The following is a 56,156-nucleotide window of genomic DNA, read 5'->3' as shown; positions in this document are numbered from 1 at the left end:
CGCGGCGAGATGGTCGTCCGCCTCGGCGTCCTGCCGCTGCCCAAGGAAGGACAGTCGGTCGCCAAGGACAAGGTGCTCGCGACCGATGCGGCCCGGCTGTTCGTCGATCGGGCCGTGGCGAGTGATCCCGAGTTCGTGGTCACCGAGCGGAACGCACCTCTGATCGCACAGATCTGCTGTCGTGTCGACGGCCTGCCGCTGGCGATCGAGCTGGCCGCGCGCCGGGTCAGCTCAGTCCCGCTGGACGAAGTGCTGGCCGGTCTCACCGACCAGCTCGGCCTCCTCACCGACGGCATCCGGACCGGTCCGCTGCGGCACCGCGAGCTGCGGGCCGCGATCGCCTGGAGCTACCGCCTGCTGAGCGACAACGAGCGGCTGGTCTTCCGCCGGATCTGCGTGCTGGAGAGCGAGTTCGACGTACAGGCTGCTGCGGATGTTGTCGGTCCGGTCGTGGCGACTCAGCGGGTGCTGTGGTCTCTTGAGGCGAAGTCGCTGGTCCAGCGCGTCATCCCGGCCGAGCAGGACCGACCGCGGTTCCGGTTGCTCAACACCGTCAGGAACTACGGCCTGGAGCGGCTGACCGCCGACGGCGAACTGATGGATACCCGGGACCGCCTCGCCGACCGCTTGGCGCGGGTCGCTGCACCGACGGTCAGCAGTCTCTTCTTCGGCGGTTCGGGTTCCGAGGAGATCGTGCAGGAGCGCGACAACCTGGTCGCCGCGGCCGAGCACACCGCGGATGGCGCCGACGAGCGGCACACCGTGCTGGCGGTCGCACTCGCGCGGATGTCCTGGCACCTGCAGCAGACCTCGGCCGGCAGCGACCTGCTCCGGCGGGCGATCGCGCTCGACCCAGACCGCCGTACGGCGCATCACTGCGATCTGTTGTCGACGCTCGCTTGGCTCACTGCGCTCAACCGCGATTACGCCGCGGCGTTCCAGTTGGCGATCGAAGCCGTCGGGCTCGCCGCACGACGCGACGTACCGGCGCAGCTCACGCGAGCGCTGGACGTGCTCGGGCGAATCCACCTCTTCCGCGACGAGTTCGCGCAGGCCGTCGAGGCATACCGAGGCTGCGTCCGGTACGCCGATGCTGACTACCGACCGATGTGTCTGCGGAACCTGTCCTGGGCGTTAGTGCTGGCAGGCGATGTGGATGAGGCCGAGGTGATCATGGCGCAGGCCGCCGCGGACGATTCGGTCGTCCTGTCGTTGCGGATGCGAGGTGCGTTGATGCACACGTCCGGCCTGCTCCAGTTGGCGGCGGACGACGTTGCCGCCGCCGACCGGACGTTCGCTGCCTCGCTGAAAGCCACTGCGGCGCACAGCTACTACGCGACCTACTCGATCGAGGCGATGGCACTGGTGGCCGGTCGGCAGGGCGACAGCTATCGCGCGTCCATCCTGTTCGCCGGGGCCGCAGCAACCCGTGAGCGGCTCGGCCTGGATCCAGAACCGGCTTGGCAGCGCCGGCTCGATACCGCCGCCGGGCTGGTCGCGGCCGCTCTCGGTCGGACTCGAACCGAATCCGCGGTCGCCTACGGCACGGACCTGAAGCTCGACCACCTGGTCGCCTACGCACTGCGCCGGCATCACGAGGCCGAGGTCTCGACGGATGTTCCCGAACTCCTCGGCAACCCGCTGACCGATCGCGAACTGCAGATCGTCGCGCTGGTCGCGGCCGGGATGACGAACCCGCAGATCGCCAGCCGCCTGCGGATCTCCGCCAGCACGGTGAAGACCCACCTGGCCGGCATCCGGAACAAGCTCGAGCTGCGATCCCGGACCCAGATAGCGGTTTGGTACACCTCCGTGCGGCAGGTTTCGTAACGGCGTAGCCGCTTGGTCGATACCGGCGGGCGAGCGAATCGGCAAGGATCGATTCATTGCAACACCTTCTTTTCGCATCGTGGAATTCCACAGTGCGGAAAAGCCGCCCCCCAGAATCGCCGCCCCAGAATTGCCTTCGAATGAGGCCGTTATGACTTCTCTCGAGACACGTGCGCCGCGGGACAAACGGTCCGCTGCCTGCCCCCGCGAACTCAGCATCTACTCACTCACCACCGGGAACGGCGCCGGCCGTGCCCGGGAGCTCTTCCAGGCGCTCGCCGACCGCGGCCCGGTGCACTGGGACCCGTACGTCGCCGCCTGGCTGATCTGCGGTGTCGCCGAAGTGACGACCGCACTCGCTGACGACCGGTTCTCGTCGTACCGCTCGGCCTATACCCAAGGCGAATCTCCCGCCGACGGTGAAGTCGACCTGAACGCGGTCGCGGCCCGGATGCTGCTGCTGAAGGACGGCGAGGAGCACCTGCGCCTGAAGCGCGTCGTACAAGCTGTGCTGTCACCGCGCAGAGTTAAGGCCCTCGAGCCGTGGATGCGCGAGCTCGCCGCTGAACTGCTTCCCGCCGGCTCCGGACCGATGGACTTCGCCGGAACTGTAGCGAGAGACTTTCCCCTGCAGGTGCTGGCGAAACTGCTCGGCATTCCGGCCGGCGATCTCCCGATGGTGCTCGCCGGTTCCGACGCAATGACTGAGATCGTCGGCGGTCTGAACCCGACGCTGGACGAAGACGTCCACCGCAAGGCCCGCCGCCTGCACGACTATGCGCTCGACCTGATCGCCGACCGCCGCGCCAATCCACGTGATGACGGCACGAGCGACTTCGTGGTCGCTGCGGACGCAGCAGGCGGTTTCGGCGATGAGGACATCGCGGCCAACCTCGTCATGCTGATCGCTTCTGGCCACCAGACGCTGCCGGGCTTTCTCACGTTGTCCTTGCAGGACTCGTTCGAGAACGGGCTTCGTTCGGTGCCCGAGGCAATGGCTCACGTGACCCCATCGCGTTTCGTCGGCCGGGTCGTCACCGAGCAGGTCGAACTCGGTGGATGCCTGCTCGAGCCCGGCGACGCGGTCGTCGTCCTGCTGGCTTCGGCGAACTGGTCGCTACCTCCGGCCGAACCCGGAAAACCGTTACGGCACTTGGCTTTCGGTCACGGCCGGCACCGCTGTGCGGGCGCCGCGATGGCCGAGCTGGAAGCTGCCGTGATGTTCGACCAGTTCGCTGCCGTCTGCCCGGTTTCCGGTCACGGTACGCCGACTCTCAACACCGATGTGAATCTCCCCGCACTCACCAGTCAACTGATCGAACTGCCCGAGCACGTCCAGACCTCGGAGGATTGCAATCGTGGAAACCACTGACAACCGGATCAAGAACGTCGTCATTCTCGGCGGCGGAACAGCGGGCTGGATGACAGCCGCCTACCTGGGCAAGGCGCTGCAGGGCACCACGACGATCACGGTGCTGGAGGCGCCCGCCGTACCGCGGATCGGGGTCGGTGAAGCGACCATTCCGAACCTGCAGTCGGCCTTCTTCGACTTCCTCGGCATCCCCGAGGAGGAGTGGATGCGCGAGTGCAACGCGAGCTTCAAGGAGTCGATCAAGTTCGTCAACTGGAGCACCCCGGGTGCCGGCGAATCCACTCCGCGGCTGCGCGCCGACGGCAAGCCGGACTACTTTTACCACGCGTTCGGGCAGCTCCCGAACCATGACGGCATACCGCTGTCGCACTACTGGTACAACGACCACGTCAACGGCCGCACCGACCGCGACTTCGCCTTTGCCTGCTACCCGGTCACGCCGGCCATGGACGCGCACAAGTCGCCGCGACGCCTCGACGGAACCCGGGTCGCCAGCTATGCCTGGCATTTCGATGCCAACCTGGTCGCCGCGTTCCTCTGCAAGTTCGCCGTCGAGAAGCAGGGCGTCGTACACATCAGTGACCAGATGACCGAGGCTGTTCAGGACGAGCGTGGTTTCGTCACCGCCCTGAAGACCAAGGACGGCCGGACCGTCGAGGGCGACCTGTTCGTCGACTGCTCGGGCTTCCGCGGCCTGCTGATCAACAAGGCGATGGCCGAGCCGTTCATCGACATGAGCGACCACCTGCTCAACGACAGCGCAGTCGCCACCCAGATTCCGCATGACGACGCAGCCAACGGGGTCGAGCCGTTCACCTCGGCGATCGCGATGTCGGCGGGCTGGACCTGGAAGATCCCGATGCTCGGGCGCTTCGGCACCGGCTACGTGTACTCCTCGAAGTTCGCCAGTGAGGACGACGCGACCGCGGAGTTCAGCAAGATGTGGGGACTCGACCCGAAGAACACCGACTTCAACAAGATCCGGTTCCGCGTCGGCCGCAACGAACGCGCCTGGGTGAAGAACGTGGTCAGCGTCGGCCTCGCCTCCTGCTTCGTCGAGCCGCTGGAGTCGACCGGCATCTACTTCATCACCGGCGCCCTGTTCCAGCTGGCGAAGAACTTCCCGAACCTCGACTTCGACCCGGTGCTGATCAAGCAGTTCAACGCCGAGATCGAGACGATGTTCGACGACACCCGCGACTTCATCCAGGCGCACTTCTACTACTCGCCGCGCACCGATACCCCGTTCTGGCAGGCCAACAAGGAGCTCTACCTGGCCGAGGGCTTCCAGGAGAAGGTGGCGATGTACAAGTCCGGCATGGTCGTGAACATGCCGATCATGGAAGAGGGCGGCTACTACAAGAACTTCGAGGCCGAGTTCCGGAACTTCTGGACCAACAACAACTACTACTGCGTCCTGGCCGGGCTCGGCGTGTTGCCGGACCGTCCGATGCCCGCGTTGGCTTACCGGCCGGAGTCGGTCGCCGGAGCAGAGCCGCTGTTCGCGGAGCTGCGTCGCAAGCAGGAGGCGTTGGTCGAGTCGCTGCCGTCCACGTATGAATACCTGACCCACTTCCACGGTAAATGAGTAGCCGGGTGCGGGTCGGGATCATCGGCGCCGGCGCCGCCGGGACCAGCGTGCTCGACACGCTGACCCCGGACCGGGTCGACGTCACTGTCTTCGATGGTGGCCCAGGCTTCGGCCCCGGCCGGGCCTACCGTCCGGGCAGTACGGCGGCATTGGTGAACCTGCCCGCATCCAAGATGTCGCTACGCCCGGAAAACCCGCGACACTTCGCCGACTGGCTCGGCGAGGGGCAACCGGAGTTCGTCAGTCGCGAGCTCTACGGCGATTATCTGACCGAGGTCTTCGAGAAGGCAGCGGGCCGGACCGCAGCCACGACAATCTCCGAGGATGTCGTCGCCATCGAGCGGCACGCAGACGGGTACGTCGTGTTCACCGAGCGAGCCCGGTTCGCATTCGACGCGATATTCCTCTGCGTCGGCAACGCGGGCCCAGCCGACGTCTACAACCTCTCCGGTACGGCGGCCTTCGTGCCGGACCCGTATCCGCTCTCCGAACTGACGTTGCCCACGGAGGCATCGGTCACCGTGGTCGGCGCCGGACTGTCCGCGGTTGACGCCGTCCTGGAGCTGGAGCGGCGCGGTCATAAGGGACGTATCCGGGTCGTCTCCCGCAGCGGCTACCTACCGGGGGTGCGGGACACGGCGTCGACCGTGGTGTTGCAGCGGGCCGATGGCGGTCGCGTCAAGGGGCTGGCGGGCAGCCTGCGTCTGCTGGATCTGCACCGGATCCTCGCCGAAGAATTTGTTGCCCAAGGCATCCAGCTTGCAGACCTGTGGCGTGAGTTCCGCGCTGACGAACGACCGGCAGAGCGGTTGCGCCGTCAGCTGCAGCAAGTGCAGGCTGGCGATCCGGCCCTGCCGACCTTCTTGACTGTCGCTGGCTTGCTGCTGGAAAGCCAGGCGTGGCAACTGTTTGACGACACCACCCGCACGGTCTTCCTCCAGCGCTGGCACGGGCTCGTCAGCACGTTGTGCGCGCCCATGCCGGTAGCGACGGCCGAACGGCTGGTCGCGCTCCTCGACACCGGCCTGCTGCGGATCTCGGGCGGGCTTACCGCAATCCGCCCGCACCACAGCGGTTACACCGTGACCACGACTCAAGGCGACTTCGAGACGTCGTACGTGGTCAACACTGTTCGTCCGCAGCCCGTGCATCTGCCCCGGCGGGCTGCGGACCTCCTCACCAGCCTGACAGCTGCCGGCCTGGTCACTTCCCATCCGCTGGGTGGACTGCGGCTTGATGTCGAGACCTGCGCCGCTGCGCCTGGCCTCTACGTACTCGGCGAGCTTGCCGGCGGCGAGTTGTACGTCGAGACGACCGTTCTGACTGCGATCACCCACCGCGTCCGGCAGGCGGTCCACCACCTGCTCGGCGGCCTGCCGAAAGGAACCTCATGATCAGGACACATGCCGGGACGATCCCGGCCCTCATCGAGGACCGGATCTGGCGCACCCCGGACCAGCTGTGTCTCAGCGGCCCGGACGGCGACCTCAGCTACCGGCAGGTCGACGAGCTGACCACCGCTGTGGCCAGGCGACTCGCCGATGCGGGCGTCGAGCCCGGTGAGATCGTCGCGGTCGACGCGCCCCGGTCGACGCTGGGCGTCTGCCTGGCCCTGGCCGTCTGGCGGGCAGGGGCGGGCTTCCTGCTCTTCGATCAGATGCAACCAGAGCTCCGGCGACAGGAGCTGCTGAAAGACGCGCGCGTCCGAATCCGCCTCGGCGTCGAGGACGGCGTACCGGCTCTCACTGTCCTCCGCAACCACTCGCCGGTCCGCGTCGACGACCTCGCCTACGTCGTCTACACGTCAGGCTCGACCGGTACGCCGAAGGGCGTGCTGTGCCGGCATGCCTCCCTGCCGCCCATTGTGGAGATGGCGATCGAGGGGTTCGGTCTGCTCGACACCGACCGGGTCGCGATGCTGGCGCCGTTCCATGTCGAGGGCGTGGTGTTCGAATTGCTGGCCGCGCTCGCGATCGGCGGCAGCCTGCACATCCCGAGTGTCGAGGAACGGCAGAGCGCTGCCGACCTGACCAAGTTCCTCAGGACCCAGGAAGTCACAGTCCTGGTCGGTACGCCGACCCGCCTGGGCGACCTCGATCCGGCGCTCCTGCCCGCTTTGCGGGTCGTGATCAGCGCAGGCGAGGACCTGCCGCTCGAGCTGGCCCAGCGCTGGGCGGACGGCCGGCGCCTGATCAACAGCTACGGCGTCAGCGAGGCGACGATCGCAAGTACGTTCACGATCGTCCCAGCCGACGTACGGCGGGTGTCGATCGGGCGGCCGATCGCGCACAACAGCGTGCTGTTGCTGGATGCGGATGGTCAGCCGGTGCCCACAGGGGTGCCGGGTGAGCTCTTCCTCGGTGGCGCGGGAGTCGCGGCGGCCTATCTGAACCGACCCGAGCTCACGGCCGAACGCTTCGTCGAGGTGGATGGCGCCCGGATGTATCGGACCGGCGACTTCGCAGTCCTGGAAGAAGACGACCTGCTGTATTTCGTCGGCAGGCAAGACGCGCAGGTGCAACTGGGCGGCTTCCGGGTCGAGCCCGGTGAGGTGCGGGCGATGCTGCACACGCATCCGGCCGTCCACGACTGCGCGGTGATTGCTCGCGATGAGCGGCTGATCGCATACGTCGTACCGCAGGGTCGGGTGGTTCCGGCTGAGTTGCGCGATTGGCTTGCCGAGCGCCTGCCTGTCTATCTCGTGCCGTCGCGCTATCTCGTGCTCGATGAGCTGCCACGGACTGCCTGGGGCAAGGTTGATCTGCAAGCCCTGCCGGAGCCGGCCCCGTTGAGCACCGGCCCAACCGGCGGTACGGCGGTCCAGACCGCCCTGGCCGCTGCTGTCGGCGAACTGCTCGGGGTGGTTGCCCTCGGCATCGACCAGTACGACGAGGATCTGTTCCTGCTCGGTCTGACGTCGATCCTGGTGGCGCGGCTGATTCGCCGGGCCGAGGCGGAATTCGACGTCCAGCTCAGTCCGGTGGATGTGTTCGAGCACCCGACGGTGGCCGAGCTCGCTGAGGTTGTCGAGCAGTTACGAGCTGCGCCATGACAGCCTGGTTTCCGCGGATTGCTCGCCGTACCGATGCTCGGGTTCGGCTGGTCTGTCTGGGCGGCGCGGGCACGGGGTCGACCGAGTTCGCCACGTGGCATCACGGGTTGCCGGAGTGGGTGGAGGTGTGGGCCGCGCAGTTGCCGGGGCGCGAGCGGCGGATTCGGGAGGCGCCGGCGAAGACCATGGCCGAGCTGGCCGATCCACTGGCCGAGGAGCTTCAGCAGGACGGTCCGCCGGTGGTCTTGTTCGGCCACAGCTTCGGTGCGTTGATCGCCTATGAGGTGGCGCGCCGGCTGGAGGTTGCCGGGTTGGCGGTGGCGTCGACCGTCGTACCGCATCTGCAAGCGACCCGGCTGCCGGTCACCAATGATGACGACGAGACCTTGCTGGCCTGGGCCCGCAGCGCGAACGGCACCGACCCGGAACTGCTTGCCGACGAGCGATTCGCCCGCTGGCTCGCCGAAGATCTCCGCGTCACCCTGCGCATCCGCCGCGACTACCCGGCGGTGTTGCCCGAGCGGTTGCGATGCCCGGTGCTGGCGATCGGCGGCGCGGGAGACCCCGACGCGACTGCGGTGGACCTGGCCGAGTGGCGGCAGTACGCCGCAGCCGGCTTCGACCAGGTCGAGATCGGCTCCGGCCACTTCTTTCTGCGTGACGAACGTGACTCGCTGCTCACCGCCCTCACCGGTCACTTAGACCGCTGGATCCTAGGGAGTTCGTAATGTCTGCACAGTTGAAGCTGATGTCCGGGGAGCCCGCTGCTCCGCCGGTCCCACCAGAAGATTTCCGGATGCTGATGGCGAACTTCCCGACCGGCGTCTCGATCGTGACGGCCATCGGCCCGGGCGGTGCGCCGATCGGCATGACCTGCTCGTCGGTCTGCAGCGTCTCGGTCGCACCGCCGACGCTGATCGTCTGCCTGCGCCGGGAGAGTCCGACGCTGGCGGCCGTTCTCGCCCGCGGCTCGTTCGCGGTCAACCTGCTGCACGACGGCTCGCGCTCCAAGGCCGAGCTGTTCGCGTCCGGCCGGGAGGACCGCTTCGACCTCGTGCGCTGGCGACACACCCCGTCGTACGGCGGGCCGCATCTCGTCGACGACGCGCATGTCATCGGTGACTGCGTCGTTCGGCAGACAGCCTTCATCGGCGACCACGCCGTGGTGTTCGGCGAGGTTAGCCAGGTAGGCAACCACCCGGACGAGAAGCGGCCGCTGCTCTACGGCCTGCGGAACTACGCTGCCTGGCCGGTGCCGGAATGCTGACCTCGACTCCGACTGCCCGCACACCGCGGCGGCTGCCTGGCGCGGTGCCACTGCTCGGCCACGGGCTGATGATGCAGCGCTCGCCGCTCGACTTCATCGCCGGCGCACGCACGTACGGCGACGTGGTCGAACTGCGGTTGGGCCCCAAAGCGGCGTACCTGGTCACGTCTCCGGCCGGCGTTCGCGAACTGCTGGTGAACCACAGCCAGGTGACGGCGAACGGCGTACTGTTCGAGAAGCTGAAGATCCTCGGCGGGGACGGCATCGGCAGCATCTACGGCACGCCGCATCGGCGTCGGCGCCGGTTGCTCACGCCGCTCTTCGGGCAGCAACAAGCCAAGCGGTACGCCGAAGTCGCGGCGACCGTGGCCGCGGAGAAGGCCGCCTCGTGGACCGATGGTCAGCGGATCCGGCTGGATGAGGACCTGCACGAGATGGCCGCGGCGATCGTCGTACGCAGCCTGTTCCCGGGTGGTGGCGGAATTGCGGCAGCCGCTCGGGCCGCGCGGGACCTGCCTACCGTGTTCCGCGGAGTCGCGAAGCGGGCTTATGCGCCGACCGACCTGATCTTCGCCGTACCGACTCCGGAGAACCGGCGCTTTGCGGAGTCCAACCGGCGGCTGCACGCGTTGGTCGACGAGATCATCGAGGAGTGCCGGCAGACGTCGGACGGGACCGGTCTGCTGGCGGCATTGCTGGCGGCGCGGGATGAAGAGACGCAGGAGCCGTTGACGCATGCGCAGATCCACGACGAGGTGATGACGATGTTCTTCGTCGGCACCGAGGCGTCGGCGGCGGCGTTCGGCTGGATCTTCCACCTGCTGGACCGGAACCCGGAGGTCGCGGGGAAGCTCGAGGCGGAGCTCGAGCGGGTGCAGGACGTGCAGCAGATGACGTATCTACGGCAGGTCGTCCACGAGGCGTTGCGGATGTATCCACCCGGTTGGTTGTTCCCGCGGATTCCCCAGGAGGACCTGGTCATCGCGGGATACCTGGTGCCGGCCGGCGCGAACGTCTTCTACAGCCCGTACGCGTTGCATCGGGACCCGGCGTCGTTTGCCGATCCCGACCGCTTCGACCCCGATCGCTGGTCCGCCGAGCGTGCCTCGGGAATCCCGCGCGACGCCTACCTGCCTTTCGGCGAAGGCGCCCGAACCTGTGTCGGCGCCAACTTCGCGTTCTCAGAAGCGATGATCGTCGCCGCCGGCCTGCTGTCGAAGTGGCGGTTGATCGGCTCCGGCGATCGCGTCGTACCGGTAGCCGCCACCACCCTGCATCCGGACCGGCTACCGATGGTGGTGCGGGCGCGATGATCAAGCTGCCGAGGCCGGTTGACGGCCTCGGCGGCTTGGGTTCAGACCTTGCGGCCGATGCCGGCGTAGTGGCCGGAGCGGTCGGGGTCGTCGGCGCCGACACCATCGGGCTCGGGGCGCCAGCGGGCGGTGAAGACTACGCCCGGGTCGACCAGCTCGAGGTCTCCGAACAGGGCGGTGACGGCGGCTCGGTCGCGCGGGAACATCGGGGCGGCGGTGCTGGCGAAGAACTCGACCGCGGCGGCCATCTCAGTCTCGAAATTATCGGCCGTGAAATGCGTCAGCGCGAGCTGGCTGCCGGGTGCGAGAGCGGTCAAGTAGCGATTGATCAGAGTGGCTGGTTCGAGGCTTTCCGGAAGGTATTGAACAACGCCGAGGAAAAGCAATCCGACCGGTTGATCGAAATCGATCACCGCATTAGTTTCGGGGTGGTCGAGAACGCTTGCCGGGGTGGTGAGATCGGCCTCCACCACGGCAATCCCATCGGCGCCGGCGAGGAGTTGCCGGCTGTGCTCGACGGCGGTCGGATCGTTGTCGACGTACACCACTCGGGCGGCCGGATCGAGCGCCCTTGCAGTCTCATGAACACTGCCTGCCGTGGGAATCCCGGAGCCGATGTCGAGGAACTGAGTCACCCCCGACTGCACCATCACGCGCACTGCCTTGACCAGGAACTCCCGGTTCAGCAAGGCCATCCGGCGGAACGGCGCAACACTGTTGAGCCGGTCGGCGACGGCGCGGTCGGCCTCGAAATTCTGGGTGCCGCCGAGCATGTAGTCATATATGCGGGCCGAGGTCGGTCTGGTGGTGTCGATCGAACTCACACGAACCTCCGTCAGAAGGGGCGATTGCATTGTTTCCAACAATATCAGGAATGCTCGGTCGTGAATATCGGAAAAGAAATCCGGCGACCGTCGCCGGGCATCGAACCGCCAAGCAGCCATGGAGATCAGGTGAGCGGCGGGTGAATTCGCCGCGCAGGCTGCGGCGGCAGCGGGATCTCAGAGCTACCCTCGGGCTCGGAAGCCGGACCTGGGGGAGTGGTGAGGGTAGTGAGGCGAGCGCGTGCGCTGTTGGCGCTGCTGGTCGCGACGGTGCTGGCCGCCGTGGCCGGGTGTGGTGCGGGGGCCGATCCGGCCGATCCGCCGCGGCTGGTGCTGGGGGTCATTCCGTACGAGAACTCGCAGTCGGTCACCGACGACTGGAAGCCGTTCGTGGCGATGCTCGAGAAGGCGAGCGGGAAGCCGGTCGAGCTCAAGGTGCTCACCGACTACGCGGCCCTGATCGAAGGTCAGCGAGCCGGTGTCATCCAGCTCGCGGTCTACGGATCGCTGTCGTATGTGCTTGCGCACGATACGGGCGCCGGGGTCGAGCCGTTGGGGGTCGAGATCATGCGTAAGGGCGCGAAGCCGGAGTACCGGTCGTATCTGGTCACCAAAGCTGGTTCGCCGATCCGGTCGCTGGGCGATCTGCGCGGCAAACGGGTCTGTTTCGTCGATCCGAACTCGACCTCGGGCTACCTGTATCCGGTGGCGGCATTACTTGCCGAGGGCATCGGTTCGGGCGACTACACCGCTCGGTACGCCGGTGGGCACGACGCGACTGTGCTCGGGGTACGCGACGGGGATTGCGACGCGGGCGCCGTCCAGGATCGGTTGTTCGACGAGGCGCTGCCGAGTGAGGGACGCATTGCCCAGAAGGACTTTCAGAAGATCTGGACGTCGGGGCCGATCGTCAACGGGCCGCTGGCTGTGTCCACGAAGCTGAACCCTGGACTGCGGAAGACGTTGGCCGACGCGGTGATCTCGGAGGGGAACGCTGACGCACTTGGCGTACCGGACGTGGCTGGGGTCTGGGGGTTTGCGCCGGTGTCCGACTCCCTCTACGACTCCGTTCGGGAGGCGTGCGCGGCGACCAAGGTGAAGGTCTGTGGCGGCTGAGTCGCCCGTCGTCAGCCTGCGGGCGGTGACCAAGATGTTCGGATCGGCGCGCGCTCTCGACGAAGTCGAACTCGAGGTACGGCGAGGGGAAGTCGTCGTACTGCTGGGGCGGTCGGGGGCCGGGAAGTCCACGTTGTTGCGGCACGTCGCTGGTCTTCAGCAGGCCACGTCGGGTGGATTGACTGTGCTCGGGACTGAGGTCTCGACTGCTCGAGAGCGTGAGCTTCGGCGGTTGCGGCGTCGGATTGGCTTTGTTTTCCAGGGTTTTCAGCTGGTTGGGCGGTTATCGGCGCTGGAGAACGCCTGCAGCGGGGCGCTCGGGCGGCTGGCCGGTCCACGGTTGGGCCTCGCCACCTATCCGCGAGCTGTCAGGCGGCTGGCGGCTGAGCAATTGGATCGGGTCGGGTTGTCTGCGCAGGCGTATCAGCGGGCCGACACCTTGTCGGGTGGTGAGCAGCAGCGGGTTGCGATCGCTCGGGCGTTGGTTCAGCAACCTCAGATCCTGCTCGCGGATGAGCCGGTGGCTGCGCTCGATCCGTCTTCGGCTACGACCGTACTCGAGTTGCTGCGCGGCATCGCCCGCGAGGAACAGCTGACGGTCATCTGCAGCCTGCATCAGGTCGCACCGGCGTTGTCGTTCGCCACTCGCGTCGTTGGGTTGCGGAGCGGTCGAGTGTTCAGTGATCAGCAGGTGTCCGAGGTTGATGAGGAGACGCTGGCCCGGGTATATGGCGCCGCCGAGTGAGAGCCCGCTTTGCCCTGATTGCCCTTGCGGCGCTCGGGTTCTGGGCGCTTGCTGATCTGACGCTCAAGGCTGGGCCATCACTTGGCGGGATTGGGCAGGCCGGGGGATTCTTGCGGCGGGCCTGGCCGTTGGACTTCCCGCCGCTGGGCGAGATCCTCACGCAGGTGGGCCGGACCATGGCGGTAGTGCTGCTCGCCACCTTGGTGTCGGTGCTGCTTGGGGGTGCGCTGGCGGTTGCAGCCACAGTTGGGCGCCGATTCACCGCCGGGGCCTCGCGGGTTGCGCTCACCGCGGCCCGGGCGCTGCCGGACGTCGTACTGGCGGTGATCTTCATTCGGTTCTTCGGGCTGGGGGCGTTGCCTGCAGTGCTGGCGATGGGGTTGCATTCGGCTGGCATGGTCGGGCGGTTGTATGCGGCCGCGGTTGAACAGGCTGATCGTGGGCCACAGGAGGCGCTGCGGGCTGTCGGGGCTGGCCGGATCCAGACCTTCTGCACGGCGGTCCTTCCGCAGGTCGCGCCGTCGTTTCTCTCGATCGCGTTGTACCGCTTGGATATCAACCTCCGGATCTCCGCGATCCTCGGGTATGTCGGCAGCACGGGGATCGGGACCGAGCTGGCGATGGCCTTCGGGCGGCTCGACTACCAGCGGGGGATGGCGTGGGCCGTCGTCTTGTTCGTGCTGTGTGCGCTGACCGAGATCAGCTCGGGAGCGATCCGTCGGCACGGAATACCTGCGCGGCTGTGCAAGGTCGTGGCGGTCGGTGGTGTGTTGGCCGTCGGCTGGGCGATCGTGGCTAGCGGGGTCCTCGAGGTTGATCTTGCCGGCAACTGGCTAGAGACATTGACTCTCTTCTGGCCGCCGACGACGGCGGGTGCTGAACTGGGGACCGCCTTGCTGACGACTGTCCAGGTCGCGTTGGCGGCGACGGCCCTGGGCGCGCTGGTCGCCGTACCGCTGGGATCAGTGGCTGCTAGCAACGTTGCACCGAATCGCTTCGTGTACTTCGTTTCCCGGGCGGTGGTGTTGATCGTGCGGAGCATTCCCGAGCTCGTTCTCGCCGTACTGTTCCTACTGATCGCCGGTCCCGGCCCAGTCGCGGCCACCCTTGCGTTAGCCGTCGGCGCCTCCGGGCTGCTCGGCAAACTTGTTGCCGACTCCACCGAACAGCTCCCACCGTCGCCTGCCTTGGCGCTGCGGAGTGTGGGGGCATCCCGTCTGCAGACGTTCTTTGGTGCGACCTTCCGGCAAGGCGTCCCGGACCTTGTCAGCAACCTGCTCTACCAACTCGACTCCAACCTGCGCGCCGCCACGTTGTTGGGCATCGTCGGCGGCGGAGGCATCGGCCTCTACCTGCTGCAGGCCATGCGCACCCGCGAGTATGCCGTCGTCACGATGATTCTGCTTCTGCTGTTCGCCGTCGTACTGAGCCTTGAGCTCCTCGCCACCCGGCTGGTCCGCCGGATCCGGTAGTTGCCTGGTCGACCTTGTGTGGAACTTGGGTGCGAAAAGTCCCATGCCAGCCACTAGCTGACGGGTAAGCGGTTGCCCTACGGTGGGCTCGCGTACGCGGACAGTTACCGCCCCCGACTTTCCGATGAGGTATAGCGATGAGAATTCTGCGCACTCTGTGCACTGCCGCCGCTTTGGGCCTGTTGGCGCCGGCTGCGGCCTACGCCCAGGTCGAGCCCGGTGGCTGGACCTCCTATTCGCCGACGTTCTCCGAACAGGAACGCGGCTGCGGTCAGATCGACGGCCTGAACTTCCGGCTGACCTGCTCCACCGGCAGCGGTGACCAGCGGGCCGAGCGCCGGTATGCGACGTACTCGAGTGGGACCCGGCAGTTCGAAGGGTCCTTCCGGATCACGTCGATGACCGGCAGCCGGATCAGCCTCAAGCAGACGTTCAACGAAAGCGGCTCCGGCCCGTTCTTCATGCTGGCCGTGGAGAACGGTGGTCGCCTCTATCGAGTCGGCGGCGACACGATCGCCGGCGGCGCGACGGTTGGAACCACCGTGCGGGTCAACACCGTGCACGTGGTCGGCAGCCAGCACCGCACCTACATCAACGGTTCGCTGAAGCATTCCATGTCGAGCCCCGGCGGCAGCTTCTACGACAAGTTCGGCACCTACCGGACCGACAGCGGCTCCGGTCCCATCCAGGCCACCTGGAGCGGCGTCCAGTTCTGGCGCAAGTGAAATGAAGGTCGTCGGCGCCGTCCTGTGCGCCCTCCTGACGCTGGTCGGCTGCGCCCCCGCCGACCAGCCTCCGGTGCACCAGACGTTCCAGCTCACCGCCAGCCTCGTCACGGATGACGTGACCCTGCGGTGGTCGGGCGCGCCCGTCGACGCCGCCTACTTGATGGTCGAATACGCGACCGAGCCGAACGGCGAGTACACGATCCTGGGTTTCCTGCCTCCGGACAAGCATGAGTTCGAGCACCCCGACTTGATGCCTGAGGCAACCTTCTATTACCGCGTCACGCCGTTGACCGCACCCGAGGGCCGGCCCGCGACCGCCCGTCCAGGCGCCAAGGAGATCCAGCTCACCTGGACCGACTCCGCCTCGGACGAAGACGGATATCTCCTCGAACGCCGCCGTACGGCGCAAGCCACCGACGTCGCCGCCTACCTGGACCCCAACACCACCTCGTTCGACCTCCCGCTCCTGCCGTCGGACAAGCCGGCAACCTATGTCCCCCGGCCCTTCCGCCGCGGTATCCCCAGCCCGGTCACCCACGAGACGATCCCGCCGGAGTAGGCCACCCTCGAACGGAACTCCGGGCCGGCTAGTCCTGGGGTTCGGTGATGATGCGGCGGGTGCCGGTGGGGCCGACGTGGAAGACGAATCCATGGGGTGTCCTCCATTCGAGGGTCTTCTGGTCGATCCGGCGCGCAGTCCATCCGCGCGCATGGGTCTTCACCCGGTGACCGAAGCGGCTCAACGGCGCGAGATTTGACGTGCTCGTCTGACCCGGTGGACCGAGGGGGTCGTAGGGGTCGATGTGGTCTAGGTCGATGGTTCTGCTGGTTTCACGAGTCCCGTATGGGAAGAGTTCGACGGGGTGGGTGAGTTTGATGCGTTCGCGGATGCGGTCGGTGGCCTCGTAGCAGTTGACCGAGATGGCGTCGTTGAGGTCGATGACTGGCTTGACGGTGTAGGGGCCGTAGCCGATCAGTTCGGCGAGTTGGCTGGTGAGCAGCGGCCCGATTCCTTCGACCCGCACCACACCATCACCGCTACCAGCACCAGCGCCTGCGGCGAGGGTGTGGTCGGTCAGGTGGACGTAGATCTCGGTCTTACCCGGGCGTGCAGCTGCACCTGAGGAACGTGGGCGTGCCGCGTTGCCCGCCGCCGTCGCACCGGTGGCGGTGGCGAGGCGGGCATAGGCAGCTTGTTTGATCTGCGCCAGCCGTCTGGCGAGTGCGTGTTGTGCTTCCGGGTCCATGGCGTGGCCGTCGTCGGGTTGACGGCAGGTGGCAGGGTCGAACGGCTCGCCTAGCCGGGTTCCGCGACGGTCAGGGTGGTCGAGAGGATCGGGCAGGTTACTGCTGCCCGGGTGCGGTGCATCGCGGTCTGCCTCGTCATCGACCCCAGGCTCTTCAACACCACAGCCCCCATCCCACTCCTCCACCGCAGAACCCGGAGCAGTCGTGTCCGGGGTGGCCCCCGCGGCTGCAGCGCCCGGGACGGTAGTGCCCGGTGGGGACGTCGGCGGCGCCGGCACGTCTGGCTTGGTGTCGTCGGTGGTGGTGGGCGGAGTGGACATCTGGGGATGACTGCGGGCCTGGTCCAGGAGTTCTTGGGCGAACACCGGGTCGGCGATGATGCCGATCGCATCAGCGCGACGCTCCTGAACTGGGCGGGTGTCGCCGAAGACCTGCTGTGCATCCCCCAGCGCGCCGATCGTGGCGTTGAACCGGCTTGCGGCACCACACGACGTACGGATGTAAATGGTCTTGGTTCCGTGCTCGTCGGAGCGGCCGATGAACACACCACGCTCGCGGACCTTCGCGGCCGCTTCGGCGCGAGCGCCTTCGGGATCGGCATACATCTTGGCTGCCTTGACGATCTTGTCCAGCCGGTACGGGGTGATCGTGTCGATCAGCGTCGCAACCTTGCCATCGACGTACGCGGCAGCCTCCGCGGACAGGTCCACACAATCACGCACAAGCCGGCACGCCTTCCACGGCGTCGCCTCACCGGACAAAACACGCGCCCAGGTGAGCGGGAACCGGTGCCGCAACGCCAACGCGTCACCGATCATCTTGGCTCCGGTCTGGTGCGAGACGCCGTGCACGACCGCATACTCGGCAATCGCGAACTCAGCCATCGGCGGGCAACCCTCACCGCCCAGAACCACCGTGCCTTCACGGCCTTCGATGGAACGTAGCCCGGGCCGTGGAGTGCAGGCGTCGGGATGGAAACGGTCCGCATAGACCTGGGCATGTTCGAGGGCACGCACCTCGGCCCGGTTGGCCGACGCGCGCTGCTCGACGGACGACTCCAGCAAGTCGGTCGTCGAGAGCGAGGTCAGATCATCATCGAACATGCGTTCTACTGTAAGCAATCACAAACAGCAGATCAAATCGACCGAAGCCTCACATTCCTTATCCACAAGGGGAAACATCACACCAGAACCGAGATCGAAACCGTGTATACGCGGCTGACGCTGAGGCTAGTCAGCGGCCTTGGTGAGGACCGGCTCCTCGGCGTACGTGACGTGGACGCGGCCACCTTCAGCAAAGGAGGCCGCCTGCACGCTGGGGAGATCGGCTGTGATGGGGGTGCCGTCGTCCAGCCGTCCTATAACTCGAGTGACCGGACCGCGGAAGCTGATCGTGGTGATGGTCGTATTCCCGTTGGGATCGTCGGTCAGCCGAACGGCCTCGGGGCGGATCAGAACCGTGACGGCACCCGAACCGGGCACGCTCAGCGGGAGCCGGCTGCCGCTCACGGTGACCGTGGCGCCGTCGGCGATCCCGGGGACGTGGTTCATCGAGCCGATGAACTCAGCAACGAACGGGGTCGCCGGGCGGGAGTAGATCTCGGCCGGTGAGCCACATTGTTCGAGGCGGCCGTTGCTCATCACCGCGATCCGGTCGGACATGCTCAGCGCCTCCTCTTGGTCGTGGGTGACGAAGACCGTGGTGATGCCGAGGCGGCGTTGCAGGGTGCGGATCTCGTCGCGGAGCTGGATGCGGACCTTGGCGTCCAGTGCGGACAGTGGTTCGTCGAGCAGCAGCACCTTGGGCTCCACGGCCAAGGCGCGGGCGAGCGCCACGCGTTGCTGCTGGCCGCCGGACAGCTCGGACGGATACCGATCCGCATGGTGATCGAGCGACACCAACTCCAGCAGTTCGATGGCGCGACGACGCCGTACGGCGGGTTTGACGCCGCGCAGCCGCAGTCCGAACGCGACGTTGTCGGCCGCGCTCAGATGCGGGAACAGACTGTAGGACTGGAACACCATGCTCATGTCACGCTTGTTGGCCGGCGTCCGGGTGATGTCCTTGCCGCCGACAACGACCGTGCCGCTGTCGGTCTGCTCGAGACCGGCGATGATCCGGAGCGCAGTTGTCTTGCCGCAGCCAGATGGTCCGAGCAGGCTGATCAGCTCGCCAGACGCGATCTCGAGATCGAGCCCGTCGACGGCCCGGACGGCGCCGTAGCTGCGGGTGATCCCGGTCAGACTGATACTTGCAGCCTTCTCATTAATTAACACAGTCATCGGGACCTCCGCGGAGTTCGGGAGCGACGGCGGCTGAGCACCGACATCACGAGGAGCAGCACCCAGGACACGATCAGGATCAGCATCGAGGCGGCGGTCGCGACCGCGCCGTTCGACTGACCGGCCGAGACCGTCCAGACCGGCAGGGTGTCCATCAGGAGCAGACTGGCGAGCGTGAACTCGCCGAGGGCGAGCGCGGCCGCCAGAATCGAGACGTTCAGGATCGCGGTGCGCAGGTTCGGTACGACGACCCGCAGCAGCGCGGTTGCCCAGCCGCCGCCCAGCGTCCGGGAGGCCTCGACCAGGGCGACCACGGGGATGGCCGACAGCCCCGCATCGAGGGCGCGATACGTGAACGGCAGACTCAGTACGACGTACTCCAGGCAGAGGATGACCGGCGTACCGTTCAGCCACGGCGGTGCACCCTGGAACGCAACAAACACGCCGTTGGCCAGTACGACGGCGGGAATCGCGAGCGGAAGCACGCAGATCGCCTCCATCGTCCGGCGGAACTGCGGCATCCGGAGATGGATCAGGGTCACCGTCGGGACCATGATCAGCAGCGTCAGCGCAACGGTGCCGAGGGCAAGCTTCAGCGAGGTCAGCAGGTTGGTGACGAAACCGTCCTGCTGGAAGAGCGTCTTCCACACCTCGAGGCTGTGGGTGTCCCCGACATCACGCAGGCTGAACTCGATCGCGGCGGCCAGCGGCAGCAGGAAGTACAGCCCGACCAGCGCCAGGAAGACTCCGCCGAAGACCTTGCGGCGCGTCATCGCAGCCACCTCGTGGTCTTGCGCTGAGCCCAGCCGTAGCCGCCCATCGCCAGCGCGACCAGGACGATCGCGCCGAGGCCGAGCGCCTTACCGACGTTCTCCTGGCCGGCAGCGACGTTCCCGGACATGACCTGACCGATCTGGATCGGGACCAGCGGAATCGACCCGCTGGTCAGCGCCGCGGCCGTCGCATAAGAAGCGAAGCTGTTGGCGAAGAGCAGCAGCAGCGCACCGGCGAACGGCGGGAAGAGTAGCGGTCCACCTACCAGTCGCCAGTACTGCCAGCGGCTCGAACCGAGGCTGCGAGCCGCCTCGACCCACTGCGGCCGCAGGCCTTCCAGCGCAGGCAGAATCACCAGCACCATCAGGGGAATCTGGAAGTACAGGTAGACGACAACCAGCCCGCTCAGATCGAACAGGTGCAGGCTGAAGCTACTGATGTCGACACCGTTGGTGCTCAGCCAGCGAGTCACCATGCCGACCGGCCCGAACGCCGCGATGAACGCGAACGCAAGCGGTACGCCACCAAAGTTCGCCAGTACGCCGGACGCCGTCGACACGACCTGTCGCAGTGGACCCTCCTCGGGTGCCGCCGCGATCACGAACGCCACCGCGAGCCCGACGACCGCCGAGATGACCGCACTGATCAGGGACAACTCGGTGCTGACCACGAACGCATCGCCGTACACGCCGGTGAATGCGGCGTGCAGGTTCTCCAGCGTCCAGCCGTCAGGTCCCCGGAACGCACCAACCGCCAGTACGACGGTCGGTGCGCCCAGGAAGATCGCGACGTACAGGAGGAACGGCGACAGCCCGGCCAGGTCGGCCCAGCGCCGCCGGTCAGCCAACGGACTTGGCCCAGTTCTGGGTCAGCGTGGTCTTGGCCTTGTCGACCTGCTCCTGGGTCGGGAACTCGACGGTGCCCTCGACCTTCGGCAGTGCGGCCGCGGCGGTCTTGTCGATCGTGCCGGCCTTGGTCATCGCGTCGAGCCGGACCGGACGGGCCGAGCCCTGCAGGAACAGATTCTGGCCCTCGTCGGAGAACAGCCACTCCTGCCACAGGCGGGCCGCCGCCGGGTGCGGGGCGTTCGCGTTGATGGCCTGGTTGTAGTAGGTCGCGTACTTGCTGTCCGACGGCAACGCGATCTTCCAGTCGACCTTGCCCTTGAGCTCGTTCGCGGCCGACAGGTTCGTGTAGTCCCAGTCGATCACGATCGGCGTCTGGCCGGACTGGATGGTGGCCGGGCTGGCGGCGACCGGCAGGAAGTTGCCGGATTTCTTCAGCTTGCCGAAGAACTCGATGCCGGGGGCAATGTCATCGAGGCTGCCACCGGCGGCCAGCGACGCGGCCTGGACGCCGGCGAAGGCCGCGCCCGCCTTGTTCGGGTCGCCGTTCAGAGCGACCTTGCCCTTGTACTCCGGCTTGGTCAGATCGGCGAACGACGTCGGCGCCGGGCTCACCTTGGCCGCGTCGTACCCGATCGAGATCAGGCCGCCGTAGTCCTGGACGTACTTGCCGTCGCTCTCCTTCTGGCCGTCCGGGATATCGGCCCAGGTCGCCACCTTGTACGGCGCGAGCAGGCCGTCCTTGGCCGCCTGGATCGCGAAGGCGCCGCCGATGTCCAGTACGTCGGGAGCGCGGTCCTGGCCCTTGAGCTGCTTGACCGCGGTGATCTCGTCCTGGCTGGACCCCTCCGGGTTCGCCTCGACGACCTTGATCCCGTACTTCGCCTTGAACTTGTCGATCGAGGCGCCGTAGTTGGCCCAGTTGCGGGGTAGCGCGATGACGTTGAGCTGGCCCTCGGCTTTCGCGGCCGCCACCAGCGCGTCCATCCCACCGGCAGCCTCGGCCGAGGCCGCGCTCGCCGCGGCGGACGGCTTCTTTGCGTCGGCGTCGGCGGACGCTCCGCAGGCAGTGGCGCTCAGAGCGAGCGCGATTGCGCCTGCGACGAGCAGGGTCGGACGTGAACGCATGGATCCTCCACCGAACGAGATCGGCCCGGCCGGTCGCCGTGCCTTCCCGGAGAGTCGGGAACCAAGCGGTCGCTTCGGCGACGCGGAGCTGAACTTGGCTGTACAAGAAGATGTACAGCCATGTTTGGCCGCTCCGATCGTTAACCTGATCGGTATGACCGCCCCCGACAACGCCTCGCTGTACCGCTCGATCGCCGACGAACTGAAGGCGGCGATCCGGGCTGGAGTCTATGCGCCCGGTGCTCGACTGCCTTCGGAGAGTGAGCTCGCCGACCAGTATGACGCCTCACGGGGAACCATCCGGCAGGCCTTCGCCGCATTGGTTGCCGACGGCGTCATTTCGTCCCGCCGGGGCGCGCGCCGAACCGTGCTGGGCGGGCCGCGGTTGCAGAGCTTCGCCGACTTGGTGAGCTTCTCCCGCTGGGCCCGGTCGGTCGGTGAGGAGCCGAGCGGACGCGTTGCCCGCTTGGAGCATCGCGCGGCGACCTTGGTGGAGGCAGAGCAATTGGCGCTGGCGGAAGGCGCGAACGTTTACCACCTCACGCGGGTCCGGATGCTCGACGGCCGCCCGGTGATGATCGAGCGCACGGCCTATCCCGAGCCGGTCGGCGAGCTCGTCGTCGGGATCGATCCGAGTGGGTCGATCACCGAGCGGCTGGAAGAGCTCGGGCTGATCTTCGCGGATGCCGAGCACACCATCGACGCCGTGCCGGCGACCGCCGAGGATGCGCGGCTACTCGCGGTCCGGTCGCGGGCACCGCTGCTGCGGGAGCGCCGTCGTACGACGGATCCGTCCGGAGTGCCGCTGGAGTGGTCGGAAGACCGTTACCTGGGGCAGGAGGTTGCCTTCACGGTGCGGAACTCGGTGAACCGAAATGCCTTGTCCCGTTGGCATTCCGGGCCAGAAGTCAGCTGACGCTTGGCCTCCGTTCATTTTCTCGTGTTACAACTTGGCTAGACAAGTTGCTGACGAGAGGATGCTGTCGTGTCCACCGCCCTGCTGCCGTTCCCGCCGATCTGGCTGCGCGACAACTGCCCGTGCGCGCAGTGCAAGGACCCCCGGAACGGGCAGAAGTTGTTCGGTATCACCGATCTACCCGCTGACCTGGAGCTGCTCGACGTCACGACATCGGACCAGACCGTGTCGGTGACGTTCGCTCCGGACGGTCACCGGGCGGACTTCTCCCGGAGCTGGCTGGACGCTCAGCGGGTCGCCGACCACGGTGACGGCCGCACCGAGCGGGCCAAGCGGTTGTGGTCGGCAACTGAAGTTGCCGACCTGGTGCCTACCGCGACCTGGGCGTCGTACGGCGATGATGTCGCGACGCGGGCCCGGATTCTGCGCGGCGTCCGCGACCTCGGGTTTGCGTTGCTGCGCGGGACGCCGGTGGTCGAGGAGACCGTGCTGGCGATCGCCGAGACCTTCGGATATCCCCGCGAGACCAACTATGGCAGGCTGTTCGACGTTCGTGTTGAGGCGAACCCGAACAACCTTGCCTTCACCGGCCTGGCGATTGCGCCGCACACCGACAACCCGTACCGCGATCCGGTCCCGACGCTGCAGTTGCTGCACTGTCTCGACAATGCGGTCGACGGTGGCGAGTCCGGTCTCGTCGACGGTTTCCAGGCGGCCGCCCTGCTGCGTCGTGAGGACCCTGAGTCCTTTGCGATCCTGACGTCGATCCCGGTGCCCTTTGCCTGGTCGGACGACACGGCGAGTCTGCGCGCCGATCGGCCGTTGATCGAGGTCGACGCCACTGGTGCGGTGCGCGAGATCCGGTTCAACAACCGCTCGATGCAGGCACTGCGGCTGACGACTGCGCAGTCCGAGGCGTTCTACACGGCGTACCGGGCCTTTGCGGAGATCGTTCTGCGACCCGAGTTGCTGTTCACCTTCCGGCTCGAGGCCGGCGATTGCGTCATCTTCGACAACACCCGGCTGCTGCACGCACGGACGGCGTTCGCTGAGTCGGGTTCGCGGCACCTGCAGGGTTGTTATGCCGATCTCGACAGCCTGCTGAGCCTGCTGAGCACGCTGGTCACGCTGGAGGCGCAGGGATGAACCCGCTCGACGAGATCGCCGAGTTGTTTGCCGGTCAGGGCGCTGAGGACTACTTCGGCGAGGCAGTCACCCAGGCCGAGCACATGTACCAGGCCGGCTTCCTTGCACAGCGGGCCGGTGCCTCCGACGCGTTGATCGCGGCCGCGTTGCTGCACGACGTCGGCCACTTCCACGGTGCTGTGAGCGGTGACGAGCTCATGCAGGGCACGGACAATCGGCACAGCCACAGCGGATCCGACTGGCTGGGTCAGTGGTTCGGCCCCGCAGTCACGGAGCCCGTCCGGCTGCACGTGGCCGCCAAGCGCTATCTGTGTGCGGCCGAACCGGAGTACTTCGCGAAGTTGTCGGAGGCCTCGGTCTTCACGCTGGAGGTCCAGGGGGGACCGATGACTCCGGAGCAGGTCGAACGCTTCGAAGCAGAGCCCTACTACGCAGACGCTGTGGCCCTTCGTCGCTGGGACGACGAGGCCAAGGACCCCGAGCTGGAGACCCCCGGCTTCGACTATTTCCGGCCTGTACTGGAACGTCTTCGGGGGGCGACTGGCTAGGTTGCCGGCCACTCGGGGGAGCGGCCGAGGAGCGCGACGATGCGGTCGAGGTGCTCGGTGCCGGTGTAGTTGATGTCCGGACCGAAGGCGGCGCCCGGGGTCAGTCGGGCCTCGCCTACCGGGACGATCTGGGCCACGGTCCAGGCTGCGTCGAGGACGTCCGGGGTGAAATCGACGGTGGTTCCGAGCGCTTTGGCCAGGTCCCAGCTGTGGACGACGTAGTCGATGAAGTGGAAGCTGATCGCCTGATGGCCGGGCACCTTCACGTCCGGACCGAACTCCGGCAGCGGGAAGATTCGCTCGGTCACACCATCCTCGGCGAAGGCTGCGAGGACGTGCTCGGCCGACTCGATATAGGCCTGTACGGCGTTCTCTCCGAGGTCGCGGAGCTTCCAGCTCTCGGGGTCGCCGTCGCCGCGGGAGGCTGTGGCAAAACCGTAGTGTTGCGTGGTCATGTGAGCGAGCAGGCCGTAGACGGTCCAGGCCCGGCAGGGTGTCGGCTTGGTCAGATCGGCGGCGGTGACGCGAGTGGCCAGCTCGATGCTGGCGGTCACGGCTCGGCGGTCGAGAGCGACGAAATCGATAGTAGACATGAGTAGACGATAAGCGCCTGCATATGATTGCGCCAGTGCTATCTTCCGGTTCATGGACGAACGCCCGGATCTGGCCGCGCTGCTGTATCCGCTCGTGCGGGTGCTGATCGCGGCCGAGACGCCGATCCTCGCCGCCCACGACGTCTCGATGTGGGGCTATTCGGTCCTTACCGCGTTGGACGAAACGCCGGTTCGCACCCAGGCGGCGCTGGCCGCGGCGATCGGCGCGGACAAGTCGCGGATCATCGGCACGCTGGACGAACTGCAGCTGTCCGGCCTGATCGATCGGACGCCGGATCCCGACGACCGCCGGGTCCGGCTGCTGTCGATCACCGCCAAGGGACGCCGCGTTCGCCGTACGGTCCGCAAGAGCATCCGGGCCTACGAGGATGAGCTGCTCAGCCAGCTCCCGGCCGCCGACCGCGACGCCTTCGTGCGGTCGTTGAGAGCTCTACAACACTAGATCGGTTCAGTGCAACCGTTTCAGCTCGTGACATAAAGGTCACTTTCAGTTGAACCAGATGAGCCCAGGATCCGTTCGCAAGAACAAGTCCCCAAAACCGCCCCTTTGAGGAGTGAGGCTCATGCAGGTCCTGGAGCGTTATCAGTCACAGGTCATCGGAATCTTCCGGATCGTCGTCGGATTCCTGTTCGCGTGTCACGGTGCTGCGTCGTTGTTCGGTGTCCTCGGGTCCAAGCAGGCCGAGGCGTTCGTCTGGCCGTCCTGGTGGGCCGCCTTGATCCAGATGGTCGGCGGTGCGCTGGTGGCGATCGGGTTCGGTACCCGGTACGCCGCTTTGCTGTCGTCGGGGTCGATGGCGTTCGCCTACTTCACCGTCCACCAGGTGGATGCTTTGCTGCCCGTGCAGAATGGTGGCGAGAAAGCGGCGCTGTTCTGCTTCGCCTTCCTGCTGATCGCGTTCCTCGGGAACGGCGCCTGGGCGCTGGGGTCGAGCGCGTCGTTCCAGCAGCGGCAGACGGCAGCGGTGGCGACCGAGTGAGCCTTTAGACCATGCCCGACAGAGCAGGAGCCCCGATGGCCGACGACCGGGCCGCGATGCTGCGCGAGCTGCACGATGTGCACGCTCCCGCGCTGTGGCGGTTCGTGGTGCGGCTGACCGGCGACGACCGACTGGCCGAGGACGTCGTCCAGGAAACCCTGCTCCGGGCATGGCGAAGGCCGCAGATCCTGACCGAGGACGAAGCGGGTGCCCGGGCCTGGCTGTTCACGGTGGCGCGCAATCTCGTCATCGACGATCGGCGTAGTGCCCGGGTCAACCGCGAGGTGGCCAGCGACGACCTGCCGGAGAAACCCAGTACGGACCATGCGAACGCCGTACTGGATGCCTGGCTGGTGGCCGAGTCGCTGGCCCAGTTGTCGGAGGATCATCGGCAGGTGATCGTCCGCGCGTACTACGGACGCCGGACGGTCACCGACATCGCCGAGGAGTTGGACATCCCGTCGGGCACCGTGAAATCGCGGCTGCACTATGGGTTGCGGGCGTTGAAGCTCGCGTTGCAGGAGAAGGGGGTGACGAGTCAGTGAGTGATCAGTACCGGGACTGGGATGCGGCGTATCTGGTGGGTGCGCTACCGGCCACGGACCGGCGGGAGTACGAGGGACACCTCGCGACCTGCGCCGAGTGTTCGGCGGCGGTGGCGTCGCTGACCGCCGTACCGGCTGCTTTGGCTGTGCTGCCGAGCGACCAGGCGTTGGTGACGGTGCAGACCAGAGCGCCGAACCTGCTGCCCGGGTTGGCGCGCAGAGTGCGCGAGGATCAGAAGCGCCGGCGGTTCCGCGTCGGTGGGATGGTCGCGGCCGTGGCGGCAGTGTCGATCGGGATCGGCGCGGTGATCGCGGTGCCGTTGGTGCAGGACCAGCCGCAGGGCGACTATGTCGTGCTCGCGCAGACCGTCGAGAGCAAGCTGTCCGCGGATGCCCGGCTGGTGCCGGAGCGCTGGGGGACGACGATCGAGATCAGCTGCCGGTACGACGAGCTCGCGACCCCGAGTGAGCGCGCCCGAGGCTACGAGCTCTACCTGACCGACGACTCCGGAAAGGCGCAGTTGCTGGCGACCTGGACGGCCGCACCCGGTACGACGGTGAAGCCGGCCGCGACCACGAAGTTGCAGCGTGGCGAGATTCGCGCGCTTGATATTCGCAGCTCCGAGACGGGGCGGATCCTGCTCGCCGTGCATTTCTGAGCATTCGATCGCCGCTGCGCGCATGACGCCGTACAGCCGGGGCACCTGAGGGGCACGGATCGCCGATCGCGCGCGCGGCCGACGGTCCAGGCCCCGGTGTTCAGGGATGAGTGCACCGGGGCCGACCCTTGCTCCAACTGGTCTAGAACGGCTGTGCCGAAAGACCCGGAAGAAATTTCCCTGATTCCTGTAACACTCGCGCCGTCACCAGCGATACACCGTGTGTAACGCCTTGAGGATCCCGTCCCAGGTCAACCGCCCGAAGGGCCTGGGACGGGAACCTCGTCCGCCGACTAGGCGCCCCGGCCCGGCGTTACAGCAGAAAGCCCCCGGTTGACTCGCATCCCGGGGGCTTTCTCATTTCTGCAGCCTCTTACGAGGCTTGCTCAGTGGGTCCGGCCGGCTCGGCCAGGGAGATCTGGTCCGCCGGCAGGCGTTCCGTCCGCTCCGTACCCTCGTCGTCCTCGTACTGCACCAGACCGGTCCATCCCGTCTCCTCGTGCTCACGGCCGATCAGCCAGCCGCGGCGCCACTGGCCGTCGGCTAGCACGACCACATGGCCGGGAAGCGGGAGTCGGGACACCAGATCGGCGCCGGGCTCGAACTCGTTCATGGCCGTAGGATAAGCGCTTTTCGCCGCCCTTGCCTGCCGAGTGCGTGTCTTCTCACAGATCTCTCAGTCAATGTTCAAGCGATCGATCTCTTCGTCGCTGAGCACAACATCCAAGGCAGCAAGGGTTTCTGCCAGGTCATTCCTGGGTACGGTGCGAGTCGTCGACCTCCCGTCGGCGTACTCGGTGGTGAGCTCGTTCCCGACCAGCCTCCGTACGACGCCGTCGGCGACCCGCATCACCACCGGCCGACCGGTGAACGGGGAGTTGGGATGCGTGGAAACGTAGTGGTGGTAGACCTCATAGTCGATCGGCCGGACCGGTTCGTCGTTCGAGGCATGCTGCGGAATCCACCCGTCAGGTGTGCGTTTGGCTAACGTCCACACGTCATTTTCGAGAGTCAGCTGATGATCCCAGCCGCCTTGGTCGACGATGACGCCGTCCTTGAGCGGTGTCGGGTAGAGCTGGCCGGCGCCGAATCCCACATCGGCCAGGAATTCCTGTCCGTCCACCCCGACTTTGAGTAGGGCGTGCGTGCGCGGTCCTGCCTTGTGAGGTTGGACTCTGGCCACTCGACGATCCACCTCGAAGCCGAGACGTTCGAGCGCTGCGCCGAAGAGCAGTGTGTGCTCATAGCAGTAGCCGCCGCGTTGACGTCGTACCAGCTTGTTCTGGATTGCTTCGAGGGTGAGACCGGGGTGAGTGCCGAGGACGACGTCGATGTTCTCGAACGGGATCGCCAGCACATGCGCGCGGTGCAGACTCGACAAGCTGTCGACGGACGGCGCGACGTGCGGATGCCCGATGCGCTCCAGGTAGGCGGCCAGGTCGAGAGCCTCGATGTTCCACATGCCACCTACCTCAGCACTTCAAGTGCTCTTGAGGTCAAGCTCGGAGAACAAGGTGAGCTGAATACCGCCGGGCGTTTCGAGACGGGCGTTCAGCGAGTTCCACGGGGTGACGGTCGGCTCGGCGATCACCGTCGCGCCCGCGCCGGCAAGCGTTCGGGTGATCGCCGCCGCGTCGTCGACCTCGAAAGCGAGCCGGTACTTCCCGGCGACCCGGCGGCCGACCTCAATATCGTCGATGAAGTCGGCCTGCCCCGGATCGGCGATCTCGAGGGTCGCGCGCTCGACCTCGAGAATCACCACCCGCCCGTTCTCCGACGAGTACGACGCGCGCTCGGGCAAGCCGAGCACATCGCGGTAGAAGGTCACCGCCTCGTCGTAGTCGTCCGCCGTGACCACCAACCGCAGTTCTTTGACTCCCATGCCCGCCAGTATCTACAAGCGCGAGACCTGATAGTGAGCGATCAGGCCCTGGTGCAACAGGATGCTGAGGTTGACGGTGATCGTCGGACGATCGGTGAACGCGAAGTCCACGGTCAGATAGAGGAGCGTGAGCTCGTCGCTCAGGTGCCGGGTCTCCAGTACGTCGTATGTCGCGGTGAGGCCGAGCGGCTGCGAGTCGTAGTACTCGGCGACCGCGTCGCGGCCGACGCCGTACGGGTGCAGGCCTTGGAAGATCGCGTCCTCGGTGAAGAGGGCGGCGACCGCCTTCGGGTCGTGGGCGGCGATACCGGCCGCCCATCGGTCAAGCGTTTCGTTCATGATCAGTGGCCTGCCTGCTGGCCGCCGTCGACGTGCAGGATCTCGCCGGTGACGAACTTCGCGTTCTCCAGGTAGGTGACCGCGTCGACGATCTCCTCGATCTCGCCGAGCCGGCCGACCGGGTGCAGAGCGGCGAGGAACGCGTGGTTCTCCGCCGGGTGCATCGGTGTCTTGATGACGCCGGGGGAGACGGCGTTGAAGCGGATGTTGCGCGCGGCGTACTCGATCGCGAGCGACCTGGTGGCGGAGTTGAGGCCGCCCTTGGTGAGTGCGGCGAGTGCGGCCGGTACTTCGCTCAAGGCGTGCTCTGCGAAGGTGGTGGTGATGCTGACGACGTGGCCGCCAGTCTCATTTTCGAGCATTGCTGCGACGGCGCGGCGCGTGGTTTCGAAGAACCCGTTCAGGTTGACGCCGACGACCTGCGCGTAGTCCGCGTCGGTGTACTCGGTGAAGGGCTTGGCGGTGAAGACGCCGGCATTGTTGACCAAGGCATCGATTCGGCCGAACGCTTCGAGGCCCTTCTCGATCACCTGGATACCGACGCCGGCCTCGGCAATGTCGCCGGGGACCGTCAGGATGAACGGGTCGTCCGATCCGGCGATGGTGCGCGAATTCGCGACGACGGCGTACCCGAGCTTGCGGTAGGCCGTGACGAGCCCGGCGCCGATGCCCTGGGACGCTCCGGTGACGACGGCGACTTTCTGGGTGCTCATATTTCCTGCTTTCGTGAGTTGGCTTAATTTGATACTTGTCCAACCTCCCGGGCTTTTCCAGGACAGGTCTCCTCCCAGCTGGGAGGCTGCGCCTACTACTCTTCGGAGGGTGGAGCTTCGGCAGTTGCGGTACTTCGTGGCGGTGGCCGAAGAGCTCAACTTCGGGCGGGCGGCGGCGCGCCTGCACATCGCGAGCCCGTCGCTGTCGCAGCAGATCAAGTCGCTGGAGCGGGACCTTGGTGTCCGGCTGTTCGAGCGCGATCGGCGGACGGTGGCCCTCACGGCCTATGGGGAGACGCTCCTGCCGCGGACGCGGGCGCTACTCGAGCAGGCCGACGACTTACGCCGTACGGCGCGTGGCTTTGCGGTGAGTGAGCCGGTGCGACTGGGCTACGTGAGCTGGCGACCGGCGGACCTCGAGGAACGCGTGTCCGGGGTTGCGCGGCTGCTGGTCGATGCCTGGGTGATGCCGTCGCACACCCAGGCCGCGCGGGTCGCGGACGGGAGTATTGACCTGGCGATCTGCTGGGTGCGTGCGACCGATCTGGCTGAGCAGCAGCTCGCCGGGCGGTTGGTTGGTGTGGATCAGCTGTACGCCGTCTCGGTCGGCTATGAGTCGTCTGTTCGGGCTCAGGACACCGTGGTGCTCGTCGATGCGGATACGGCGACCTGGTCGTCGTGGAACATCTATGCGCTGGAGTTCGCGCGTTCGACCGGCGCTTCCGTCGAGCGGATCGACGACCACGGCATCACCGGACCGGCGTTCTTCGACCATGTACGGCGGCTGGGGCGGCCGGTGCTGAGTTCGCCGAAGCGGGACGCGACGCCGTGGCCGAGCGGGATCACGCGGCGGCCGGTGGTTGATCCGGTGCCGATGTGGACGTGGTCGTTGGTGTCGCGGTGGGACGAGGCTTCGCCGGCCGTCCTTGCCGCAGTGGAGGCGTTGACGCGGGATGTGGTCGTGGACTTCGGAGCGGCGCCGTACTGGTTGCCGGGGGACGATCCGTTCCGGCCGGGGGCGTTGACCTACCAGCCGTGAGCTTGGGCTGCCGTCAGGCGGTAGCCGGTGTTCTCGGAGAAGACGGCCGAGAGCGCGAAGCGGTCGCCGCGGACTACCGTGTGCCGCCACTCGACTGGGCGGTTCTGCGCGGTGCTCTGGCGGATGATCGAGAAGACCGCGGCGTCGGCTGGGCAGTGCAGCAGGGCGCGCTCAGCGGCGGTTGGGGCGACCGCGCGGATGTCTTCGCGGCCGTGGTCCAGCCGGAGGCCGGTGCGCTCGGAGAGCTCGTTGTAGAGGCTGGTGTGGGTGAAGTCGGCGTCCAGGAGCGGTGCAGCTATCTCGGCTGGCAGCCAGACGCGGTCTAGGGCGAGCGGCTCATCGCCTGCGTAGCGGAGGCGCTCCAGGTAGAGCAGGGGAATGGAAGCCTCGAGCTCTAGGCGGGCGGCGATGACTCCGTCGGCGCGGATGTCGAGCGCGCGGACGACGCTGTGCTGGTCGAGGCCTGAGGCTTCGACGGAGGAAAACAGGCTGTAGAGGGCGCCCATGGGCTGCTGGATCTCGGGGACCGTGGCGACCCTGGGCTGGCGGCCGCGCTCGGCCACGATCAGGCCGTCGGACCGCAACTGGCTGAGGGCCTGGCGGACGGTGTGACGGCTGACCGCGTACATCTCGACCAGCGTCATCTCACCGGGGAAGGCAGCGTCGAACTCGCCGGCACGCATGCGCCGCACGAGGTCCGCTTGGAGTTGTTTCCACAGCGGTTCGCCGCCTGTCCGGTCCAGCGCTGGCATCTGTCCTCCGATTTGCCAAATGTCCGGTCATCTCTTAGCTTAAATGTACGTACATCTTCGGCGTACGTCGTGGCGGAGAGGGGCCGGGCTGATGGTGCAGGTTGAGATTAGGCCACTGCGCACTGCCTCCTTCTCCTTTCGGCGGTTGCTTCCGAGGCGTGGGCCGGTGCCGGGGCTGATTGTCGTGCTGGCCATCGCGGCCGTGGCCGTTCCGCTAGGCCGGCTGGTGCCGGTCGTGGGTGGGCCGGTGTTCGGGATCGTGTTCGGGGTGCTGGCCGGTCTGGCCTTCCCGCGGGTGCGCTCCGAGGTGTTCCGGCCGGGGATCGACTTCGCGTCGAAGAATCTGCTGCAGCTGTCGATCGTCGTGCTGGGGACCGGGCTGTCCTTGCAGCAGGTCGCTCAGGTCGGGCTGTCGTCGTTGCCGGTGATGCTGGGCACGCTCGCCCTTGCTTTGGGGGGCGCGTGGTTGTTCGGGCGGCTGCTCGGGGTGCGTGATGACACGCAGATCTTGATCGGTGTCGGGACGGCGATCTGTGGCGGTTCGGCGATCGCGGCCGCGACGGCGGCGATCGGGGCGCGGCGGTCGTCGGTCGCTTATGCGATGGCGACGATCTTCACCTTCAACATCGTTGCGGTGCTGGCGTTTCCGCCACTCGGGCATCTGCTCGGGATGAGTCCGGAAGCGTTCGGGTTGTGGGCCGGGACGGCGATCAACGACACGTCATCGGTGGTTGCGGCCGGATATGCGTACAGCCAGAGTGCAGGTGATCAGGCGATCGTCGTGAAGCTGACTCGGTCGCTCACGTTGATCCCGATCGTGCTGACCCTGGTCGCCTTGAAGGTTCGCCGGGAGAACCGGGCGGCGCGGGCCCTCGACGTGCAGGGCGCTTCGTATGACGGGTCGACGGCGTCGACTCGGGGTCCGCTGCCGTGGAAGAAGCTGGTGCCGCTGTTCCTTCTCGGGTTCATCGCGGCGGCTGGGCTGCGCTCGGCGGGCGCCGTGCCGGATGGGTGGCTGCCGACGTTGAGCCTGATCGGTACTTGCCTGATTACTGCCGCGCTGACTGCGATCGGCTTGTCGTTGCGGCCGCGGGAACTGCGCGACGCAGGACCCAGGCCGCTCCTGCTCGGAGCGATTCTCTGGATCCTGGTCGCGGTTGGTTCGCTAGTCCTTCAGTCCTTCTTCTCGTAGGCGGCCGGGCGGGTCTGCGCCGCCTGGATCCGCGGTACGTCGAGCTTGCTGCTGCGGTCGAAGTTGTAGATCCCGTTCTCTTCCTGGAAGACGTCGGTGAGCTGCGTGTAGCAGTAGCCGAACATCAGCGGGTCATCGAGCAGCGCGTCGACCAGACCGGTGAAGCGAACATAGAAGTCCTCCTCATCGGCAACCCGCTGGCCGTAGCCCCACGAGTCCTCGCTGTTGCCGCTCTTGCCGGCGGCCGCCTTCTCCGCGTGCCACCAGATGCCGCCGAACTCACTGCAGAAATACGGCAGCCCGTTGTAGGCCTGGGAGATCGGCCGACCCTCCGGCCCGCCGAGATTCCCGTACGGCGTTCCGTCCTTCAGGCCCGCCATTTCCTGCGCGAACTCGGCCGGGTCCTGCGTGTAGTTGTGTGAGTCCCAGACGTCGGTCTCGGGAACGCGGTGCGAGTACCCGGACGAGTCGAGGACCGGCCGGGTCGAGTCAGCCGCCTTGGTGGCAAGGAACATCGCGCGGGTGACATCGTCCAGCTGGGTGATGCGGTCGTGCAGGAGTTGGTGCGTCTCGTTCAGCGGGCACCAACCGACGATGCTCGGGTGGCTGTAGTCGCGCTCGACCGCCTCGAGCCACTGCGCGACGTACGACGCTGTCGGCTGCTGGTTGTCGTCGCCGGTGTGCCCGACACCGGAACCCCAGTCGCCGAACTCGCCCCAAACCAGGTAGCCGAGACGGTCCGCGTGGTAGAGGAAGCGCTCCTCGAAAACCTTCTGGTGCAGGCGCGCGCCGTTGAACCCGGCCGCGATGCTGAGCTCGATGTCCTTGATCAGGGCTTCCTCGGTGGGCGCCGTCATCAGGCTCTCCGGCCAGTATCCCTGGTCGAGCACGAGTCGCTGGAACACGTGCTTGCCGTTGATGAGGATCGCCTGGCCGTTGACCGATATCGACCGCAGTCCGGCATAGCTGTCGGCGGTGTCAATAACGTTGCCGTCGGCATCGATCAGTTCGAGGAGGACGTCGTACAGGTGGGGGTCTGTGGTGTCCCAGAGCCTGACGCGGTCGGCCGGGACCTGCAGGGTCAGCCGCGGTGCGAAGTCGAGGTCGGCGCGGACCTCGGCGGTTGTCACCTCGCCATCGGCATCCTTGAGGGTCGCGCGGATCTTGTGGCCCGGCTTGTTGGCCGAAACCGGCACCGCCAGGTGGAAACTGGAGCCGGCGACATCCGGCGTGATCCGTGGCCGCTTCAGGTGCACTGTCGGCACCGCCTCGAGCCAGACCGTCTGCCAGATCCCGGTCGTGCGCGTGTAGAGGCAGGCGTGGTTGAAATACAACTGGCTCTGCTTACCGCGCGCCTGGGGCCCCTTGTGCGTATCCCGGGCCCGCACCACGATCGTCGCCTCGTCGCCCGGCTTGGCAACCTTGCTGAGGTTGGCGCTGAACGGCGTGAACCCACCCCGATGGCGAACCACCTCGGTCCCGTTCACCCAGACCGTCGCGTCATGATCGACCGCCTGGAAGTGCAGGACGGCTTCCTTGCCTTCCCATTCCTGGGGGATCGTGACGGTGGTCCGATACCAGACCGCCTCCATGAAATCGACGTCCTCGACCCCGGACAGCTGCGACTCGGGCGCGAACGGCACGGTGATCTTCTGCGCCAGCTCCCGCTCCCGCACCCCCCGCTCCAGCCCACTGTCCGACCGATCGATCTCGAACTGCCACTCACCGTTCAGATTCACCCACTCGTTCCGCACGAACTGCGGACGCGGGTACTCGGCACGAGGCTGTGTCATAGGTAGCTCCCGAAGGAAGAGAAGGCGAGGTCCAGAAGACAGTACAACGTTGGAATCGACCCGGCAACGGGTAGATCCCGCCAGCCGCTCCTTGAGCTCCGATCAGTCATCAGACGCCCCTCGAAACGCCTGAACCGTGCTCAAGGCGGCGCGTGGCGGGCTGCCCCGTAGGGTGGCGGCCGTGATCGATGGTGTGGGGGAGATTGGGCGGGTTCTCAGCGGCCCGCCGAGTGCGTTGGCGTTTCGGGTGCTGTGTGCCGCGGTGGATCGAGCAGGGAGCCCGGAGGAGCTGGTAGCGCTTTGTGAGGAGGGTCTTGCGGATTGGCCCTATGAGGCTCGAGAGGCTTTCGGTGCTGGCGGGGCGGGTTGGCGGCTGGCTCGGTCGTTGTCGACGGAGCAGTTCGGCATGGATCTGCAAGGGTGGGAACACCTGCGCGTGCTCAGGACCCGGGATGCTGTGGGTCTAGCGGCCAACCCGGCCTTGAGTCAGTTGGAGTCGCTTGATCTGATCAGTGGCGGCGGAACGACGCAGCCGTTCCGCCCGCCGGCCGACCGTCCACTCCGGTTGCGTCATGTCAGCCTGCTCGCTCCTGATTTGACCGATCTTCTGCGCGCAGGGGTTGCCCGCAAACTGCGTTCCGCCACAGTGCTCGTCCACAGCTTGGATGAAGCCCGAGCCCTCGCGGCTCGCCCCGAGCTCGCGCAGCTCGAGCAGTTGACGATCGGCTTCCGCTGCAGCCGGAATGGTGTGCCCAGCTCGGCCGGTCTCTCCGTCGGCGAGGTCGTCGCCGAGGACGACGCAGCCTGTACGACGTTCTTCGCGGCCGCGACGTTGTCTGCCCTGCGTGAGTTCGGTCTGCTCGGGTTCCCGGCCGGCCGTGATCGGCAGGGATTCGGTCCTGCGGGACTGGCCGGAATTGTTGCCAGTGGCATCTTTTCTCGACTGACTGCCCTGACGATCAAGGACCTTCCGCTCGGCGACGCCGCGATGATCGATGTACTCGCCGTGCTCGACCACGACAGTCTCGACAGCGTCAGCCTGCAGAACATCGCCCTTTCGGACGTGGCCGCGGAGGGTTTCACCGGCACGTACTCGGCCCTTCGCACTCTGGACCTTCGGCAGAACTACCTGACCGAGTCCGGTGCCCAGCACTTGGCGCACGACGTCGACCTGCCGGCGTTGGAGCGGCTCGATCTGTCCGGCAAGCGCTCGGAGATCCAGCCGATCGGCGACGCCGGTGCGGTGGCTTGGGCCTCGTCCCACAACGCGATCAACCTCGCCGAACTCCACTTGGCCGCGACCGGTCTCACGGCGGTCGCTGTTCCCGAGCTCCTGAACACCGGCGAGCTCGAGATCCTCGATCTCTCCTACAACCAACTGACTGGCTGGCCGTTGGCCGAGCGACTCCCCGGCCGGAGCCTGGACCTCGCCGCCTGTGCGCTGAACGACGAGGACCTGATCAGTCTCACCACGGCAACCGCGGATCTCGACAGCCTCAACCTGGCAGACAACACCATCAGGTCCGCGAAGGCGCTGACTGCCTGGGCCGCCCTGCCTGCCCTGTGGGAACTCAACCTCCACGGCAGCCACCTGGACGATCAGAGCCTCGCAGACCTGCGGGCCGCAGCCACCTGTTTGCTTGAGCTGGACACGGGATCGAAGACGGACGACGACGTTCGCGTGAACCTCGCGATCAGCCGAGCCGAACACGAAGCCGAATCCCGCACGTTCGCCCGTCAGCTCCGCGAAGGCTGAATTCAGAGGCCTAGGAGGCGGGCGCCGTTGTCGTGGCAGACGGCTCGGAGCCAGGCGTCGCCTAAGCCGAGGTCGGCTAAGGCCTGGAGTTGGGTGGCGTAGGGGTAGGGGATGTTGGGGAAGTCGGTGCCCAGGACGATGCGGTCGGCCAGGTCACCCAAGCGCGGAACCAGCGAGCGGGGGAAGGGCATCAGGGATTCGGTGAAGGGCGTTAGGGCCATGGTCGTGTCCAGGTGGACGTTCCGGTACGACGTGAGGTCCAGGTGCTCGGCGTATTCGGGCATGCCGAGGTGAGCCACGACCACCGTCAACAGGGGGTGGCGGCGGAGGACCTCGCCGATGGGACCAGGGCCGGTGTGGCGGCCGGGGATGGGGCCGGAGCCGCAGTGGGCGACTACCGGCGTACCGGCTTCGGCTAGTTGGCCCCAGACGTCGTCGAGGACGGGGTCTCGGGGGTCGTAGTCGCCTACTTGAAGGTGGACTTTGAAGATGCGGGTGCCTTGGTCGAGGGCTTCGCGAACGTAGGAAGAGGCGGAGGCTTCGGGGTAGAACGTGCCGCTCACGGCACAGCCGGGCGTCGCGGCGGCGAAGTCGCGGGCCCAGGTGTTGAGCCAGGCGGCCATGTCGGGTTTGTGCGGGTAGACCAAGGCCGGGAAGGCCCGAACTCCCAGCGAATCAAGGGTTTTGAGGCGCTCGGAGACAGACGTCCGGTACGTGATCGGCCAGGGGGTTCCGTAGTGCTCGACGGCGGCGTCGAAGTATTTCCAGACCGCGTTCATCACGGGGTCGGGCAGGAAGTGGACGTGGACGTCGATCAGGCCGTCCAGGCCCAGTCCTGCCCACCAGGCAGGGACTTCTTCGTCGAGGAGCACACCGCCCAGCCTAGAACTACCGCTCGGACTGGTCCGCCAGCCAGAGGTTGATCAGGCCTTGGAAGTGCGCCTGGAACTTCTCCTGCTCGTCGGTCGGGTACGTCGCCACGACCGTCTCGCGGAGGATGTCGGTGAACTCGGATCCGCTGAACCAGTCGCGCACCCGGGCGTCGAAGTCGGGCAGGTTCTCGGCGCACCACTCGTGATACCGGACGGTGTCGAAGTGGGCGTCGGCGAGCGCGAGGTAGGCCTCGATCTTGGCGTCGTAGTCGAGCGACTCGTCGTCGGCGATGGCGAAGTACTTGTCGGTCTGGAGGTCGACCGAGCTGCGCCGGCCGGTGGCGAGGCTGAAGACAGACCACTTCACCAGCGCGCTGATCGCCCAGGGGAAGTAGTAGTGCAGTGAGGTGACTGCGACGTCGGGGCAGGCGTTGGCGTAGTCGATCGGGTGCACCGAATCGCCGCGGACGAGCATCTCGCAGGAGTTGAACTCCCAGCCGAAGAACGCGTTCACGATCCGGCTGATCGCGACCGTCTGGTGTCCGGCGGACTGCGAGAGGAATCCGTGCGAGACGGCGTACCGGTTGTGCATCGGCTCTTCGGGGCGGAAGTCCATCACCATGGTCTCGGCGCCGATCGACAGCGCGCGGGCGAACTTGTCGTACTCGACCGTCGCCTGTAGGTGCATCAGCATCTCGCCGGATTCGTCGTACGCGCGGTGCAGGTCGTCGTTGTCGTTGATCCGGGAGACGCCGCGCCAGCCGCCGCCGTCGAACGGCTTCATGTACAGCGGGTAGCCGAGGTCCTCGGCGATCGCGTCCAGGTCGAAGGTCTTGTTGTACTTCGCCGAGGTGTAGGCCCAGCGGACGTTGTCGACCGGGTTCTTGTACGGCACCAGGACGGTCTTCGGGATCTTCAGCCCGAGCCGGAGCATCGCGCAGTACGCCGAGTGCTTCTCCATCGCCTGGAACGTGAACGGCGAGTTCAGCAGGTAGGTGCCGTTCATCAGCGCGGCCTTCTTCAGCCACTCGCGCGGGTGGTAGTACCAGTACGCGAGCCGGTCGATGACGAGTTCGACCTTGACCGGGTCGTTCAGGTCGAACGGCTCGATGGTCAGCCGCTCGGTCTCGAACTCATGTGTCTTGCCACCGGCCGTCACCGAGCCGACCCGCCGGAGCAGCGCCTCGAACGCCTGCGGCCAGTCCTCCTCGGCGCCCAGTAGCAGCCCGATCAGGTGCCGAGAGTTGTCAGCCACAGGTTCTCCTCAAACAAATCGGGGCAGGTGGTGGGCGATCTGCTTGCGCCACCACGGCCAGTCATGGGCTACGTCGTACCCCCACTGGTCGAGCTCATGCGGGATGCCCTTGGCATTCAGTACGGCGTCGATCGCGCGGGCCGACGGCAACGAACCGGTCGGGTGGGTTTCCCAGTCGCCCTGACCGACGGTGAGCACGAGGAACAGGCGGCGGCGCAGCCAGTCCAGATGTTCACCCTCGAGGTTCGGCAGGTAGTCGGCCGGGTTGTTGAAGTACGTCGCCTCGCCGCGCTCGCCCCAGGCGTGCCAGCTCGCGGCGTCGTAGTTGCCGGACTGGCAGATCGCGACCGGGAAGAGGTCGGCGCGCTTGAAGGCGAAGTTGAGCGCATGGAAGGCGCCCAGGCTGCAGCCGGTGGTGATCATGTCGGTGGCGCCAGGCGTGTCCGCACCGATCGCGGGGACGACCTGGTCCAGGATCCAGGACTCGTACGCGTTGTGCCGGCGGGCCCGCTCTTCCAGCGGCAGGCTGCGGTCGGACCAGCTGAGGTCGTCGAACGAGTCGACGCAGTACAGCTTCACCCGGCCGGCCTCGATCAGGTCGGCGACCGCGCCCACCATGCCGTTGTTCTCGTAGTCCCAGGCACGACCCTGCTCACTTGGGAACACCAGCACAGGACGGCCATAGTGCCCGTACCGGATCAGGGTCCCTTTTCGGTCAAGTCCCGGAGCCTCTAGCTCGACCTGCTCACGCTCCACGCGCACTCACCCCCGCTTAAGTGTTCTGAGAGTGTCCCGCCAGCCACCCTGCCATGTCTTTACCTCGCATGCTTTGTCTCAGCGCGTCCTGCCACCGGACCGAGCGCTGCGACGACTACAGCCAGTACGGCGACTCCAGCGAGTGCCGTTGGCAACGACCAGACGCTGGATGCGGCGCCGACCAGTGCGGGGCCGAGGAGGAAGCCCAGGTACGCGATGGTGGTGACGGTGGAGATCGCGCTCGCGCGGCGCTCAGGTCCGGCCCAGGCGCCGGCCATGCTGATGATGGTTGGCGCACAGACCGACGTACCGAGGCCTGCGATGGCGATACCGACCAGGGCGAGCCAGGGGCTGCCGGCGAGAGCGGCCAGGGCGCTGCCGAGGGCGGCGATGAGGCCTCCGGCGACCAGGAGCTGCGCGGGCTTGAGGAGGCGCAGCAGAGCGTTGCCGCTGATCCGTCCGGTGGCCGCAGCGGCGGCGAAAACAGCCGGTGCGCTGGAGGCGAGAGCAGGTGCAGCGCCGAGAGTGGTGTCGAGGTGTACGGCGCTCCAGCTCTGCCAGGCGTTCTCGACGACGAAGGCGAGGGCGCAGAGACCGCCGAACACCATCAGCGCGGGCTCAAGCCTGCGAGGGGCCTTCTGAGCCACCACCGGCTTGATGCGCGTGGAACCCGGCGCCAAGACCACAGCGACCAGTACGGCGATCAGTACGGCGACTCCGCCGAGCACTGGTAACGCACCGGCACCTGCCGCGCGCAGGCCCGCCGTACCGAGGCTTGAGACCACTACTGCGATTGAGAACAGCCCGTGAGCGAGGTTCATCAGCGGTTTGCCGCTCGAGGCCTCAGCCGCGGACCCGGTGGCGTTGACGGCCACATCGGTGGCCCCCGAGGTAGCGCCGAGCAGAAAGAGCGCAGCGCCGAGGGCGACGGCCGATCCGGCGAGTGCGGGCAGCACACCGCACGCTGCGAACAGCAGCACGGTCACTGGGAGCACCACTCCGCCGAAGCGGTCGATCAGATAGCCGGTGAACCGCATCGAGCACAGCGCACCCAGTCCGACCATCAGCAGCGCACCGCCCAACTGAGCGTCGGTGACACCAGCCTCAGCCTTCACAGCGGGCAGCGCAGCACCCCATGCACCCCAGAACAGACCGAACGCTCCGAACCCAGCGAGTGTTTTAACCACCCGCTCGACACTAGGCCCAGACGCGGTTCAGCAGTCCTGTCAGGTCCGGATCCAGGACGTCACGCCATGCGGTGAAGTTGTGCATGTCCGGGGTCTCGTCGAACTCGACTGGGAGTCCGAGCTCGGCCAGGCGTGCAGCCATCACGCGGTTGTTGTGCACGTTCTCCTCAGTGGCGCCCGCAGTCATCGCGACGGCCGGTGTGCTCGGCGCAGCACCAGCGGCGAGCACCTCGCGGACGAAGCCGGTCACCTGCGCGTAGAACTCGAACCGCGACTCCTCCTGCGGGTCGGTGTCCAGCGTGAAGAACGACCCGGACTGGAGGAACAGCCCCTCGAACGTGCCCGGGTGGTGCCACTCGGCGTACAGGGCGGCCAGTGCGCCCAGGCTCGCACCCATCAGCACCGGCTGCTTGCTCTTGTACTGCGCCTGGACAGTCGGAAGCACCAGTTGCGTCAGAGCCTCGGCGTACTGCGGATTGGCGGCGTACCAGAGGTTCCGCGTGGTCGGCCGGATCAGTGCGAGCCGGAACGGCGGCAGCTCGGACGATGCGACCATCGCGCCGGCGTAGTGCGTCAGACCGGCGTACATGGCGAACTCAGGACCGTCATGCGACAGCAACAGCGGTAGCTCAAAAGCTGGTGTGATCCCCTCGGGCGCCCACACCTGTACGTCGATCGGTCCGACTGGGGAGTCGACTACCAGCGGGGTCAGCGTGGACGCGACCGGCTCGACGTGGATCCACGCAGGCTCGACGTAACCCGGCAGCGGCAGCCACGAGTGCTCCCCGAACGCGCCACCGACCACCCGGGGGTTGGCCGGGTCAGTGCGCATCCCCTGGTCGGCGATGTCGAACAGGTACTCCATCCGGTGCACCGACGGGCGCGCCAGCCGCAGCTCCCAGCCGTACTCGACTGGCTTGAACTCCAGCAGTTCGGCGGCCAGGCCCAGCTCCTGCCACAGCCGCACCCCCGTGAACGCATGCGCCGGATCGCTGAGGCGGAACACCACCTCAGCCCCTTCAACGGCACTCACCACGCTGGACATCCGCACACGGTACCGGTGGAAACACTGACATCAGGTGTCAGCCATAGCGGCTTATCGTGGGCAGGTGGTGGATCTCACGGATATCAGGGCAGCGACAGCCGACCTGCCGCGCAGCTACGAGGCGCTGGTGCGGGACCGGATCAAGTTCCGCGTCGGCCGCATCGTGTATCTGGCGGTCGCGCCGGACGAGCAGACGATCGGCATCGGCTTCCCGCGCGAGGAACGGGCCGCCGCGCTGGCGTCTGAGCCGGACAAGTTCCTGCCGCCGAGCAAGTCCGACGAGAGATACCAGTGGATCGTCGTACGGCTGGAAGCGATCGAGTACGACGAGCTGCGGGAGCTGGTCCTCGACGCGTGGTCGCTGTGCGTTCCGAAAAAGGTCCGCACGGAGTTCTTCGCGAACCTCTGACCTGCGTACCGGTGACGGAGCGCAGCGGAATGGGTACGTTGTCCCCTCGACCGTGAGGATCTGGGGGAGCGGACATGGCCGTGCAGGTGCCGGACGGGTTCAACCGCCTGGCTGCGTCGTTGTTTCAGGTGTATCTGAGGGGAAGCCTGCAGCGCAAAGGCGACGAGTCGCAGCCGATCTTTGCCTGCATCCAGGACGAGCTCGACCTGGAGACGCAGGAAGAGCCGGACAAGCCGGCGGTCCCGGCCGTCCTGCGGATGTTGTCGGACCGGCTCCGGCCCGGCGGCGCGAAGTCGCCGGAGCTGCAGGTGCCGCATGTGCTGGTCGGTCTGGTGGACAAGTCGCCGGGCGAGGGGCCGGACAAGGAGCTCCAGCCGGTGTCGACGGCGGAGGTCGGCGAGCTGGTCAAACTCCTCGATCAGGCGACGGCCGGGCTGAAGGACAATCACGCGGGCGGCTACGACTTTCCCCGGTACGACCTGGTGCGCTGGCTGATGTCCCTCAAGCAGGGCAATCTGCGCCAGGCGATGTATCGGAGGGCTGTCGGTGGATCAGCCTCCGCAGACAGCCTGTGGGGGCGTGTCCAGCAGCAGTTGCCGTCCTGGCTTCAGGTGCTCACGCTGTGGCTGCTGCCGACCTACTTCTGGCTGCGGCACAGCGGTCGGGTGCCGAAGCTGTCCGGCCAGTACCGCTGGCTGCGGAACCAGTCTTACTTGGCACGCGGCGACGACAACCTGTTCGAACTGGCGCTGCGGCTCACCGAGGACAAGCGGAACCAGCAAGACCCGGAGCGGTTGGCCGGACTGCTGGTGAACGCGTTCCTGGAGGACCTGCGGTCCGGCTTCCGGCGGGTCGAATGGATCCACAAGCACCGGGCCACCCATCCGATCGTGCTGGTCGGACCGATCAGCAGGATCAACGGCGGCTATCTGCTCGTGCGAATGGTCGCAGAGGTCCGGAACGACACCCTGCGGTTCGACCCGCTGGTGCTGGTGACGATCGGACGCAAGGTTCCGCCGCGTGCGATCGAGACCCGCGAGGTCAAAGTCGACCGGGACATCGCGGCCTGGCGGACGCGGCACATGGAGCAGAGCCTGCGGCGCTGGATCGGCGCCTGGCTGCTGGTCTTCCCCATCGCAGGCAAGGCTGTCCCAGCGGTGCCGCGAGCGGTCGGCCGGCGCGCCACCGCGGCGATCCCGCAGAAGATGGAAGCGGAGAAGCGCCCGGAGTTCGCGCGGCTGCGGGGGCCGCTGTGGCGGCGGCGTACTGGTGGGTGGTTGATCATCGGGGCCGTGCTGGCTGTGCTGGCAGCGACGTACGCCGGGTTCGGCGTGCTGGATGATCGGCGGCATTGTGGCGGGGACGGCTTCCGGTGGCTCTTCTTCGAGGCCGTGGACACATCGGTGGCGAAGGTCGACGGGGACTGCGTGGGGGTGACCGACGGGACCAATGCGCTGCTCTATCCGAGTCTGTCGTTCGGGCCGGTCGGGGACAAGATTCTGGAGCAGAACTGGCAGACGGTCGAGCTGAGTAAGCGGCAGCCGGAGCGGCCGGTGATCACACTGGTCTTCATGACGTCGGCGAACGACCGGCTGCTGAGTGCGGGCGGTCTCACCGCGGAGCGGGAGCAATTGGCCGGGCTGGCGGTCGCGCAGAAGGTGCAGCTCGAGAAGCCGGCCCAGCGGTACGAGCCGATCGTGCGGGTCCTGATCGCGAACGCCGGGCCGCAGTTCCGGCACGCGGATCGGGTGGCCCAGCAGCTCGGCGCGCTGGCGGCGAAGGATCCGTCGATTGTGGCGGTGGTCGGGCTGGATGAGAGCCGCGAGTCGACGCAGTCGATGATCCGGAAGCTGGCCGCGGTCGGGTTGCCGACCGTTGCTGCCACGCTGACCGCGGACCAGATGGTCGACGTCAGCCGGATGTACGTGCAGATCAGCCCGCAGAACCGGCGCGAGGCTGCCGTCGCGGCGGCCTACGTGAACGACCGGCTGAAGAAGACCGGCAAGGACCCGTTCGGTCGCGCGCTGGCCCGCAAGCTGACCGTCTACAAGTCCGACGACCCGGCCGACACCTACAGCCAGAACCTGGCCAAGGACCTGGTGCAGGAGTTCCAGGCCGTCGGGATCCCTGGTGAAGCTGTCTCCTACAGCTCGCAGGGAACCGGTTTGAACGCTGCACAAGCCGGTCAGGACGCCTGCGACCATCGGGGCGAGATCGTGTTCTTCGCCGGCCGCGGTCAGGTGGACTTCCAGGCGTTCGTGGGTGGTCTGCAGGATCGGTGCCGGACCCAGCCGCCGTATCTGATCGGTGGTGACGACGTCACCAAGTACGTCGCCGACCGCGCGACGAGCCGGCTGAACCAGTCGATCCCGTTCCAGTACCTCGCGCTGTCGCTGGCCCCCGATCTGCTGGAGAACGCGACGTCGGAGTCGGCCGACTTCTACGGCCGGCTGGAGGAGATGTTCCAGTACGAGACCGACGATCGAGGCCGCAGTCTGGACGGTCACGCTGCGCTGAGCTACGACGCGGCGTACGCCGTGGTGCTCGCGACCAGTTTCTTGCGGCGCGACAGTATCGCGGTGAACGGCGGGACGGTCTGGTCCGCGCTGCAGTCGATCACCGACGCGGACGGCGCCAAACGCGGCTTCCAGGGGGTGACCGGGCGGATCGATTTCGGGGGCAGCGTCAGCCGCCGGGTGCCGGTGAACAAGCCGGTGGCGATCGTCACGTTCCAGCGTGGAAAACCTGTGCCCAAGGCAACCATCGTCTGTGGTGCGAAGTCCGAATCGCCGAGCTGGTGCCCGGTCGACTAGTCCTTCAGGATGACGGCAAGACCATCCTGTCGGCCGATGGGTGACGGCGATTCGCCAAGCATCCTTGAAGATATGACCGGGGACTTCTTACCTGAACGCCGTAAGGCTTCAGTGCTCAGCCAATCACTCACCGTTGTACTACTGCTTGGTGTGGCGGCTCTCGCTGCCTATCTGTTCTTGTGACGGACTAGGACTCCCAGCGCACTTCCGCCTCGCCCGGCCGGACCACTCCGGCCTCGTAGGCGACGACGACGGCCTGGACGCGACTCGACAGGCCGAGCTTGGACAGCACGCTGCTGACGTGGGTCTTCACCGTCGTCTCGCTCACGAACAGCTTGCTGGCCAGGTCGCGGTTCGACAGGCCGCGGGCCATCCAGACCAGGATCTCCCGCTCACGCTCGCTCAGCTGGCTGAGCATGCCGGCCCAGCGCGCATCCGGCTGCGCAGGCGCGGAGGACGTCGTACCGACCTGTCGTTCGAGCTCGACGCATCGCTCCAGCAGGACGCGCGTCGACGCGGGGTCGACCAGTGAGTCGCCGCGGTGCACAGCGCGGACGGCTGCCACGAGCAGGTCCGGATCGGTGTCCTTGAGCAGGAATCCGGACGCCCCGGCCCGCACCGCACTCAGCACATAAGCCTCGTCGTCGAACGTCGTCAGCACCAGTACGGCGGGCTTCGACCGCCCAGCCGCCTTGTTCGCGGCCGTGATGCGCTCGGTCGCGACCAGTCCGTCCATCACCGGCATCCGGATGTCCATCAGTACGACGTCGGGGTCGTACTGCTCGATCATCCGCAGCGCCTCGGCGCCGTCACCGGCCTGCGCGACCGTGGTCAGGTCGGGCTCGTGGTCGAGGATCATCGCCAGCCCCATCCGGATCACGCCCTGGTCGTCGACGACCAGGATCCGGATTTGATCTGTCAGTTCTGCGGCGGCAGCCATGCCTGCACTCTCCATCCACCCAAGGGGCCCGCTGCGACGGCCAGTGTGCCGCCGACCGCTGTGGCCCGTTCGCGCATCCCGATCAGCCCGTTCCCACGGCCGCTCTCGCTTCGCCGGGCGGTCTCCAGCACGTTCACCGGTGGTGGGCCACCGCTGCCGTTGTCGTCGATGGTGAGGAGCTCGCCCTGCGGACTACTCTGCCAGGTCACCCGAGCTGCAGTGGCCTTTGCATGCACCATCACGTTGGTCAATGCCTCCTGAATGATCCGTACGGCGGTCAGATCGGTGGCCGTGGTGAGCTGCCGCTGCCGGGTCGGCAGGAACATCGCGACGTCGATCCCGACTGCCTTGAGCCGCTCGCCCATCCGCGCCACGTCCTCCAGATCGGGAACTGGCGCCGTACCGCCGCCGGAGTCGTTCGGCTCGGTCCCCGGCCCGGCGTTGAGGACCCGGACTGTCTCGCGCATCGCGGTCAGCGCTTCCTTGCCGCTGGCAATGATCCAGCGGATCGCCTCGCGCAGGACCTCGGGTCGTTGGTCGGCGACCCGGTCCGCGGCCTGGGCCCGGATCACCACTGCGCTGACGTGGTGGGAGATGACGTCGTGCAGGTCGCGAGCGATCCGGGTGCGTTCGGCGACTGCGGCCTGCTCCGCTGCGGCTGCACGCAGGCGGACCAGCTCGGCGTTGCGCTGCTCCAGGACCGCCAGGTTCTTGCGGCGCCGGCGGGCGTCGGCGCCGAGCAGCACCATGCCGCAGATCAGGGCCTCGGCGAAGACGAACAGGGAGATGTTGACGTAGCTGTAGAGGCTCTGCAGATCTCTCGGAAGGGTCGCGTACCGCTTGCCGTACAGGACCGCGCGGTCGACATTGCTCAGCACGATCGCGACCACGGTCGGCAGGCCGATCATCAGCCCGGCCAGGCTGCCCATCGCGAAGAAGCCGCTGACCAGGCGACGGACGCCGTTCGAGGCGGCGATGTAGCCGGCCACCAGCAGCGGGGCCAGGTGGATCTCGGACTGCAGGGCGGCGTCGGCGATCCTCGGCTGGCCGAACATGGTCAGCCCGAGCTGGGCGGCCAGGCCGGTGCCGACCGCGGCGTACACGAGGGGGTAGAGGATTGCGACGGTGATCAGGGTCGTCCGCGGGCTCCGGCGGCCGAAGGCGATGGTGGCGATCAGGAAAACGCCGGTCACCGCCGACACCATCGGGTTGCGCGGCCGGAGCCAGCTGTCGTCGATCGACGCGAGCCCGACGAACCAGACGATGCCGACAACGGCAGCCACCAGCACATCCTGCTGGAACTGCGACAGGCGTCGCCAAGCGGTCATGTTGCCCACAGTAGTCAGTCGACTATGAGTAACGCTTCGTCACTGCGGTCGGAAAGTCTCCAACTTTCGGAGGAGTCCGTGCGTCCGATGTGGTACTCAGGGCCTACTCGTGGGCTCGGAGGACGGTCCCTGGGGCCGATGTGGCATCCAAGGAAATCCGAGAGGCTCTACCCATGACCGAACAGCTTCTGCCGCGGCCGCGCCGTACCGTGCGGTCCAGGTTGCTGTCGGTGACTGGAGTGGCCGTGCTGGTGACGGTGGTCGGGTCGGTTCTGATCTGGCACACGCAGCTGGGCGAGTTCTTCTCGTCGGAGGCTGACAAGGAACCGGTGATCTCGGGGGTCTCCGGCCCACCCGCCACCCTCCAGGCGAGCAAGCCCACGCAGGCCCCGACCAAGCCGACCGCCGAGCAACAGCGGTTGCTGGCCTCGGCCACCGCGTCGTGGCTGGAGAAGAACGGCTGGCGCTACGGCCTCTGCCGTCCCTACGAGAACGAGCCCTGGCATTTCGAAGCGTTGACCGCGCCAGGTACTCAATGCCCGCCACGTGCAGTCCGCGCAGCGGCCCAAAAATAGTCCACAGAACAGCACTCGGGAGCCGATCATGACGATGACTTACGCACAGCCGATGCCCATGCGCTACACCCGCGCCCGGCTCACCGTCCCTGCCCTGTGGCGCCAGGTGGTTAAGGGGAGCGAGCAGAGCATGCCCGAGCCGGACCGGTCGGTGTACACGCAGCTGGAGATCTATGACGGTGTACTGGCTGCTTTCGAGCGCCGGGACGAGGTCGCTGCGGTCCTGGGGGCCGCAGCGGACCGTCCGACCGCCGTACGACGGTTGCGCGCGGAGCTGGGGATGACCCACCTGCAGGCGACGGCCCTGCTCGACCTGCCGCTCACCACCGAGTGCCGGGACCGCATCGCTCTGCGGGCGGCCGAGTTGCGTACAGCGCTGGAGCGGTAACACTTGAATGTGTGATCACCCTGGAGCAGGCAGCACGGTTACGTAAGGCGGGTGTCCTGTGGACACCCGCGGCCGGCGACCGGTTCATGGTCCCGGACCGGGAGATGGACGACGACGTGTTCGTGGTGAGCGACATGACCGTCGAGGTGCACGACTATCAGGGCAGCAAGGTGATCGGGTTCAACGGCACGACCGAGTGGGCCCTGGACAGCATTGAGCAACGCGAGGTGATCTGGCTTCCCCGTGAGGAGCAGCTGCGCGCTCTGCTGGGCCCACACTTCCGCCGGCTGGAGGCCGTCGCGGACGGGTACGCCGTCGAGCTGACCGGGTCGACGCATTCCGCCGACGACGCCGAGCAGGCGTACGCGAACGCCGTACTGCATCTGCTCGCAGCGTGAATCAGCGCAGGGTGTTCGGCCGCCAGTACTGCTTCTTGTCCTTGTCCTTCACGGTGTAGCCGAGTTTGGCGACCTCGTCACGGAGCTCGCGCAGGTCGGCCTTGCCCTTGTCGCCGTCGTCGAAACTCTTCGCCCGTGCCTTCAGTACGGCGTTCGCTCCCGGCGGTAGCTCGGGCTCGTCCTCGACCCAGCGCCGGAACCGGGCTTCGTACGGATCGCCGCCGTCCGACCACGGATAGCCGTGCGCGCGGAACGCCGGCGGGATCTTGTGGGCCTCACTCTTCAGCTGGTCGTGCTTCTCGCGCGCCAGCTCCCGCGTCGTCGCGTCCAGCAGGACGATCTCTTTGCCGTCGAGGAACGCGGTGACGACCTTGTTCCGCGGCACGGCCACGGTCTTCTCGTTCTTCAGGAACTCCACCGACTCGTTGGTGATCGTCACCTTGAGGGTGTCGTCGAGCGCCATCGCGCCGAGCAGTAACCCGCCCAGCAGGCCGATCAGCATGCAGACTCCGCCGACCCACCAGGAGTTCCAGGTCGCGAGCACCTCGAGGAGCCGCTGCCACGGGAACCAGCGCAGCCCGGTCGCCCAGTCGGCGATCCGGGGGATGAAGAAGCCGAGGACCACGCCGGCCAGCGGCAGGGCGCCGTACAGGATGGCTTTGTCGGTGACCGAGTGCCCGATCACTGTCTTGCTCTGCATGCTTCGAAACTAGCGTTTGCGGGCGGAACTTTAGTATCGAAGCACGACGACTGAAGGAGACTTGGTGACCGAGGGCATCTGGCTGCGCTTTCTGAGCGGCCCCGACATCGACTCGCTGGGGCTGACCCGGACCGAGATCGTGGACGCGGTCGAGGGGGCTGTCCGGGAGCACGGACTCGGGCGGACTTCGTTCGAGCCACGGGTGCATCTGATGCCGTCGAACGGCGGGAGCGGTCACTTCAACGTGCTGCGCGGGCACCTGGACGGGTTGGGCGAGCACGGGATCAGCGGGGTGAAGGTGGTGGGCGACTTCGTGCCCAACTACCAGCGGGGGCTGCCCAGTGAGTTGGCGATGGCCACGTTGTTCGATCCGACGACCGGTATGCCGCTTGCTGTGCTGGATGCGACGTTTATTACCGCGGCTCGGACTGGGGCGATGACTACTGTCGGGGCGCGGTATTTGGCGCGGCCGGACAGCAAGATCCTGGCGCATGCGGGGGCGCGCGGGACCGCTTGGTGGAACGTGACGATGCTCGACGATCTGTTTGAGCTCGACGAGATCCGGGTGACGTCTCGGAGGCCCGAATCGCGGGAGAAGTTTGCGGCTGAGTTGTCGGAGGAGCTGTCTACGCCGGTACGGGTGTTCGCTACCGCTGAGGAAGCGTTCGACGGGGCTGATGTGCTCGTCGAGGCGACTCGGCTGATGGAGCCGGAGCCGTTGCTGCGGACTGCTGCAGTGAAGCCTGGGGCGTTTGTGGTGCCTTATGGGACGGTCAGCGCGGTGGAGCTGGATCTGCTGGATGTGATGGACAAGGTTGTCGTGGACGATTGGCGCGAGGCGCAGTCGGGGCGGTTCGGAGCGCTGCGGCGGCATGTGGACAGCGGTCGGTTGTCGCCGGAGACCTTGTACGGCGAGTTGGGAGAGATCGTGTCGGGACAGAAGCCGGGGCGTGAGAATGGTGCTGAGCGCAACCTTTTCTGGCATCGGGGGTTGTCGTTGCTCGATGTGGCGATCGCGTACTTGATCCTGCAGAAGGCCGAAGTTGCGGATATCGGCACGATGCTGCGGTTCCACTGACATGCTGATTGTGCGAGCCTCCGACGTCGACCCGGCGAGTGTGGAGCCGGTCGAGATCGCTCAGCCGCTGCTTGACCAGTTGGCCGCGATCCGTGCTGAAGTGCTTGCTGCGTTGGCATCTGGTGATCCCGTCTACGGGGTGAATACCGGCATGGGTGCCATGAGCAAGGTTCGGTTGACCGAAGCCGAGCAGCGCATTCACCAACGCAACCTCCTCCTCGGGCGAGCAGTCGGCGGACCTCCCTGGCTCCCGCCCGACGAGACCCGGGCTGTGCTCCTCGGCCGCCTCCGCACTTTCCTGAACGGCGACTCGGGTGTGTCGGTTGAGCTGGTGCAGAATTTGGTGGCCCGGCTCAACGGTGGTGACCTGCCGCGGATCCCCGCCGAGGGTGCCGGATCAGCCGGCGAGATCATCCCGTTGGCTCATGCCTTTGCAGGCTTCGAACCAGGTCCCAAGGAAGGGATCGCTTTGCTGGCCGGGATCCCTGGGGCGACCGGGCGGGCTGCGCTTCACGTCGCACGCGCTCGGCGGTTGGGTGACCACCTCACCGCGGTTGCTGCGGGGGCGATCGCGGTGGTGGGGGCTAACAGAGCGCCGTACCAGGTGTTGGTGGGGCGCGGGGATGACGTACTGGCAGGCGAGCTCAGCCGGTTGCTGGAGTTGGCAGGACCGGAGCCGGAGCCGCGGAGTTTGCAGGCGCCGGTGTCGTTTCGGGTTGCTGGGCAGGTGATTGCGCACGTACGGCGCTCGATCGACGATCTGGATGCGGCCGTCGGGCGGGCGTTCGATGGGGTGACGGATTCGCCGGCGTATCTCGGTGGGGAGCTTGTGGGGACGGCCGGCTTCCACGGGATCGACCTGACGGCCTATTGCGACCATCTCGTCGCGGCGTTGGCGCATGCGGCGGAGGTTTCGGCGGCCCGATTGCATCGGTTGCTGGATCCAGCCGTGACCGGGTTGCCGGCTCAGCTCGCGCAGGAGCCGGGGCCGCAGGCGGGGTTGGTGGCGGTGCACAAGCGGGCGGTGGCCACGACGCATCGGTTGCGACGGCTGACGTTGCCTACGGCAATCGGTACGGCGGAGACGTCGAATGGGCAGGAGGATGTCCAGACCTTCTCGTGGGAGGCCGTTGGCAACCTCGCGGAGGCGCTGCGGCTGACCCGCGAGGTGACCGCCTGCGAACTACTCGCGGTCTATCAGGCGCACCTGTTGGCGAAACGACCGTTACCGCCAAGCCTGCGGGCGGTAGCGGACGTCGTACTGGCGATTGAGGGTGATCGACCGTTCGGGGAGGATCTGACGCGGTTGCTGGAGACCGTGCTTCAGCCCTGACCAGAGACTGCCTTCTTCAGCTGGGCAACCAGCTCGGGCAGGATGAACTTGATGCCGAGCGGGCCGCCGATCGAGAACGCGCTGGAGAACTCGCCGCTCGCGGACGGGGTGTTGATCACCGGGGCGCCGCCGAAATAGGCGACGTGTTTGCCCTTGACGGCCGGAAGTGCGTTGTACAGCTGGTTCTTCTCGAGTCCGGCGTCGAGTTTGCCGGCGGTGTCGAGGGCGGCCATGTAGATGATGTCCGCGTTCGCCTTCGAGGTCTGCTCGGCCGGGATCGCGACATAGAAGTCACCGTTCTCCATCGCGTCGATTTGTGGGTTGGTCTTGAAGCCGAGCGAAGTGAGCAGGTGCATCCGCGGGTCGGACGGCAGCCAGGCGTTGACAGTCGCGTTGGAGTAGACGCCGGCCGTGATCGTCTTCCCGGCGAACTCCGGGTTCGCCTTGGCGGCGTCGGTGATCAGCGCCTCGGTCTGCTTGATCACCTCGCTGCCCTCGGTCGACGTACCGGTGGCCTTGGCGATCTCGGCGACCTGGTCCTGCCACTTCACGCCATACACGTTCTTGGTCCCGGCCGGGGCCGCGATGGTCGGCGCGATCGCGTTGAAGGTCTCGAACTCCTTCTGGTCGTTGATCGAGTTCACATAGAGGATCAGGTCCGGTTGGAGGGCCGCGATCTCCTCGAACTTCGGCTCGAACGACTTCACCAGCTTCGGCGCCGGCTTGTCGCCGAGCGCTGCTTTCACCCAGCCGCGCGTCTCGGTGTTGCCGAACCAGTCCGCGCCGCCGACTGGGACGACGCCGAGCGAGATCGCCGCCTCCATGTCACCGCCGCCGATCGCGACCACGCGCTGTGGCTTCGCTTTGATCGTGGTCTCGCCGAAGAGATGGCTGATCGTCACGGGGAAGCCCGCGGTGTTCGCGCCGGCGCTGGGCTCCGGGGTCTTGTCCTGACCGCACGCGGTGAGACTGGCCAGGGTCAGGACGACGAGCGCAGCGGCTCGGACACGAAGCGACTTCATAAGGGCAGCCTAACCTCACCCGGCCGCCGTCCAGGAGTAAGTCTCGTTAAGAAATCCAGCGCGACACGCGGGCTGCTATCGAGTCGTAAGTAGCCCGCACCCCTCCTGTGTCGTTGCGAAGGTAAAGCTCACCCCGTGGGGGTATCAGGTCACTGGTTGTATCCAGTAGCCTGACGCGCGTGCGGCCGATCTGGAGGAAGTCGTTGAAGCGGTTCGTCGTCCCACCGGACTGGCCGTCGCCGCCGCGCCGCAGTTGGGTTCCACCCAAAACCTGGCACCCTGACCCCTCGTGGCCGCCCGCCCCGGACGACTGGCAGTTCTGGGTCGACGGCAAAGGCCAGCCGGTCCGCGGTCCGATCGGCCGGTACGCCGGACCTTCGCAGCGCACCGTGTATGCGGGCGCCGGTGCGGGTGTTCTCGCGCTCGGCACTGTCTTCTGGGCGTTGTCCGCGGTCGGCCTCTTCGGCGGTGGCGCCGAGGACGCCGGTTCAGCGCACCTCGCCGAGACGTCGCAGACACCTTTGGCCTCCGAAACTCCCGTCGTACCGCCGCGCGTGCCGTCCCTGACGCCGAGCCGCCGCCCGACCGCGACGCCGACGCCGACCAAGATTCTCGTCGAGCCGTCGCTGCGGCCGACCAGGACCAAGACCACGAAGAAGCCCGAAGACGTCAAGCCGGCGACCACTCCGAAGACGACCAAAACGGTCAAGCCGACCCGCCCGGCCACGAGCCGGCCGCCGACTCGTGACGAGATCCTCCGCAAGTACTGCACCGACCGCGGCTGGCCCCCGGAGTGGTGCGTCCCCAGCGAAGACCCCGCCGAGCGCTGATCCGCCCGGCCGTTGGTTGGTACGGGGTGGGCTAGACGACGTTGCGTTCGGTGCGGTGGAGGTCGGTGGCGAAGCGGTTGGCGCTCATGGGACTGATGTCCACGAAGGGTTTGTGGCCCAGGTAGAGGTCTCGGATGATTTCGCCGATGGCGGGGCCTTGCAGGAAGCCGTGGCCGGAGAAGCCGGTGGCGTAGAGGAAACGGGAGAGGTTGTCGGCTTCGCCGATGAGGGCGTCGTGGTCGGGGGTGACCTCATAGAGGCCGGCCCAGCCGCCGGTGAGGCCGACGTCCAGGAGTGCGGGGGCTCGGCGTTCCATGGCGGTCGTGAGGCGGGGGAGCCAGGCGTCGGTGCGGTCGAGGTTGAAGCCCGGGAGTTCGTCGGGGTCGGACATGCCGATCAGGAGACCGGGGCCCTCGTGGTGGAAGTAGAGGGTGCTGGTGAAGTCGATGGTCATCGGCATGGTGGGCGGGAGGTTGGGGATCGCCTCGGTGACCACGATCTGGCGGCGGATCGGGGTGACGGGGAGGTTGAGGCCCAGGGGCTCGGCCAAGGCCTGTGACCAGGCGCCCGCGGCGCAGATCACCGTGCTGGTACGGACAGCGCCGAGGCTGGTGCGGACCGAGGTGATGTTGTTACCGGTGGCATCGATGCCGAGGACGTCGCAGCTGGTGACAAGAGTGGCGCCGAGGCGACGGGCTGCCGTTGCATACCCCAGTACGACGGACTCTGGCGTGCAGTAGCCGTCTGTCGGCGAGAAGCAGCCGCCGGCCAGGCCGTCCGGCGCGAGGATCGGTGCCAGCGCCATGGTCTCGTCGAGCCCGACCATGCGGGTCGGCAGGCCGACTGCGCGTTGGCGGATCGTGCTCTCGCGGAAGAGTTCGAGCTGATCATCGTTCTCCAGCAGGAAGAGATAGCCGACCCGATGCAGGTCGATCTCCTGACCGGGGCGTTGCGCGAAGTTCGCGAACGCCTCGAGACTGCGGGCGCCGAGCGCGATGTTCAGGTCGTCGGAAAAGTTCGCCCGTACGCCGCCGGCTGCCTTTGACGTCGAGCCGGATCCGAGCGCATTCCGCTCAAGCAGCAGTACGCGCTCGACCCCGGCTTCGGCCAGGTGGAACGCGATACTCGTCCCCATCACCCCGCCGCCGACGATCACCACGTCGGCGGCTTCCGGCAGTGCGTTGTTCATGGCAGCAAGTAGTCCAAATCGGCTTCGACGGTCTCGGTATCCATCTGGGCCTTCTGCAGCTTGCCGGAGTAGTCCCAGTTCATCGACTGCCAGCGGGTGAACTGGTCGAGCACCCAGATCCCGCTCTGCCGCGAACCGTTGCCAGACTTGCCGTTCCCGCCGAAGGGTAGGTGCGCCTCGGCACCGGAAGTCGAGTTGTTGACGCTGACCATGCCGGCTGAGATCCCCTGCGCGAACCGGAACGCCTCGTTCGGGTCGGTCGTGTAGATCGAGCTGGACAACCCGTACCCCGGCTTGTTGCCCAAGGCAATCGCCTCGGGCAAGGTCGAGTACGTCGTGATGCCGACGATCGGACCGAAGGTCTCGTTCAGGAACAGTTCGTCGTCGGAGCGCACCCCGTCGACGACCACCGGGTGGTAGAACAACCCGGCTTCGGGGTCGCCAACAAACCCTTCCCGTGGGTTGTCCGCGCCGACCCGGCCGGTCGCGCCGATCACGGTGTGATGCGCAGCGATCCAGCCCAGCGACTTCTCGAAGCCAGCCGCGAATTTCTCGTCCAGCAACGGCCCGAACAACACGTCCTGCGTGGGATCGCCCATCGCCGCGCCCGCAACCGCAGCCGTGAACCGCTCCACGAAAGCATCGTGGATGGACTCATGCACGATCACCGTGCCGAGCGACGTACAGCGTTGTCCTGCAGTGCCGAAGCCGGAGAACAGTGCGCCTTCGACGGCCAGGTCGAGGTCGGCGCTCGCGCTGATCACCATCGGGTTCTTGCCGCCGAGCTCCAGGCACGGCGTCTGCAGGTGCCGGCCGCAGAGCTCGCCGATCTGGGTTCCGACCGCGCTCGATCCGGTGAAGCCGACCTTGTCGATCAGCCCCGCTTGCAGCGACTGCTCCAAACCCGCGAACGTGTCCGGACCGTCGGCGTACACGACGTTGAAGACGCCGTTCGGTACGCCGGCATGGGCGAACAGCTCGTAGAACGCGTCGGACATGATCGCGGAGTACTCGGCAGGCTTCCAGACGACCGTGTTGCCGCAGAGCAGCGCCGGGACGATGTACCAGGACGGTACGGCGACCGGGAAGTTGCCGGCGGTGATGATCGCCACCGTCCCGATCGGGCGGCGGAAGGTGAACAGCTGCTTGTCCGGCATCTCGGACGGAACCGTCTGCCCGTACAGGCGACGCCCCTCGCCGATGAAGAAGTCGCAGGTGTCGATGATCTCCTGGACCTCGCCGCGTGCCTCGGCGATCGGCTTCCCGATCTCCCGCGTGACGAGTTGAGCCAGACGCTCCTTGTTGGCGGTCATCAGCCGGCCGACGTTCGCGATCACCTGACCGCGCTGCGGTGCCGGCGTCGCCGCCCACGCGCCCTGCGCCGAGCGAGCCGCCTCAGCCGCCCGCACAAACACCTCGGGGCCCGCGCTGCCCACTGTCCCGACGACATCGCTCAACCGCGCCGGGTTCGTCGACTCAGTACGCCGTACCGTCTCCACAACCCGCTCGCCCGCCACCACGGAAAGCACCTCGACACCCATCAATTTCCCCTCAGCTAGTTGATCACCCCCACCCTC

At 66.8% G+C, this 56,156-nt stretch carries 56 protein-coding genes (1 of these 56 running past the window's edge); 31 read left to right on the top strand and 25 right to left on the bottom strand.

The annotated features are described in order from the left end of the window. The 8 genes from E1263_RS15915 to E1263_RS15880 all read left to right on the top strand — a co-directional run. A protein-coding gene (locus E1263_RS15915; RefSeq protein WP_132168085.1) for an ATP-binding protein crosses the window boundary here: on the top strand, positions 1-1,830 show its 3' portion. It extends 585 nt beyond the left edge of the window; only the last 1,830 of its 2,415 coding nucleotides appear in the window; its start codon lies beyond the left edge, outside the window; the stop codon is at positions 1,828-1,830. Positions 1,831-1,981: 151 nt separating this feature from the next. Further along, positions 1,982-3,202, top strand: a complete 1,221-nt coding sequence (locus E1263_RS15910; protein WP_132168084.1) for a cytochrome P450 — start codon at positions 1,982-1,984, stop codon at positions 3,200-3,202. After that, the gene (locus E1263_RS15905; RefSeq protein ID WP_132168083.1) at positions 3,189-4,790 is read left to right on the top strand and encodes a tryptophan halogenase family protein; all 1,602 of its coding nucleotides are present in this window, start codon (positions 3,189-3,191) and stop codon (positions 4,788-4,790) included. Before E1263_RS15910 ends, E1263_RS15905 begins: the two co-directional genes overlap by 14 nt. Beyond that, the gene (locus tag E1263_RS15900) at positions 4,787-6,187 is read left to right on the top strand and encodes an FAD/NAD(P)-binding protein (RefSeq protein WP_132168082.1); all 1,401 of its coding nucleotides are present in this window, start codon (positions 4,787-4,789) and stop codon (positions 6,185-6,187) included. The genes E1263_RS15905 and E1263_RS15900 overlap by 4 nt, the downstream gene beginning before the upstream one ends. Further along, positions 6,184-7,845 (top strand): non-ribosomal peptide synthetase, encoded by a 1,662-nt coding sequence (locus E1263_RS15895; protein ID WP_132168081.1) that lies wholly within the window; start codon positions 6,184-6,186, stop codon positions 7,843-7,845. The genes E1263_RS15900 and E1263_RS15895 overlap by 4 nt, the downstream gene beginning before the upstream one ends. Beyond that, complete coding sequence (locus E1263_RS15890) at positions 7,842-8,573, top strand: thioesterase II family protein (RefSeq protein ID WP_132168080.1); 732 nt, start codon at positions 7,842-7,844, stop codon at positions 8,571-8,573. The genes E1263_RS15895 and E1263_RS15890 overlap by 4 nt, the downstream gene beginning before the upstream one ends. After that, complete coding sequence (locus tag E1263_RS15885) at positions 8,573-9,112, top strand: flavin reductase family protein (protein ID WP_202868903.1); 540 nt, start codon at positions 8,573-8,575, stop codon at positions 9,110-9,112. The genes E1263_RS15890 and E1263_RS15885 overlap by 1 nt, the downstream gene beginning before the upstream one ends. Next, on the top strand, positions 9,106-10,425 hold the full coding sequence (locus tag E1263_RS15880) for a cytochrome P450 (RefSeq protein WP_132168079.1): 1,320 nt from the start codon (positions 9,106-9,108) through the stop codon (positions 10,423-10,425). Before E1263_RS15885 ends, E1263_RS15880 begins: the two co-directional genes overlap by 7 nt. Before the next feature lie 41 nt (positions 10,426-10,466). Here E1263_RS15880 and E1263_RS15875 read toward each other — a convergent pair whose 3' ends face one another. Continuing rightward, positions 10,467-11,369 (bottom strand): SAM-dependent methyltransferase, encoded by a 903-nt coding sequence (locus E1263_RS15875; protein ID WP_202868902.1) that lies wholly within the window; start codon positions 11,367-11,369, stop codon positions 10,467-10,469. Positions 11,370-11,477: 108 nt separating this feature from the next. Here E1263_RS15875 and E1263_RS15870 point away from each other — a divergent pair, with 108 nt between their 5' ends. The 5 genes from E1263_RS15870 (at position 11,478) to E1263_RS15850 (ending at position 15,869) form a co-directional block, all read left to right on the top strand. Beyond that, positions 11,478-12,365 carry a phosphate/phosphite/phosphonate ABC transporter substrate-binding protein gene (locus E1263_RS15870; protein ID WP_132168078.1) on the top strand — a complete coding sequence of 296 codons (888 nt, stop codon included), beginning with the start codon at positions 11,478-11,480 and terminating at the stop codon, positions 12,363-12,365. After that, positions 12,355-13,110 carry a phosphonate ABC transporter ATP-binding protein gene (phnC, locus tag E1263_RS15865; RefSeq protein WP_202868901.1) on the top strand — a complete coding sequence of 252 codons (756 nt, stop codon included), beginning with the start codon at positions 12,355-12,357 and terminating at the stop codon, positions 13,108-13,110. The genes E1263_RS15870 and phnC overlap by 11 nt, the downstream gene beginning before the upstream one ends. Continuing rightward, a complete protein-coding gene (locus E1263_RS15860; protein WP_202868900.1) occupies positions 13,107-14,582 on the top strand; it encodes a PhnE/PtxC family ABC transporter permease in 1,476 nt (491 codons plus the stop codon). Before phnC ends, E1263_RS15860 begins: the two co-directional genes overlap by 4 nt. 137 nt (positions 14,583-14,719) lie before the next feature. Continuing rightward, positions 14,720-15,307 (top strand): hypothetical protein, encoded by a 588-nt coding sequence (locus tag E1263_RS15855; RefSeq protein WP_132168076.1) that lies wholly within the window; start codon positions 14,720-14,722, stop codon positions 15,305-15,307. A gap of 1 nt (position 15,308) precedes the next feature. Further along, positions 15,309-15,869, top strand: a complete 561-nt coding sequence (locus E1263_RS15850) for a fibronectin type III domain-containing protein (protein WP_132168075.1) — start codon at positions 15,309-15,311, stop codon at positions 15,867-15,869. Between the two features lie 28 nt (positions 15,870-15,897). On the opposite strand, the gene E1263_RS15845 is transcribed toward E1263_RS15850, so the two are convergent. The 5 genes from E1263_RS15845 to E1263_RS15825 all read right to left on the bottom strand — a co-directional run bounded on the left by E1263_RS15845 (position 15,898) and on the right by E1263_RS15825 (position 21,587). After that, a complete protein-coding gene (locus tag E1263_RS15845) occupies positions 15,898-17,661 on the bottom strand; it encodes a DUF222 domain-containing protein (protein WP_132168074.1) in 1,764 nt (587 codons plus the stop codon). A gap of 126 nt (positions 17,662-17,787) precedes the next feature. Continuing rightward, on the bottom strand, positions 17,788-18,840 hold the full coding sequence (locus E1263_RS15840; RefSeq protein WP_132168073.1) for an ABC transporter ATP-binding protein: 1,053 nt from the start codon (positions 18,838-18,840) through the stop codon (positions 17,788-17,790). Then, positions 18,837-19,613, bottom strand: coding sequence for an ABC transporter permease (locus E1263_RS15835; RefSeq protein WP_132168072.1), 777 nt, complete (start codon positions 19,611-19,613; stop codon positions 18,837-18,839). Before E1263_RS15835 ends, E1263_RS15840 begins: the two co-directional genes overlap by 4 nt. After that, the gene (locus E1263_RS15830; RefSeq protein WP_202868899.1) at positions 19,610-20,461 is read right to left on the bottom strand and encodes an ABC transporter permease; all 852 of its coding nucleotides are present in this window, start codon (positions 20,459-20,461) and stop codon (positions 19,610-19,612) included. Before E1263_RS15830 ends, E1263_RS15835 begins: the two co-directional genes overlap by 4 nt. Beyond that, positions 20,454-21,587: an extracellular solute-binding protein gene (locus E1263_RS15825; RefSeq protein ID WP_132168071.1), complete on the bottom strand. Its 1,134-nt coding sequence runs from the start codon at positions 21,585-21,587 to the stop codon at positions 20,454-20,456. The genes E1263_RS15830 and E1263_RS15825 overlap by 8 nt, the downstream gene beginning before the upstream one ends. 154 nt (positions 21,588-21,741) lie before the next feature. On the opposite strand from E1263_RS15825, the gene E1263_RS15820 reads away from it, so the two are divergent. The 3 genes from E1263_RS15820 to E1263_RS15810 all read left to right on the top strand — a co-directional run bounded on the left by E1263_RS15820 (position 21,742) and on the right by E1263_RS15810 (position 24,197). Then, positions 21,742-22,503, top strand: a complete 762-nt coding sequence (locus tag E1263_RS15820) for a GntR family transcriptional regulator (protein ID WP_132168070.1) — start codon at positions 21,742-21,744, stop codon at positions 22,501-22,503. Between the two features lie 69 nt (positions 22,504-22,572). Continuing rightward, entirely contained in the window at positions 22,573-23,649 is a 1,077-nt protein-coding gene (tmpA, locus tag E1263_RS15815; protein ID WP_132168069.1) for a 2-trimethylaminoethylphosphonate dioxygenase, read from the top strand. After that, positions 23,646-24,197: a phosphonate degradation HD-domain oxygenase gene (locus tag E1263_RS15810; protein WP_132168068.1), complete on the top strand. Its 552-nt coding sequence runs from the start codon at positions 23,646-23,648 to the stop codon at positions 24,195-24,197. Before tmpA ends, E1263_RS15810 begins: the two co-directional genes overlap by 4 nt. Here E1263_RS15810 and E1263_RS15805 read toward each other — a convergent pair. Continuing rightward, the gene (locus E1263_RS15805; protein ID WP_132168067.1) at positions 24,194-24,790 is read right to left on the bottom strand and encodes a TIGR03086 family metal-binding protein; all 597 of its coding nucleotides are present in this window, start codon (positions 24,788-24,790) and stop codon (positions 24,194-24,196) included. The two genes, E1263_RS15810 and E1263_RS15805, sit on opposite strands and share 4 nt — an antisense overlap. A gap of 52 nt (positions 24,791-24,842) precedes the next feature. Here E1263_RS15805 and E1263_RS15800 point away from each other — a divergent pair, with 52 nt between their 5' ends. The 4 genes from E1263_RS15800 (at position 24,843) to E1263_RS15785 (ending at position 26,995) form a co-directional block, all read left to right on the top strand. Continuing rightward, positions 24,843-25,253: a MarR family winged helix-turn-helix transcriptional regulator gene (locus tag E1263_RS15800; protein WP_132168066.1), complete on the top strand. Its 411-nt coding sequence runs from the start codon at positions 24,843-24,845 to the stop codon at positions 25,251-25,253. Between the two features lie 121 nt (positions 25,254-25,374). Then, positions 25,375-25,791, top strand: coding sequence for a DoxX family protein (locus E1263_RS15795; RefSeq protein ID WP_132168065.1), 417 nt, complete (start codon positions 25,375-25,377; stop codon positions 25,789-25,791). A gap of 11 nt (positions 25,792-25,802) precedes the next feature. Beyond that, a complete protein-coding gene (locus E1263_RS15790; protein ID WP_165956628.1) occupies positions 25,803-26,336 on the top strand; it encodes a sigma-70 family RNA polymerase sigma factor in 534 nt (177 codons plus the stop codon). Then, positions 26,333-26,995, top strand: coding sequence for an anti-sigma factor family protein (locus E1263_RS15785; RefSeq protein ID WP_132168064.1), 663 nt, complete (start codon positions 26,333-26,335; stop codon positions 26,993-26,995). The genes E1263_RS15790 and E1263_RS15785 overlap by 4 nt, the downstream gene beginning before the upstream one ends. A 373-nt stretch (positions 26,996-27,368) precedes the next feature. Here the strand turns inward: E1263_RS15785 and E1263_RS15780 are convergent, their stop codons facing one another. The 5 genes from E1263_RS15780 to E1263_RS15760 form a co-directional block, all read right to left on the bottom strand. Then, positions 27,369-27,608 (bottom strand): hypothetical protein, encoded by a 240-nt coding sequence (locus tag E1263_RS15780; RefSeq protein ID WP_132168063.1) that lies wholly within the window; start codon positions 27,606-27,608, stop codon positions 27,369-27,371. A gap of 63 nt (positions 27,609-27,671) precedes the next feature. Further along, a complete protein-coding gene (locus E1263_RS15775; protein ID WP_132168062.1) occupies positions 27,672-28,457 on the bottom strand; it encodes an arylamine N-acetyltransferase family protein in 786 nt (261 codons plus the stop codon). 18 nt (positions 28,458-28,475) lie between these two features. After that, positions 28,476-28,877 (bottom strand): VOC family protein, encoded by a 402-nt coding sequence (locus E1263_RS15770; RefSeq protein ID WP_132168061.1) that lies wholly within the window; start codon positions 28,875-28,877, stop codon positions 28,476-28,478. Positions 28,878-28,889: 12 nt separating this feature from the next. Next, complete coding sequence (locus E1263_RS15765; RefSeq protein ID WP_132168060.1) at positions 28,890-29,216, bottom strand: DUF4440 domain-containing protein; 327 nt, start codon at positions 29,214-29,216, stop codon at positions 28,890-28,892. Positions 29,217-29,218: 2 nt separating this feature from the next. Continuing rightward, positions 29,219-29,929 carry an SDR family NAD(P)-dependent oxidoreductase gene (locus E1263_RS15760; RefSeq protein ID WP_132168059.1) on the bottom strand — a complete coding sequence of 237 codons (711 nt, stop codon included), beginning with the start codon at positions 29,927-29,929 and terminating at the stop codon, positions 29,219-29,221. 109 nt (positions 29,930-30,038) lie between these two features. On the opposite strand from E1263_RS15760, the gene E1263_RS15755 reads away from it, so the two are divergent. Beyond that, complete coding sequence (locus E1263_RS15755; protein WP_132168058.1) at positions 30,039-30,968, top strand: LysR family transcriptional regulator; 930 nt, start codon at positions 30,039-30,041, stop codon at positions 30,966-30,968. On the opposite strand, the gene E1263_RS15750 is transcribed toward E1263_RS15755, so the two are convergent. Next, entirely contained in the window at positions 30,956-31,720 is a 765-nt protein-coding gene (locus E1263_RS15750; RefSeq protein WP_132168057.1) for a GntR family transcriptional regulator, read from the bottom strand. The genes E1263_RS15755 and E1263_RS15750 overlap by 13 nt on opposite strands. Before the next feature lie 166 nt (positions 31,721-31,886). Between E1263_RS15750 and E1263_RS15745 the strand changes: the two genes are divergently transcribed. After that, positions 31,887-32,912: a YeiH family protein gene (locus E1263_RS15745; protein WP_238161269.1), complete on the top strand. Its 1,026-nt coding sequence runs from the start codon at positions 31,887-31,889 to the stop codon at positions 32,910-32,912. Here the strand turns inward: E1263_RS15745 and E1263_RS15740 are convergent. Next, the gene (locus E1263_RS15740) at positions 32,894-34,705 is read right to left on the bottom strand and encodes a glycoside hydrolase family 2 protein (protein WP_132168055.1); all 1,812 of its coding nucleotides are present in this window, start codon (positions 34,703-34,705) and stop codon (positions 32,894-32,896) included. The two genes, E1263_RS15745 and E1263_RS15740, sit on opposite strands and share 19 nt — an antisense overlap. A 406-nt stretch (positions 34,706-35,111) precedes the next feature. Here E1263_RS15740 and E1263_RS15735 point away from each other — a divergent pair, with 406 nt between their 5' ends. Continuing rightward, the gene (locus E1263_RS15735; protein ID WP_132168054.1) at positions 35,112-36,461 is read left to right on the top strand and encodes a leucine-rich repeat domain-containing protein; all 1,350 of its coding nucleotides are present in this window, start codon (positions 35,112-35,114) and stop codon (positions 36,459-36,461) included. 2 nt (positions 36,462-36,463) lie between these two features. Here E1263_RS15735 and E1263_RS15730 read toward each other — a convergent pair whose 3' ends face one another. The 5 genes from E1263_RS15730 to E1263_RS15710 form a co-directional block, all read right to left on the bottom strand. Continuing rightward, positions 36,464-37,333 (bottom strand): amidohydrolase family protein, encoded by an 870-nt coding sequence (locus E1263_RS15730; RefSeq protein ID WP_238161268.1) that lies wholly within the window; start codon positions 37,331-37,333, stop codon positions 36,464-36,466. A gap of 16 nt (positions 37,334-37,349) precedes the next feature. Then, entirely contained in the window at positions 37,350-38,588 is a 1,239-nt protein-coding gene (locus tag E1263_RS15725; protein WP_132168053.1) for an ATP-grasp domain-containing protein, read from the bottom strand. Between the two features lie 9 nt (positions 38,589-38,597). Then, on the bottom strand, positions 38,598-39,260 hold the full coding sequence (locus E1263_RS15720) for an esterase family protein (protein WP_238161267.1): 663 nt from the start codon (positions 39,258-39,260) through the stop codon (positions 38,598-38,600). 143 nt (positions 39,261-39,403) lie between these two features. Beyond that, on the bottom strand, positions 39,404-40,531 hold the full coding sequence (locus E1263_RS15715; RefSeq protein WP_132168051.1) for an MFS transporter: 1,128 nt from the start codon (positions 40,529-40,531) through the stop codon (positions 39,404-39,406). 10 nt (positions 40,532-40,541) lie between these two features. Next, on the bottom strand, positions 40,542-41,576 hold the full coding sequence (locus E1263_RS15710; protein ID WP_132168050.1) for an alpha/beta hydrolase: 1,035 nt from the start codon (positions 41,574-41,576) through the stop codon (positions 40,542-40,544). 64 nt (positions 41,577-41,640) lie between these two features. On the opposite strand from E1263_RS15710, the gene E1263_RS15705 reads away from it, so the two are divergent. Continuing rightward, complete coding sequence (locus E1263_RS15705) at positions 41,641-41,985, top strand: MmcQ/YjbR family DNA-binding protein (protein ID WP_132168049.1); 345 nt, start codon at positions 41,641-41,643, stop codon at positions 41,983-41,985. Between the two features lie 74 nt (positions 41,986-42,059). Beyond that, the gene (locus E1263_RS15700) at positions 42,060-44,798 is read left to right on the top strand and encodes a type 1 periplasmic-binding domain-containing protein (protein ID WP_132168048.1); all 2,739 of its coding nucleotides are present in this window, start codon (positions 42,060-42,062) and stop codon (positions 44,796-44,798) included. Between the two features lie 187 nt (positions 44,799-44,985). Here the strand turns inward: E1263_RS15700 and E1263_RS15695 are convergent, their stop codons facing one another. Continuing rightward, positions 44,986-45,720: a response regulator gene (locus tag E1263_RS15695; RefSeq protein ID WP_165956630.1), complete on the bottom strand. Its 735-nt coding sequence runs from the start codon at positions 45,718-45,720 to the stop codon at positions 44,986-44,988. Continuing rightward, entirely contained in the window at positions 45,717-47,066 is a 1,350-nt protein-coding gene (locus tag E1263_RS15690) for a sensor histidine kinase (protein WP_132168046.1), read from the bottom strand. Before E1263_RS15690 ends, E1263_RS15695 begins: the two co-directional genes overlap by 4 nt. A gap of 173 nt (positions 47,067-47,239) precedes the next feature. Here E1263_RS15690 and E1263_RS15685 point away from each other — a divergent pair, with 173 nt between their 5' ends. From E1263_RS15685 to E1263_RS15675, 3 genes are read left to right on the top strand one after another with little or no spacing between them, the layout of a single operon-like run. Then, positions 47,240-47,641: a M15 family metallopeptidase domain-containing protein gene (locus E1263_RS15685; RefSeq protein ID WP_132168045.1), complete on the top strand. Its 402-nt coding sequence runs from the start codon at positions 47,240-47,242 to the stop codon at positions 47,639-47,641. A 28-nt stretch (positions 47,642-47,669) separates the two neighbouring features. After that, entirely contained in the window at positions 47,670-48,029 is a 360-nt protein-coding gene (locus E1263_RS15680) for a hypothetical protein (RefSeq protein ID WP_132168044.1), read from the top strand. 11 nt (positions 48,030-48,040) lie between these two features. After that, on the top strand, positions 48,041-48,427 hold the full coding sequence (locus E1263_RS15675; RefSeq protein ID WP_132168043.1) for a pilus assembly protein CpaE: 387 nt from the start codon (positions 48,041-48,043) through the stop codon (positions 48,425-48,427). A 1-nt stretch (position 48,428) separates the two neighbouring features. Here E1263_RS15675 and E1263_RS15670 read toward each other — a convergent pair whose 3' ends face one another. Continuing rightward, on the bottom strand, positions 48,429-49,127 hold the full coding sequence (locus tag E1263_RS15670) for a YqeB family protein (protein WP_132168042.1): 699 nt from the start codon (positions 49,125-49,127) through the stop codon (positions 48,429-48,431). 64 nt (positions 49,128-49,191) lie between these two features. Between E1263_RS15670 and E1263_RS15665 the strand changes: the two genes are divergently transcribed. Together E1263_RS15665 and E1263_RS15660 are read left to right on the top strand one after the other, a co-directional pair. Continuing rightward, positions 49,192-50,205: an ornithine cyclodeaminase family protein gene (locus E1263_RS15665; protein WP_132168041.1), complete on the top strand. Its 1,014-nt coding sequence runs from the start codon at positions 49,192-49,194 to the stop codon at positions 50,203-50,205. A 1-nt stretch (position 50,206) separates the two neighbouring features. Beyond that, positions 50,207-51,538, top strand: coding sequence for an aromatic amino acid lyase (locus E1263_RS15660; protein ID WP_132168040.1), 1,332 nt, complete (start codon positions 50,207-50,209; stop codon positions 51,536-51,538). Here E1263_RS15660 and E1263_RS15655 read toward each other — a convergent pair. After that, positions 51,529-52,560 carry an ABC transporter substrate-binding protein gene (locus tag E1263_RS15655; protein ID WP_132168039.1) on the bottom strand — a complete coding sequence of 344 codons (1,032 nt, stop codon included), beginning with the start codon at positions 52,558-52,560 and terminating at the stop codon, positions 51,529-51,531. The genes E1263_RS15660 and E1263_RS15655 overlap by 10 nt on opposite strands. 179 nt (positions 52,561-52,739) lie before the next feature. Between E1263_RS15655 and E1263_RS15650 the strand changes: the two genes are divergently transcribed. Then, complete coding sequence (locus tag E1263_RS15650) at positions 52,740-53,390, top strand: hypothetical protein (RefSeq protein WP_132168038.1); 651 nt, start codon at positions 52,740-52,742, stop codon at positions 53,388-53,390. 31 nt (positions 53,391-53,421) lie between these two features. On the opposite strand, the gene E1263_RS15645 is transcribed toward E1263_RS15650, so the two are convergent. Next, the gene (locus E1263_RS15645; RefSeq protein WP_202868898.1) at positions 53,422-54,579 is read right to left on the bottom strand and encodes an NAD(P)/FAD-dependent oxidoreductase; all 1,158 of its coding nucleotides are present in this window, start codon (positions 54,577-54,579) and stop codon (positions 53,422-53,424) included. Then, positions 54,576-56,156 (bottom strand): aldehyde dehydrogenase family protein (locus tag E1263_RS15640; protein ID WP_238161266.1); only part of this gene is annotated, 1,581 nt, incomplete at its 5' end. The genes E1263_RS15640 and E1263_RS15645, both read right to left, overlap by 4 nt.

Source organism: Kribbella antibiotica (genome assembly GCF_004349055.1).
GTDB classification, from domain to species: Bacteria; Actinomycetota; Actinomycetes; order Propionibacteriales; family Kribbellaceae; genus Kribbella; species Kribbella antibiotica.
This window is presented reverse-complemented; position numbering and strand designations above follow the sequence as displayed.

Excerpts from the sequence above, each read along its gene's own strand:
- E1263_RS15910 (WP_132168084.1), top strand. The coding sequence starts at position 1,982 with ATGACTTCTCTCGAGACACGTGCGCCGCGGGACAAACGGTCCGCTGCC.
- E1263_RS15900 (WP_132168082.1), top strand. The coding sequence starts at position 4,787 with ATGAGTAGCCGGGTGCGGGTCGGGATCATCGGCGCCGGCGCCGCCGGG.
- E1263_RS15895 (WP_132168081.1), top strand. The coding sequence starts at position 6,184 with ATGATCAGGACACATGCCGGGACGATCCCGGCCCTCATCGAGGACCGG.
- E1263_RS15890 (WP_132168080.1), top strand. The coding sequence starts at position 7,842 with ATGACAGCCTGGTTTCCGCGGATTGCTCGCCGTACCGATGCTCGGGTT.
- E1263_RS15885 (WP_202868903.1), top strand. The coding sequence starts at position 8,573 with ATGTCTGCACAGTTGAAGCTGATGTCCGGGGAGCCCGCTGCTCCGCCG.
- E1263_RS15880 (WP_132168079.1), top strand. The coding sequence starts at position 9,106 with ATGCTGACCTCGACTCCGACTGCCCGCACACCGCGGCGGCTGCCTGGC.
- E1263_RS15875 (WP_202868902.1), bottom strand. The coding sequence starts at position 11,369 with ATGGCTGCTTGGCGGTTCGATGCCCGGCGACGGTCGCCGGATTTCTTT.
- E1263_RS15855 (WP_132168076.1), top strand. The coding sequence starts at position 14,720 with ATGAGAATTCTGCGCACTCTGTGCACTGCCGCCGCTTTGGGCCTGTTG.
- E1263_RS15850 (WP_132168075.1), top strand. The coding sequence starts at position 15,309 with ATGAAGGTCGTCGGCGCCGTCCTGTGCGCCCTCCTGACGCTGGTCGGC.
- E1263_RS15845 (WP_132168074.1), bottom strand. The coding sequence starts at position 17,661 with ATGTTCGATGATGATCTGACCTCGCTCTCGACGACCGACTTGCTGGAG.
- E1263_RS15840 (WP_132168073.1), bottom strand. The coding sequence starts at position 18,840 with ATGACTGTGTTAATTAATGAGAAGGCTGCAAGTATCAGTCTGACCGGG.
- E1263_RS15835 (WP_132168072.1), bottom strand. The coding sequence starts at position 19,613 with ATGACGCGCCGCAAGGTCTTCGGCGGAGTCTTCCTGGCGCTGGTCGGG.
- E1263_RS15825 (WP_132168071.1), bottom strand. The coding sequence starts at position 21,587 with ATGCGTTCACGTCCGACCCTGCTCGTCGCAGGCGCAATCGCGCTCGCT.
- E1263_RS15820 (WP_132168070.1), top strand. The coding sequence starts at position 21,742 with ATGACCGCCCCCGACAACGCCTCGCTGTACCGCTCGATCGCCGACGAA.
- E1263_RS15810 (WP_132168068.1), top strand. The coding sequence starts at position 23,646 with ATGAACCCGCTCGACGAGATCGCCGAGTTGTTTGCCGGTCAGGGCGCT.
- E1263_RS15805 (WP_132168067.1), bottom strand. The coding sequence starts at position 24,790 with ATGTCTACTATCGATTTCGTCGCTCTCGACCGCCGAGCCGTGACCGCC.
- E1263_RS15800 (WP_132168066.1), top strand. The coding sequence starts at position 24,843 with ATGGACGAACGCCCGGATCTGGCCGCGCTGCTGTATCCGCTCGTGCGG.
- E1263_RS15795 (WP_132168065.1), top strand. The coding sequence starts at position 25,375 with ATGCAGGTCCTGGAGCGTTATCAGTCACAGGTCATCGGAATCTTCCGG.
- E1263_RS15790 (WP_165956628.1), top strand. The coding sequence starts at position 25,803 with ATGCCCGACAGAGCAGGAGCCCCGATGGCCGACGACCGGGCCGCGATG.
- E1263_RS15780 (WP_132168063.1), bottom strand. The coding sequence starts at position 27,608 with ATGAACGAGTTCGAGCCCGGCGCCGATCTGGTGTCCCGACTCCCGCTT.
- E1263_RS15775 (WP_132168062.1), bottom strand. The coding sequence starts at position 28,457 with ATGTGGAACATCGAGGCTCTCGACCTGGCCGCCTACCTGGAGCGCATC.
- E1263_RS15770 (WP_132168061.1), bottom strand. The coding sequence starts at position 28,877 with ATGGGAGTCAAAGAACTGCGGTTGGTGGTCACGGCGGACGACTACGAC.
- E1263_RS15765 (WP_132168060.1), bottom strand. The coding sequence starts at position 29,216 with ATGAACGAAACGCTTGACCGATGGGCGGCCGGTATCGCCGCCCACGAC.
- E1263_RS15760 (WP_132168059.1), bottom strand. The coding sequence starts at position 29,929 with ATGAGCACCCAGAAAGTCGCCGTCGTCACCGGAGCGTCCCAGGGCATC.
- E1263_RS15750 (WP_132168057.1), bottom strand. The coding sequence starts at position 31,720 with ATGCCAGCGCTGGACCGGACAGGCGGCGAACCGCTGTGGAAACAACTC.
- E1263_RS15740 (WP_132168055.1), bottom strand. The coding sequence starts at position 34,705 with ATGACACAGCCTCGTGCCGAGTACCCGCGTCCGCAGTTCGTGCGGAAC.
- E1263_RS15735 (WP_132168054.1), top strand. The coding sequence starts at position 35,112 with ATGGATCTGCAAGGGTGGGAACACCTGCGCGTGCTCAGGACCCGGGAT.
- E1263_RS15710 (WP_132168050.1), bottom strand. The coding sequence starts at position 41,576 with ATGTCCAGCGTGGTGAGTGCCGTTGAAGGGGCTGAGGTGGTGTTCCGC.
- E1263_RS15700 (WP_132168048.1), top strand. The coding sequence starts at position 42,060 with ATGGCCGTGCAGGTGCCGGACGGGTTCAACCGCCTGGCTGCGTCGTTG.
- E1263_RS15690 (WP_132168046.1), bottom strand. The coding sequence starts at position 47,066 with ATGACCGCTTGGCGACGCCTGTCGCAGTTCCAGCAGGATGTGCTGGTG.
- E1263_RS15685 (WP_132168045.1), top strand. The coding sequence starts at position 47,240 with ATGACCGAACAGCTTCTGCCGCGGCCGCGCCGTACCGTGCGGTCCAGG.
- E1263_RS15680 (WP_132168044.1), top strand. The coding sequence starts at position 47,670 with ATGACGATGACTTACGCACAGCCGATGCCCATGCGCTACACCCGCGCC.
- E1263_RS15670 (WP_132168042.1), bottom strand. The coding sequence starts at position 49,127 with ATGCAGAGCAAGACAGTGATCGGGCACTCGGTCACCGACAAAGCCATC.
- E1263_RS15660 (WP_132168040.1), top strand. The coding sequence starts at position 50,207 with ATGCTGATTGTGCGAGCCTCCGACGTCGACCCGGCGAGTGTGGAGCCG.
- E1263_RS15655 (WP_132168039.1), bottom strand. The coding sequence starts at position 52,560 with ATGAAGTCGCTTCGTGTCCGAGCCGCTGCGCTCGTCGTCCTGACCCTG.
- E1263_RS15645 (WP_202868898.1), bottom strand. The coding sequence starts at position 54,579 with ATGAACAACGCACTGCCGGAAGCCGCCGACGTGGTGATCGTCGGCGGC.